Annotated in this window: 45 protein-coding genes, 6 tRNA genes, 1 pseudogene, 1 riboswitch and 1 other annotated feature (1 of these 54 cut by a window edge); of the genes and pseudogenes, 40 read left to right on the top strand and 12 right to left on the bottom strand. The window is 42.4% G+C overall.

All coding sequences use genetic code 11. From position 1 onward, the window contains the following. The first annotated feature begins 1 nt into the window (after position 1). The 7 genes from HMPREF1125_RS03250 (at position 2) to HMPREF1125_RS03220 (ending at position 1,386) form a co-directional block, all read left to right on the top strand. Positions 2-91, top strand: a tRNA-Ser gene (locus tag HMPREF1125_RS03250). Positions 92-102: 11 nt separating this feature from the next. Continuing rightward, positions 103-176: transfer RNA gene (locus HMPREF1125_RS03245), tRNA-Met, on the top strand. A 3-nt stretch (positions 177-179) separates the two neighbouring features. Beyond that, positions 180-252, top strand: a tRNA-Phe gene (locus tag HMPREF1125_RS03240). 16 nt (positions 253-268) lie between these two features. After that, a tRNA-Gly gene (locus HMPREF1125_RS03235) sits at positions 269-339 on the top strand. Between the two features lie 33 nt (positions 340-372). Further along, positions 373-446: transfer RNA gene (locus tag HMPREF1125_RS03230), tRNA-Ile, on the top strand. A gap of 6 nt (positions 447-452) precedes the next feature. Beyond that, positions 453-540 (top strand) — tRNA-Ser (locus HMPREF1125_RS03225). A gap of 141 nt (positions 541-681) precedes the next feature. Further along, positions 682-1,386: a hypothetical protein gene (locus tag HMPREF1125_RS03220; RefSeq protein WP_000788482.1), complete on the top strand. Its 705-nt coding sequence runs from the start codon at positions 682-684 to the stop codon at positions 1,384-1,386. Between the two features lie 102 nt (positions 1,387-1,488). Here the strand turns inward: HMPREF1125_RS03220 and birA are convergent, their stop codons facing one another. Together birA and HMPREF1125_RS03210 are read right to left on the bottom strand one after the other, a co-directional pair. Then, entirely contained in the window at positions 1,489-2,427 is a 939-nt protein-coding gene (gene birA, locus HMPREF1125_RS03215) for a bifunctional biotin--[acetyl-CoA-carboxylase] ligase/biotin operon repressor BirA (RefSeq protein WP_000835300.1), read from the bottom strand. Then, the gene (locus tag HMPREF1125_RS03210; RefSeq protein WP_000959988.1) at positions 2,424-3,284 is read right to left on the bottom strand and encodes an AraC family transcriptional regulator; all 861 of its coding nucleotides are present in this window, start codon (positions 3,282-3,284) and stop codon (positions 2,424-2,426) included. Before HMPREF1125_RS03210 ends, birA begins: the two co-directional genes overlap by 4 nt. 107 nt (positions 3,285-3,391) lie before the next feature. Between HMPREF1125_RS03210 and HMPREF1125_RS03205 the strand changes: the two genes are divergently transcribed. From HMPREF1125_RS03205 to HMPREF1125_RS03145, 13 genes are all read left to right on the top strand, one after another. Then, positions 3,392-5,554, top strand: coding sequence for an alpha-galactosidase (locus HMPREF1125_RS03205; protein WP_000512827.1), 2,163 nt, complete (start codon positions 3,392-3,394; stop codon positions 5,552-5,554). Between the two features lie 12 nt (positions 5,555-5,566). Continuing rightward, entirely contained in the window at positions 5,567-6,817 is a 1,251-nt protein-coding gene (locus HMPREF1125_RS03200; RefSeq protein WP_001267887.1) for an extracellular solute-binding protein, read from the top strand. Between the two features lie 18 nt (positions 6,818-6,835). Further along, positions 6,836-7,708, top strand: a complete 873-nt coding sequence (locus HMPREF1125_RS03195; protein WP_001007689.1) for a carbohydrate ABC transporter permease — start codon at positions 6,836-6,838, stop codon at positions 7,706-7,708. Between the two features lie 16 nt (positions 7,709-7,724). Then, positions 7,725-8,558: a carbohydrate ABC transporter permease gene (locus HMPREF1125_RS03190; protein WP_000711262.1), complete on the top strand. Its 834-nt coding sequence runs from the start codon at positions 7,725-7,727 to the stop codon at positions 8,556-8,558. 201 nt (positions 8,559-8,759) lie between these two features. Beyond that, positions 8,760-10,202 (top strand): sucrose phosphorylase, encoded by a 1,443-nt coding sequence (gene gtfA, locus HMPREF1125_RS03185; RefSeq protein ID WP_000155212.1) that lies wholly within the window; start codon positions 8,760-8,762, stop codon positions 10,200-10,202. Between the two features lie 132 nt (positions 10,203-10,334). Then, positions 10,335-11,528: an O-antigen ligase family protein gene (locus HMPREF1125_RS03180; RefSeq protein ID WP_025172316.1), complete on the top strand. Its 1,194-nt coding sequence runs from the start codon at positions 10,335-10,337 to the stop codon at positions 11,526-11,528. 143 nt (positions 11,529-11,671) lie between these two features. Further along, positions 11,672-12,115 carry a MarR family winged helix-turn-helix transcriptional regulator gene (locus HMPREF1125_RS03175; protein WP_000655215.1) on the top strand — a complete coding sequence of 148 codons (444 nt, stop codon included), beginning with the start codon at positions 11,672-11,674 and terminating at the stop codon, positions 12,113-12,115. 72 nt (positions 12,116-12,187) lie between these two features. Then, a complete protein-coding gene (locus tag HMPREF1125_RS03170; protein WP_000575230.1) occupies positions 12,188-12,916 on the top strand; it encodes an ABC transporter ATP-binding protein in 729 nt (242 codons plus the stop codon). Beyond that, positions 12,909-14,429, top strand: a complete 1,521-nt coding sequence (locus HMPREF1125_RS03165) for an ABC transporter permease/substrate-binding protein (protein WP_000182953.1) — start codon at positions 12,909-12,911, stop codon at positions 14,427-14,429. The genes HMPREF1125_RS03170 and HMPREF1125_RS03165 overlap by 8 nt, the downstream gene beginning before the upstream one ends. A 350-nt stretch (positions 14,430-14,779) precedes the next feature. Continuing rightward, positions 14,780-15,382, top strand: a complete 603-nt coding sequence (locus HMPREF1125_RS03160; protein WP_000846130.1) for a hypothetical protein — start codon at positions 14,780-14,782, stop codon at positions 15,380-15,382. Next, positions 15,382-16,173: an energy-coupling factor transporter transmembrane component T gene (locus HMPREF1125_RS03155; RefSeq protein ID WP_002882833.1), complete on the top strand. Its 792-nt coding sequence runs from the start codon at positions 15,382-15,384 to the stop codon at positions 16,171-16,173. The genes HMPREF1125_RS03160 and HMPREF1125_RS03155 overlap by 1 nt, the downstream gene beginning before the upstream one ends. Further along, the gene (locus tag HMPREF1125_RS03150; RefSeq protein ID WP_000343048.1) at positions 16,149-16,985 is read left to right on the top strand and encodes an ABC transporter ATP-binding protein; all 837 of its coding nucleotides are present in this window, start codon (positions 16,149-16,151) and stop codon (positions 16,983-16,985) included. The genes HMPREF1125_RS03155 and HMPREF1125_RS03150 overlap by 25 nt, the downstream gene beginning before the upstream one ends. Next, complete coding sequence (locus HMPREF1125_RS03145; RefSeq protein WP_000103848.1) at positions 16,972-17,772, top strand: energy-coupling factor ABC transporter ATP-binding protein; 801 nt, start codon at positions 16,972-16,974, stop codon at positions 17,770-17,772. The genes HMPREF1125_RS03150 and HMPREF1125_RS03145 overlap by 14 nt, the downstream gene beginning before the upstream one ends. 373 nt (positions 17,773-18,145) lie before the next feature. Here the strand turns inward: HMPREF1125_RS03145 and HMPREF1125_RS03140 are convergent, their stop codons facing one another. Genes HMPREF1125_RS03140 through HMPREF1125_RS12920 form a run of 3 tightly spaced genes read right to left on the bottom strand, consistent with a single transcriptional unit; the run spans position 18,146 to position 19,331 of the window. Then, positions 18,146-18,373: a hypothetical protein gene (locus tag HMPREF1125_RS03140; RefSeq protein WP_025172315.1), complete on the bottom strand. Its 228-nt coding sequence runs from the start codon at positions 18,371-18,373 to the stop codon at positions 18,146-18,148. 12 nt (positions 18,374-18,385) lie between these two features. After that, positions 18,386-18,643, bottom strand: coding sequence for a hypothetical protein (locus HMPREF1125_RS03135; RefSeq protein WP_001287845.1), 258 nt, complete (start codon positions 18,641-18,643; stop codon positions 18,386-18,388). Continuing rightward, positions 18,636-19,331: an IS6 family transposase gene (locus HMPREF1125_RS12920; protein WP_001015317.1), complete on the bottom strand. Its 696-nt coding sequence runs from the start codon at positions 19,329-19,331 to the stop codon at positions 18,636-18,638. Before HMPREF1125_RS12920 ends, HMPREF1125_RS03135 begins: the two co-directional genes overlap by 8 nt. A 39-nt stretch (positions 19,332-19,370) precedes the next feature. Here HMPREF1125_RS12920 and pnuC point away from each other — a divergent pair. Next, positions 19,371-19,877: pseudogene (gene pnuC, locus HMPREF1125_RS03130) on the top strand (nicotinamide riboside transporter PnuC); the annotation flags it as partial. A gap of 37 nt (positions 19,878-19,914) precedes the next feature. Here the strand turns inward: pnuC and HMPREF1125_RS12850 are convergent. Both HMPREF1125_RS12850 and HMPREF1125_RS03125 read right to left on the bottom strand, forming a co-directional pair. After that, on the bottom strand, positions 19,915-20,247 hold the full coding sequence (locus tag HMPREF1125_RS12850; protein WP_000958146.1) for a hypothetical protein: 333 nt from the start codon (positions 20,245-20,247) through the stop codon (positions 19,915-19,917). Positions 20,248-20,273: 26 nt separating this feature from the next. Next, on the bottom strand, positions 20,274-20,831 hold the full coding sequence (locus HMPREF1125_RS03125) for a TetR/AcrR family transcriptional regulator (protein WP_001126075.1): 558 nt from the start codon (positions 20,829-20,831) through the stop codon (positions 20,274-20,276). Between the two features lie 132 nt (positions 20,832-20,963). On the opposite strand from HMPREF1125_RS03125, the gene HMPREF1125_RS03120 reads away from it, so the two are divergent. After that, positions 20,964-21,854, top strand: coding sequence for a cation diffusion facilitator family transporter (locus HMPREF1125_RS03120; protein WP_000095925.1), 891 nt, complete (start codon positions 20,964-20,966; stop codon positions 21,852-21,854). A 33-nt stretch (positions 21,855-21,887) separates the two neighbouring features. On the opposite strand, the gene galR is transcribed toward HMPREF1125_RS03120, so the two are convergent. Further along, positions 21,888-22,892 (bottom strand): DNA-binding transcriptional regulator GalR, encoded by a 1,005-nt coding sequence (galR, locus tag HMPREF1125_RS03115; protein ID WP_000996181.1) that lies wholly within the window; start codon positions 22,890-22,892, stop codon positions 21,888-21,890. Between the two features lie 164 nt (positions 22,893-23,056). On the opposite strand from galR, the gene HMPREF1125_RS03110 reads away from it, so the two are divergent. The 4 genes from HMPREF1125_RS03110 to HMPREF1125_RS03095 all read left to right on the top strand — a co-directional run bounded on the left by HMPREF1125_RS03110 (position 23,057) and on the right by HMPREF1125_RS03095 (position 26,864). Then, positions 23,057-24,235, top strand: coding sequence for a galactokinase (locus tag HMPREF1125_RS03110; RefSeq protein WP_000189882.1), 1,179 nt, complete (start codon positions 23,057-23,059; stop codon positions 24,233-24,235). A gap of 11 nt (positions 24,236-24,246) precedes the next feature. Further along, positions 24,247-24,906 carry an HAD family hydrolase gene (locus HMPREF1125_RS03105; RefSeq protein ID WP_000340245.1) on the top strand — a complete coding sequence of 220 codons (660 nt, stop codon included), beginning with the start codon at positions 24,247-24,249 and terminating at the stop codon, positions 24,904-24,906. After that, positions 24,903-26,390, top strand: coding sequence for a UDP-glucose--hexose-1-phosphate uridylyltransferase (locus tag HMPREF1125_RS03100; RefSeq protein ID WP_000077524.1), 1,488 nt, complete (start codon positions 24,903-24,905; stop codon positions 26,388-26,390). Before HMPREF1125_RS03105 ends, HMPREF1125_RS03100 begins: the two co-directional genes overlap by 4 nt. 69 nt (positions 26,391-26,459) lie before the next feature. Further along, positions 26,460-26,864 (top strand): PaaI family thioesterase, encoded by a 405-nt coding sequence (locus tag HMPREF1125_RS03095; RefSeq protein WP_000653834.1) that lies wholly within the window; start codon positions 26,460-26,462, stop codon positions 26,862-26,864. 32 nt (positions 26,865-26,896) lie between these two features. Here the strand turns inward: HMPREF1125_RS03095 and HMPREF1125_RS03090 are convergent, their stop codons facing one another. From HMPREF1125_RS03090 to HMPREF1125_RS03080, 4 genes are all read right to left on the bottom strand, one after another. Beyond that, positions 26,897-28,159, bottom strand: coding sequence for a nucleobase:cation symporter-2 family protein (locus tag HMPREF1125_RS03090; protein WP_001171655.1), 1,263 nt, complete (start codon positions 28,157-28,159; stop codon positions 26,897-26,899). Further along, on the bottom strand, positions 28,159-28,740 hold the full coding sequence (locus HMPREF1125_RS03085) for a xanthine phosphoribosyltransferase (RefSeq protein WP_000770430.1): 582 nt from the start codon (positions 28,738-28,740) through the stop codon (positions 28,159-28,161). Before HMPREF1125_RS03085 ends, HMPREF1125_RS03090 begins: the two co-directional genes overlap by 1 nt. 120 nt (positions 28,741-28,860) lie before the next feature. Further along, positions 28,861-28,956, bottom strand: a riboswitch (purine riboswitch). A 133-nt stretch (positions 28,957-29,089) separates the two neighbouring features. Beyond that, entirely contained in the window at positions 29,090-29,476 is a 387-nt protein-coding gene (locus HMPREF1125_RS0102085; protein WP_001108700.1) for a bleomycin resistance protein, read from the bottom strand. Between the two features lie 11 nt (positions 29,477-29,487). Next, positions 29,488-30,315: an exodeoxyribonuclease III gene (locus tag HMPREF1125_RS03080; protein WP_000767449.1), complete on the bottom strand. Its 828-nt coding sequence runs from the start codon at positions 30,313-30,315 to the stop codon at positions 29,488-29,490. Positions 30,316-30,448: 133 nt separating this feature from the next. On the opposite strand from HMPREF1125_RS03080, the gene HMPREF1125_RS03075 reads away from it, so the two are divergent. The 14 genes from HMPREF1125_RS03075 to trpA all read left to right on the top strand — a co-directional run. After that, positions 30,449-30,904, top strand: a complete 456-nt coding sequence (locus tag HMPREF1125_RS03075; RefSeq protein WP_000675319.1) for a DUF3290 family protein — start codon at positions 30,449-30,451, stop codon at positions 30,902-30,904. Further along, the gene (locus tag HMPREF1125_RS03070) at positions 30,901-31,536 is read left to right on the top strand and encodes a DUF421 domain-containing protein (protein WP_000174434.1); all 636 of its coding nucleotides are present in this window, start codon (positions 30,901-30,903) and stop codon (positions 31,534-31,536) included. The genes HMPREF1125_RS03075 and HMPREF1125_RS03070 overlap by 4 nt, the downstream gene beginning before the upstream one ends. Positions 31,537-31,696: 160 nt before the next feature. Continuing rightward, positions 31,697-33,442, top strand: coding sequence for an ABC transporter ATP-binding protein (locus tag HMPREF1125_RS03065; RefSeq protein WP_000022578.1), 1,746 nt, complete (start codon positions 31,697-31,699; stop codon positions 33,440-33,442). After that, entirely contained in the window at positions 33,432-35,174 is a 1,743-nt protein-coding gene (locus HMPREF1125_RS03060) for an ABC transporter ATP-binding protein (RefSeq protein ID WP_001180038.1), read from the top strand. Before HMPREF1125_RS03065 ends, HMPREF1125_RS03060 begins: the two co-directional genes overlap by 11 nt. Positions 35,175-35,392: 218 nt before the next feature. Beyond that, positions 35,393-36,085, top strand: coding sequence for a sugar transferase (locus tag HMPREF1125_RS03055; protein ID WP_000922219.1), 693 nt, complete (start codon positions 35,393-35,395; stop codon positions 36,083-36,085). Positions 36,086-36,127: 42 nt separating this feature from the next. Then, entirely contained in the window at positions 36,128-37,357 is a 1,230-nt protein-coding gene (locus HMPREF1125_RS03050; RefSeq protein ID WP_001134509.1) for a DegT/DnrJ/EryC1/StrS family aminotransferase, read from the top strand. 34 nt (positions 37,358-37,391) lie between these two features. Then, positions 37,392-37,623, top strand: a binding site (T-box leader). Between the two features lie 65 nt (positions 37,624-37,688). After that, on the top strand, positions 37,689-38,867 hold the full coding sequence (trpB, locus tag HMPREF1125_RS0102080) for a tryptophan synthase subunit beta (protein WP_000208456.1): 1,179 nt from the start codon (positions 37,689-37,691) through the stop codon (positions 38,865-38,867). Between the two features lie 293 nt (positions 38,868-39,160). Next, complete coding sequence (gene trpE, locus HMPREF1125_RS03040) at positions 39,161-40,522, top strand: anthranilate synthase component I (RefSeq protein WP_000439666.1); 1,362 nt, start codon at positions 39,161-39,163, stop codon at positions 40,520-40,522. Next, positions 40,519-41,085: an aminodeoxychorismate/anthranilate synthase component II gene (locus HMPREF1125_RS03035; protein ID WP_000601891.1), complete on the top strand. Its 567-nt coding sequence runs from the start codon at positions 40,519-40,521 to the stop codon at positions 41,083-41,085. Before trpE ends, HMPREF1125_RS03035 begins: the two co-directional genes overlap by 4 nt. Positions 41,086-41,095: 10 nt before the next feature. Further along, on the top strand, positions 41,096-42,100 hold the full coding sequence (trpD, locus tag HMPREF1125_RS03030) for an anthranilate phosphoribosyltransferase (protein WP_000658717.1): 1,005 nt from the start codon (positions 41,096-41,098) through the stop codon (positions 42,098-42,100). Further along, positions 42,097-42,864 carry an indole-3-glycerol phosphate synthase TrpC gene (trpC, locus tag HMPREF1125_RS03025; protein WP_000076516.1) on the top strand — a complete coding sequence of 256 codons (768 nt, stop codon included), beginning with the start codon at positions 42,097-42,099 and terminating at the stop codon, positions 42,862-42,864. The genes trpD and trpC overlap by 4 nt, the downstream gene beginning before the upstream one ends. Continuing rightward, positions 42,851-43,450: a phosphoribosylanthranilate isomerase gene (locus tag HMPREF1125_RS03020; protein ID WP_000169917.1), complete on the top strand. Its 600-nt coding sequence runs from the start codon at positions 42,851-42,853 to the stop codon at positions 43,448-43,450. Before trpC ends, HMPREF1125_RS03020 begins: the two co-directional genes overlap by 14 nt. Next, entirely contained in the window at positions 43,428-44,651 is a 1,224-nt protein-coding gene (gene trpB / locus HMPREF1125_RS03015; protein WP_000331266.1) for a tryptophan synthase subunit beta, read from the top strand. The genes HMPREF1125_RS03020 and trpB (HMPREF1125_RS03015) overlap by 23 nt, the downstream gene beginning before the upstream one ends. Beyond that, positions 44,644-45,185, top strand: the 5' portion of a protein-coding gene (gene trpA / locus HMPREF1125_RS03010) for a tryptophan synthase subunit alpha (RefSeq protein WP_000047737.1). The gene runs 235 nt beyond the window's last position; 542 of the gene's 777 nt are visible here — the first part of the coding sequence; the start codon lies at positions 44,644-44,646; its stop codon lies off the right edge, out of view. The genes trpB (HMPREF1125_RS03015) and trpA overlap by 8 nt, the downstream gene beginning before the upstream one ends.

The raw sequence follows: 45,185 nt of genomic DNA, 5'->3' as shown, positions 1-45,185 counted from the left end.
TGGAGGATTACCCAAGTCCGGCTGAAGGGAACGGTCTTGAAAACCGTCAGGCGTGTAAAAGCGTGCGTGGGTTCGAATCCCACATCCTCCTTTTTATATTAACGCGGGATGGAGCAGCTCGGTAGCTCGTCGGGCTCATAACCCGAAGGTCGTAGGTTCAAATCCTGCTCCCGCAATTTGGCTCGGTAGCTCAGTTGGTAGAGCAATGGATTGAAGCTCCATGTGTCGGCGGTTCGATTCCGTCTCGCGCCATATTTTGTTTTATTAAGCGGGTGTAGTTTAGTGGTAAAACTACAGCCTTCCAAGCTGTTGTCGCGAGTTCGATTCTCGTCACCCGCTTTGAACGAAAGTTCATACCAAGTTTTTGAACTTGGGCGCGTAGCTCAGGTGGTTAGAGCGCACGCCTGATAAGCGTGAGGTCGGTGGTTCGAGTCCACTCGTGCCCATTAATAGGAGAATTACTCAAGAGGCTGAAGAGGACGGTTTGCTAAATCGTTAGGTCGGGTAACCGGCGCGGGGGTTCGAATCCCCCATTCTCCGTACTTAGAGAGCTAGTAAGCTCTTTTTTTGTGTGTATTTCTTTTAAAATAATAGTGAGTAAAAATTTTTAATATAGCAACAGCTTTGCTAGGTTTAGTGCTTTATTAGGAATAAAGATTTTGAGATATTAGGTGATTCTATATGAAAAATGGAGTAAAATTTCGTAGTATTTTTTATAGATTTATACTATTTATCTTTGTAGTATTTCTAACTGTGATTTCAATGATCTTAGATACAAAAAAAGCGCAAATTCGCTTTTTTAACCTATCCTTGACTATCGGGCAAGAGGAGTTGAGGATTGTTACAGTTGTGGTTTTGCTCCTTACTTTTCTTTTATCTTTCATGTTCAAATGGAAATGTTCAATTCATAAAAAAGGGATTTATCTAAGAAAAATTGATTTATTTGTAGCTTGGGATGAGATTAGAGGTCTTAGCCATGTCTGGATCAATGAATATCATCGTGGACCTCATGGTTTCCTGTTCTATAATCGTAAGACGCTGGTTATTTATAGGAAAAATTACCAGCCGATTTGCCTTTATAATATTTCAATATTGGCCTTATATGTGGCTAAATGTTATCATCCAAAATTGAAAACCAATATAGTCTCAGCAACGTTGGCAAGTCTCTTCAATATGGCTTTAAATGCATGCTTCTTGTACGAGATGTTTAGTAAAAATTTGGTGAATATAAAAGCTGAAGTCTTTATGTTTTGGCTGCTTTTATATGCTGTTAAAGTTTTTGCGCTGCCATTGATTATGCTTGAATATGAGAATCACTGCTATGGAGCTTCTTTGGTACATAGCACGGCATATAAAAAGAATGCCTCAAAAGCTATCCACCTGTAAATTGTTGATAGGGAATCGGCTATTTATATATCTGTTACTTTCTATATTCAAAAAGCACTATATGTTACTAGTTGAGGTTCTAGACACCATATAGTGCTGTTATTAAGTCCAGCTAGTGAGTGAGATTTCACCACTATTGAGCCAGATTTCTGTCTGGTCATCAAGCTGAATAAGGAGTTGTCCTTTGTCGGAGATGTCCTTGGCGACTCCTTTTTTTTTAGTCTGATCTTGGATAAAACTGACCTCTCTTCCTAGAACAAGAGAGTGTTCTTTATAAAGGTAGAGTAGTTCTTCGGGTGCTGTTTGGTAGAAACAACGCCAAATTTCTGAGATTAGTTCGTTTCGTGTGATAGGTGCAGGTGGCATAAATAGGCTACCTGCTTTTTCTTTTAGGTCTTCTGGGAAGTCTTCTATAGCAAAGTTTATTCCAAGTCCGATAATGACATCTGTAACCAAGCCTGTCTCAACTGATGTCATTGCTTCGGTGAGGATACCTGCTATTTTTTTATTTTTAAAGTAGATGTCATTTACCCATTTGATATCTACTTCTATCATAGTTAGGTTTTTAATGGCTTTGTAGACTGCAGCAGCTACAAGGAGAGTATAGGATGGGAGTTTTTCATAGGGAAGATTGGGTTGAATATGCAGGGACATATAGATCCCACCCTGAGATGGAGAATAGTAGGGACGCTGAAAGCGGCCACGACCTGCTGTTTGACAGGTTGAAAGATAGAGTCTATTTCCTTGGTTTCCAGCTTCAATTCCTTCTTTTGCATCTGTTTGGGTTGATTTGGTCTCAGGTTTGTAGTGAACGATTAAGTTGGTTTTCTCTTGAATCAAATCAGGCAATATCAGGTCGCCTTGAATAAGCTTGTATCCTCTATTTTTGATACTGTCAATTTCTAGGCCTTCTTGTTGAAGACGTTGGATCGCTTTCCATATGGATGTACGGCTTAAATTCAGTTCTTCTCCGATTTTTTCTCCGCTAACATAATCGTTTTCTCTAGCTAATATTTGGTAAACTAGTTGGTGTGATTTCATTGATTTTCCTTTCTAGCTAAGAGGGAGTGAGAGTATTCATTTCGAGTTTGACTAGGTGTTTTATGAAAAAACTGTTTGTAGGCTTTTGAGAAATGTAGTGGATCTGAAAAACCCACAGAATATGCAATGACTTTGATCGTTTCATTGGTGTGTTCTAGTAACTGTTGAGCACGCTTCATTCGAACGAAAAGTAAATACTCTTTTGGAGAGAGTTGGTGAAATTCTTTAAACACACTAGTTAAGTAACTTCTATGAACCGATAGCTCTTTAGCTAAATCTTGAATGGTGAGCGATTGTGGATAGTGACTATCAATTAATCGTTTGCAGTCAAGATAGAGTTGGTGGGTTGAAGAAATATTCTCTCTTTTCTGATTGGGAGCAATAGTTCCTAGATGAAACATTAGTTCATGGAGTTGTCCCATGATGTGGAGTTGAGCCAATTCATTTGATTTTGTAATCTGAGCGAAGCGGACAATATCTGAGATGAGTTTTGCAGTTGTCTGGGTATGACAATGCTCTGATTGAATTAAGTAGGATTGGTTAGAAATTTGAGATAGAGCAAAGTAGTCAGGTGCCCTCCCTCCAGTGATCCCCAACCAGTAGTAAGCCCAAGGATCCTGGCTATCTGCTTGATAGAATGTTAATTCATCTGGTTTTAGTAAAAAGAAATCTCCTGTCTTTAAATCAACAATTTTCCCCTTATAATGGAACTGACCTTTTCCTTTAGTAATGTAATGTAGTACATAGGTATCTCGAATAGCTGGGCCAAAAGAGTAGTTAGGCGTGCATTCTTCATAACCGTAGAAGCTAAGAGAAAGATCAATTGTTCCAGTCTGGTATTCTGAAAAAACGAGCATGGGCCACCTCCTACCTAACATTTTACCATACTTTAGAGACATTTTTCTATTTTAGAAAGCGCTTTTATTTGCTAAAATTTTATCAAGAAATGGATGAGGTATAATTTATGGGAATTCGGATAGAGAATAATCTATTTTACGTTGAGAGTAAAGGTTTAAGTTTGATTATTGAAAATAGGGATGGGTACTTATTATTAAAACATTTAGGAAAGACTATTAAGAACTATAATGGTGCCAATAGTGTTTATGAACGCGATCATGCTTTTTCAGGTAATCCAACAGCTACTAATCGCACCTTTAGTTTGGATACGCAACGTCAAATTTTTGGACAACATGGTTTGGGTGACTTTAGAAAACCAACTTTACAGGTTCAGCATGATGCAACTGAAGTAACAGACTTTCGATTTGTAGAAGCAAAGATTTTAAAAGGTCAGAATGGTCCACAGGGCTTACCTTCTCCTCACAGCATGGATGATACAGAGACGCTTGTCTTGATTTTAGAAGATCCTCAAGCTAAACTCAGTCTGACTTTGTATTATACAGCTTTTGATAATGATGCGACAATTGCTAGTTATGGCAAATTGGAAAATAATAGCAATCAGGAAGTTGTCATTCATAAGGACTTTTCTTTTATGGCTGATTTTCCTGCTGCAGCTTACGAAATAGTGACTTTACAGGGAGCTTATGCTCGTGAAAAGACTGTCCGGCGTCAACAGGTAGAACAAGGAATCTTTTCAATTAGTTCGAACCGTGGTGCTTCTGGTCATGCTCAAACACCAGCTCTTCTACTATGTGATCAAGGAGCTACAGAGGATGCTGGGAATGTGTTTGCTATTCAACTGATGTATAGTGGAAACTTCGAAGCTTTTGTCCAAAAAAATCAACTGAATGAAGTTCGGGTGGCTATTGGGATTAATCCAGAAAATTTTTCTTGGAAGTTGGATCCTAAGGAAAACTTTGAAACACCGGTAGCTTTAGTGGCCTATTCAGATAAGGGATTAACCGGTATCAGTCATGAAAGTCAGAATTTTGTACTTAAGCACATTATGCCAAGTAAATTTTCTAAAAAAGAACGCCCAATTCTTATCAATAACTGGGAAGCTACTTACTTTGACTTTCAGAGAGAAAAACTGTTAGAATTAGCAGATGAAGCTAAGAAAGTTGGAATAGAACTTTTTGTATTAGATGATGGGTGGTTTGGTAATCGCTTTGATGATAATCGTGCTTTAGGTGATTGGGTTGTTAATGAGAAAAAATTGGGTGGAAGTCTAGAAAGTCTGATTTCAGCTATCCATGAAAGAGGTTTGCAGTTTGGGCTTTGGTTAGAACCTGAGATGATTTCCGTTGATAGCGACTTGTATCGCAAACATCCTGACTGGGCTATTCAGGTTCCAGGGTATGAGCATACTTACTCTCGGAATCAATTAGTACTTAATCTTGCCAATCCCCAGGTAGTAGAATATCTGAAAAATGTCTTAGATGAACTCCTCTCTCATCATAAGATTAACTACATCAAATGGGATATGAACCGCAATATCACTAATCTAGGGAATGGTTCAGCTTATCTGGAAACCCAGATGCAATCTCATCAGTACATGCTGGGACTTTATGAACTTGTTTCTTATCTAACAGAGAAGAACAGCCATATTCTCTTTGAGTCCTGCTCTGGTGGTGGTGGACGAAATGATCTTGGCATGATGCGCTATTTCCCACAAGTCTGGGCTAGTGATAACACTGATGCCATTGCACGTTTACCAATTCAATACGGCTCATCCTATCTCTATCCAATCATTTCCATGGGAGCTCATGTGTCAGCAGTACCAAATCATCAGATGGGACGAATGACACCATTGGAAACTCGTGGTCATGTGGCAATGATGGGAAATCTGGGCTATGAACTTGATTTGACAAGTTTATCAGATGAAGAGAAAGCTGAGATTGCTAATCAGGTGAACTTGTATAAAGAATTGCGACCAGTAGTCCAGTTGGGAAATCAGTATAGGTTAATCAATCCCGATGCTGAATCCAATGAAGCAGCTGTACAATTTAACTATGAAAATCAAACGATTGTAACCTACGCTCGAGTCTTATCAGTTGTAGAGACCATGGAAACAACTTTAAAGTTAAAAGATTTGGATGAAGAGGGACGGTATGAATTACAGGAAAATGGTGTAGTTTACTCAGGTGCAGAACTCATGTATGCGGGTATTACTATGGAGCTTCCGCAGGGAGATTATCTCAGCAGGCAGTTACATTTCATTAGAAGATAAGGAGATAAAATCATGAGATGGTATAAAAAGATGAGCTTAATTGCTACTACAGGACTCTGCCTTTTGGGACTGTCAGCTTGCAGTAGCCAAGAGGAGTCAACTGATGGCAAGGTAACGATTGAGTTTTTTAACCAGAAGACCGAGATGGCGGATACCTTGCAAAGGATAGTGGATGATTTTGAAAAGGATCATCCTACTATTGATGTAAAACTGACGACTGTTCCCGCAGCTGGAATTGTTCTGAAGACTCGGATTTTATCAGGAGATGTTCCAGATATTATTAATATCTATCCTCAAAATATGGATTTTCAGGAGTGGGCAAAAGCAGGTTATTTTGCAGATATGACAGGGAAATCTTATCTTGAGAACATCAAGAACGACTATGCCGAAAAGTATGCAATCAATAACAAAATTTATAGTGTGCCTTTAACTGCTAACCTCTATGGAATCTATTACAATAAAACAAAGTTTAAAGAATTAGGACTTGAGGAACCGAAGACTTTTAAAGAGTTTCAAGAGATTGTTAAAAAGATAAAAGATAGTGGGAATTCTCCATTTGCAGTTGCAGGCAATGAAGGCTGGACATTAAATGGTTACCACCAACTTTCTCTCATTACTATTACAGGTAGTGGAGACGCAGCTAATAACTACCTTCGCTTTTCAAAACCAAACGCTATCTCTGCAGATGATGCTATTTTAAAAGCCGATGCAGAACGACTAGATTTATTGGCAGATAATGCTCAAGATGGTTGGCGTGGTGCTTCTTATAATGATGCGGTGGTAGCATTTTCGAGTGAAACAGCTTTGATGATGCCACAAGGATCATGGGCATTAGCGGCAATTAATCAACAGGATCCAAAATTTGAGGTGGGGATGTTTGCCTTCCCAGGAGAAGAAGTAGGAAAAGAAGTTACTGTTGGTGCAGGGGACATGGCATTATCAACTTCGGCTACTACTAAACATCCGAAAGAAACCGAAGAATTTATCAGTTATATGACTAGTCCAAAAGCTATGCAGTCATATTATGATGTAGATGGATCACCAGTTGCTGTAAAAGGCATACAGGAAAAAGAAGACTCAGCGCTTACAGAGATTTCTAAACTGGCATTTACTGACAAACATTATGTTTGGTTGGGCCAACACTGGAATTCTGAAGAAGACTTTTTTAATCTAAGTGCAGGTTACTTGATGGATAAAAATTTGAAAAATATGGCAAACAATCTCAATGCTTTCTTTAATCCAATGAAGGCAGATTTGGACTAGAATAGGAGTTAAGATGATATGGCTATTCGAAAATTTTTAAATAAATACTGGGGTTGGACTTTTTTGCTCATCCCGCTTGCTTTACAAGCGATTTTCTTTTACTTTCCGATGGTGCAAGGTGCTTTCTATAGTTTGACTAACTGGACTGGATTGACCTATAATTATAAATTTGTTGGTTTGAATAACTACAAATTGCTTATGATTGATGGGAAATTCTTCACAGCGATTGCTTTTACTTTGATTTTAACTCTGGCATTGATTATTGGAGAGATTACGATTGGGATGGTTGTGGCACGAGCCTTAAATTCTAAGATGAAGGGGCAGACCTTCTTTAGAGCTTGGTTCTTTTTCCCGGCTGTTTTGTCTGGTTTGACAGTTTCCTTGATTTTTAAACAATTCTTCAACTATGGTCTTCCAACGATTGGAAGAATTTTAGGGATTGGTTTTTTACAAGAAAGTCTATTGGGGACACCTGTCGGAGCGGTAGTGGCAACTATTTTTGTTCTTCTATGGCAAGGAGTAGCAATGCCAATTATTCTCTTTCTTGCTGGTCTTCAGAGTATTCCAAGTGATATTTTGGAGGCGGCATCAATTGATGGTGCAACAAGTAAACAAACTTTTTGGAAGATTGAATTACCCTATTTGCTTCCAACGATTTCGATGGTTTTTATTCTGGCTCTTAAGTCTGGCCTGACTGCCTTTGACCAGATTTTTGCCTTGACGAGTGGTGGTCCAAATAATGCTACAACGTCTCTTGGACTTTTAGTCTACAACTATGCTTTCAAGAGTAATCAATATGGATATGCGAATGCAATTGCCTTGATTTTATTCTTAATTATTGGAATTGTTTCTCTTATCCAAATCAAGCTATCAAAGAAATTTGAACTCTAATAGAGGAGTCCTACACATGAAAAAAGAAGAAAAATTGAATCAGTTTTGGAAATATGTCCTCTTGATAGTAGGTGGTATCCTTATACTTGTTCCTTTATTAGTAACAGTATTTAGTTCTTTCAAAATAACTAAGGATATCATGAATCATTTCTTTAGTTTGCCCAATCCTTTTACCTTAAGTAATTATGAACGATTAATTTCGGATGGAATTGGAGGCTATTTCTGGAATTCAGCAGTTATTACGGTGTTATCATTGATTGTAGTGGCTTTCTTTATACCAGCTGCAGCTTACTCCATTGCTCGAAATATGTCCAAGAAAAAAGCCTTTGCAATTATGTATTCGCTCTTGATCTTAGGGATATTTGTTCCATTTCAGGTGATTATGATTCCCATCACAGTTATGATGAGTAAGCTTGGTCTAGCAAATATGTGGGGGCTAGTAATACTCTACCTAACTTATGCTATTCCACAGACTCTCTTCTTGTATGTTGGTTATATTAAAATCAGTATACCAGATAGTTTAGATGAAGCTGCGGAAATTGATGGGGCTGATCGATTTACAACTTACCGTCGAATCATTTTTCCAATGCTGAAACCCATGCATGCTACAACTTTGATCATCAATGCTCTATGGTTCTGGAATGATTTTATGTTGCCACTGTTGATTTTGAATAAGGATTCCAAGATGTGGACTTTGCCTCTTTTCCAGTACAACTACCAAGGTCAGTACTTTAATGACTATGGACCAAGCTTTGCATCCTATATTGTGGGAATTGTAACAATCACTGTCGTCTACCTCATCTTCCAAAAACATATCATTTCAGGAATGAGCAACGGGGCAGTGAAGTAAGAAAGTGCTTAGGGAATGTATAATTCCATACATAGACGAACGGTTCAGCTTGTTGACAATTCTATGTAGAAAACAAGAAAGTCGTACTTAGTTGCTTGCAGCTTAGTACGAGTTCAATGTGAACAAAAATCTAAAAATATCTTTCATTTACGAAGCCAGGTCATATAAGACTTGGCTTTCATCAGAAAAAGGAGAACATCTATGACCATTCAAAATAAAACTATGTTGATTACTTACTCAGATAGTCTTGGAAATAATCTTAAAGACTTATATGAGAATTTGGAAGAGCATTTTGGTGATGCTATTGGAGGAGTTCACCTTCTACCATTTTTCCCATCAACAGGTGATCGTGGATTTGCGCCAGTTGACTATGATGAAGTGGATTCAGCTTTTGGTGATTGGGAGGACGTTAAGCGTTTAGGTGAGAAATATTATCTTATGTTTGACTTTATGATTAATCATATTTCTCGTCAATCTAAGTATTATAGGGACTATCAAGAAAAACATGAAGCCAGTGAATTTAAAGATCTCTTTTTAAACTGGGATAAGTTTTGGCCAGAGAACCGTCCGACACAGTCTGACGTAGATTTAATCTACAAGCGTAAGGATCGTGCACCAAAGCAAGAGATTGTTTTTGCAGATGGTTCAGTAGAACATTTGTGGAATACCTTTGGTGAGGAACAAATTGATCTTGATGTGACCAAAGAAGTAACGATGGCATTCATCCGTAAGACCATTCAGCACCTGGCAAGTAATGGTTGTGATTTGATTCGTCTAGATGCCTTTGCTTATGCAGTGAAGAAATTGGATACCAATGATTTCTTTGTGGAACCAGATATTTGGGATTTATTGGACAAAGTTCGAGATATCGCTGCTGAGTATGTGACAGAGCTCTTACCTGAGATTCATGAACACTATTCGATTCAGTTTAAAATAGCGGACCATGATTACTATGTTTACGATTTTGCCCTTCCAATGGTGACCCTTTATACTCTTTACAGTTCCAGAACAGAGCGCTTGGCTAAGTGGTTAAAGATGAGCCCGATGAAGCAATTTACGACACTAGATACTCATGATGGAATTGGAGTGGTGGATGTCAAAGATATCCTGACTGATGAGGAAGTTGACTATGCTTCAAATGAGCTCTATAAGGTTGGAGCGAATGTCAAACGGAAGTACTCCAGTGCAGAGTATAACAATCTAGATATCTACCAAATCAATTCAACCTACTATTCTGCGCTTGGAGATGATGATGTCAAGTATTTCCTCGCTCGTTTGATTCAAGCTTTTGCTCCAGGCATTCCTCAGGTTTACTATGTGGGTCTATTAGCAGGAAAAAATGACTTGAAATTGTTAGAAGAAACTAAAGAAGGTCGAAATATTAATCGTCATTACTATAGCAACGAGGAAATAGCAGAAGAAGTTCAACGTCCTGTGGTGAAGTCTCTTCTCAATCTATTTTCTTTCCGTAATCAATCAGAGGCCTTTGACCTAGAAGGGACTATTGAGATAGAAACACCAACAGCTCACAGCATTGTAATCAAACGTCAAAATAAAGACAAGTCCGTAACAGCAGTAGCAGAAATTGATCTGCAAAGTCAGACCTATCAAGTAGTGGAAAACGGCAGAAAAATTCAGTTCTAGTACTATATTAATGAAAGAGTTTTTTTGTGGCGAAAACGTGTTCATTGTTCCCAAATGACGGAAAAAATGGTAGAATATAAAGATAGTTTAGCATTTATCTTCTGGAGAAATCCAGAACAGAAAGGATCCGTTTTGAAATCAATTGGATTACTGGATAAGATAAGAGGGCTTTCGAAAAAAGATTTCTTTTTGTATTTGATGATCATAAGTATCTTTTTACCTTTTTATTTGTTCTTAGCCCTCTTTGCTTTATATTTGATAGGTTTACTTGTTACTGGGGAGATGAAGGGAATTATCAAAGGATTAGCCAAACATCCTGTACTTCTCTTTTTTATTGCCTACAGTAGTATCATCTCTATCGTTGCCAAGAACTGGCTTGGATTGGTTGCATCTTTACTGATGTTTCTCTTCCTCATTTTCTTTAGTTTTTACCAGAAGCGACTGACGCATGCTTTCTTTCGACTGATACTCCAGACGGTTTTGTTTGGTAGTGTTGTCTCTGCCGCTTTTGCTACTTTGGAGCATTTCCAAATTGTAAAGAAATTTAACTATGCCTTTCTTTCACCCAATATGCAAGTGTGGCACCAGAACCGTGCAGAGGTGACCTTCTTTAATCCTAACTACTATGGGATTATCTGTTGCTTCTGTATCATGATTGCTTTTTACCTCTTTACAACGACAAAGCTAAGATGGTTAAAAATTTTTTGTGTGCTAGCAGGTTTTGTAAATCTTTTTGGTTTAAATTTCACGCAAAATCGAACAGCCTTCCCAGCTATTATCGCGGGTGCAATCATTTATCTTTTTACAACCATTAAAAACTGGCGTGCCTTCTGGCTCAGTATTGGCGTTTTTGGGATTGGCCTTTGTTTCCTCTTTTCAAGTGACTTGGGTGTCCGAATGGGAACCCTAGATTCTTCAATGGAAGAGCGTGTTTCAATTTGGAATGCGGGTATGACTTTGTTTAAACAAAATCCGATCTGGGGTGAGGGTCCACTGACCTATATGAATTCCTATCCGAGAATTCATGCACCTTACCACGAGCATGCACATAGTCTTTACATCGATACTATTTTAAGTTATGGTTTGATTGGAACAATTCTCCTATCCATTTCTTCGGTTATCCCGGTTCATATGATGATGGATATGAGTCAGGAGTCTGGGAAACGACCAATTATCGGTCTTTATCTCTCCTTCCTCACAGTAGTCGCTGTACATGGAATTTTTGACTTGGCCCTCTTCTGGGTTCAGTCAGGATTCATCTTCTTGCTGGTTATGTGCAGTCTACCACTGGAACATCGAACCTTGGTCGCAGACATGACGGATTGAGTTAATAAAGATTGAAGATCTTCTACTCTAGGTAGGAGATCTTTTTTGTTGGTGAAAATTATTTCTAAGTCGAAATAGTTGACAGATGGAATAGTAGGTGTTACAATAGAAAAAATTCGATATAGAAATAAAATGGAGAAATCATGAAAGATAGTCATTTAGTAGCCCACCATATTCGTTTGTTGAATGGGCGGATTTTTCAAAAGTTACTTAATCAGGATCCTGAGGCTCTTTATCGGAGTGAGCAGGGCAAGATTCTCACGGTTTTATGGAATAGTGAGACGGGCTGTGCAACTGCGACAGATATTGCGCTGGCGACTGGTCTCACCAACAATACGCTCACAACCATGATAAAGAAACTTGAGGAGCAAAACCTGGTTACCATCAGTCCATGTGGAATAGACAAGAGAAAGAAGTATGTCGTTTTGACTGAACTTGGTTCGTCCCAGAAAGAAGTTGGCTATCGTGTTAGTCAAAAGTTGGATGCAATTTTTTATAAAGGATTCACTGAGGAAGAAATTCGTCAGTTTGAAGCCTTTCAAGAAAGAATTTTGGCTAATCTGAAAGAGGAGGAAAATGGGGTTTAGAATGGGGTAAATTAGTTATTAAAAGTTTGGTAACTTGACCAATCAAGGGAAGTTTTAAATTGAGGACAAAGAATGATTGAATACAAAAATGTAGCGCTACGCTATACAGAAAAGGATGTTTTGAGAGATGTCAATTTACGGATTGAGAATGGGGAGTTCATGGTTTTAGTTGGGCCTTCTGGGTCCGGTAAGACGACCATGATTAAGATGATTAACCGTCTTTTGGAACCCACTGATGGAAATATTTACATGGATGGCAAGCGCATCAAAGACTATGATGAGCGTGAACTTCGTCTTTCTACTGGTTATGTTTTACAGGCTATTGCTCTGTTCCCCAATCTAACGGTTGCAGAAAATATTGCTCTCATTCCTGAGATGAAGGGCTGGACTAAGGAAAAAATTGCGAAGAAAACAGAAGAGCTTTTAGCTAAAGTTGGCTTGCCAGTAGCTGAGTATGGGCATCGACTTCCGAGTGCATTATCTGGTGGAGAACAGCAACGGGTCGGGATTGTCCGTGCCATGATTGGTCAGCCTAAGATTCTCCTCATGGATGAGCCCTTTTCGGCCTTGGATGCTATTTCGAGAAAACAGCTACAGGTTCTGACGAAAGAATTGCATAAAGAATTTGGGATGACAACGATTTTTGTGACCCATGATACGGATGAAGCCTTGAAGTTGGCGGACCGTATTGCTGTCTTGCAGGATGGAGAGATTCGTCAGGTGGCGAATCCCGAGACTATTTTAAAAGCTCCTGCCACAGAATTTGTAGCAGACTTGTTTGGAGGTAGTGTTCATGACTAATTTAATTGCAACTTTTCAGGATCGTTTTAGTGATTGGTTGACAGCTCTATCTCAACATTTGCAGTTGTCACTTTTGACCTTGTTGCTGGCCATCTTTATAGCGATTCCCTTGGCTGTTTATCTTCGCTATCATGAGAGGCTGGCGGATTGGGTCTTACAGATTGCAGGGATTTTCCAGACCATCCCGTCTCTGGCCTTGTTGGGGCTCTTTATCCCCTTGATGGGAATTGGGACCTTACCAGCTTTGACAGCTCTTGTGATTTATGCGATTTTTCCGATTTTACAAAATACCATTACTGGGTTGAAGGGAATTGATCCAAGTCTGCAGGAGGCTGGGATTGCCTTTGGGATGACCAGATGGGAACGTCTCAAGAAGTTTGAAATTCCACTGGCCATGCCTGTTATCATGTCTGGGATTCGGACGGCAGCGGTCTTGATTATCGGTACAGCAACCTTGGCTGCCTTGATTGGTGCAGGGGGACTGGGTTCCTTTATCCTTTTGGGAATTGACCGTAATAATGCCAGTCTGATTTTGATTGGGGCCCTTTCTTCTGCAGTGCTTGCCATTGCCTTTAACTTCCTGCTAAAAGTGATGGAAAAAGCAAAATTGCGGACGATTTTCTCTGGTTTTGCCTTGGTGACCTTATTGCTCGGTCTGTCTTATAGTCCAGCTCTATTAGCTCAAAAAGAGAAAGAAAACTTGGTGATTGCTGGGAAATTGGGACCGGAACCAGAAATTTTGGCTAATATGTATAAGTTGCTGATTGAGGAAAATACCAGTATGACTGCGACTGTTAAACCGAATTTTGGGAAAACAAGCTTCCTCTATGAAGCTCTGAAAAAAGGCGATATTGACATCTATCCTGAATTTACAGGAACGGTGACTGAAAGTTTACTTCAGCCATCACCGAAAGTGGGTCATGAGCCAGAGCAGGTTTATCAGGTAGCGCGTGATGGTATTGCCAAACAGGATCATCTAGCTTATCTCAAACCAATGTCTTATCAAAATACCTATGCTGTAGCTGTTCCGAAAAAGATTGCTCAAGAATATGGCTTGAAGACCATTTCGGACTTGAAAAAAGTGGAAGGGCAGTTGAAGGCAGGCTTTACACTTGAGTTTAATGACCGTGAAGATGGAAATAAAGGCTTGCAGTCAATGTATGGTCTCAATCTCAATGTGGCGACCATGGAGCCAGCCCTTCGCTATCAGGCAATTCAGTCAGGTGATATTCAAATCACGGATGCCTATTCGACCGATGCAGAGTTGGCGCGTTATGATTTGCAGGTCTTGGAGGATGACAAACAACTCTTCCCACCTTATCAAGGGGCTCCACTAATGAAAGAAGCTCTTCTCAAGAAACATCCTGAGTTGGAGACGGTTCTCAATAAATTGGCTGGTAAAATTACTGAAAGCCAGATGAGCCAGCTCAACTACCAAGTCGGTGTTGAAGGCAAGTCAGCAGAACAAGTAGCCAAGGAGTTTCTACAAGAACAAGGTTTGTTGAAGAAATGATGGGGCAGAGACTTTAAACATACTGAACTCAACTCCCTTAAACAACTAGATAAAAGAATGCTCAGACAATTTCATCTGGGCTTTTTGAGTGTCAGAATTAATGATTTTCATTTTTAAATGGAAAATAAGAGGAAATTTTTAGGATTTTCTAAAATTTTACTGTAAATACACTTGACTATTCAGAAATTAGGTGTATAATGTGTTGTGAACTACTTAACAAATAAAGATTTCCAGCTCATGTCGACTAAGGATGGAAATCTTGTGTATAGACAGTTCAGTAGATATATAATAGAGCGTTGCGTCCGAAAGTCTATCCAGACACGGCTCTTTAAAAACAAAAGGAGAAGATTATGAAAACAGAACCGATTCATCGTACCAGTATGTGGAAATTTAAGTTAAGTGCTGCCACCATGACTTTGATTCCCGCTGCCGTGGGGATAAACTATGTTGCCAAAGCCTTGGCGGAGGGGTTAAAATTGCCCGTTTGGCTGGGGTCTTTGGGAACCTTTCTTACCAGCATGTTGGCTGGGCCGGTTGCCGGTGCCATTAGTGGTTTCATCAACAACGTGATCTATGGGCTGACCTTATCGCCAATTTCAACCGTGTATGCGATTACCAGCATCGGAATTGGGATTGCTGTCGGAGTTTTGCACGCCAATGGGTGGTTCTCGTCAGCGCGACGAGTATTTGTTTCTGCTATTATTATTGCCATCGTTTCAGCTGTCATTTCAACGCCACTCAACGTCATCTTTTGGGGTGGTCAGACCGGTATCGCTTGGGGTGACTCATTGTTTGCGGTAATGGTCGCCAATCATGCACCAGTGTGGCTGGCCTCATTTACCGATGAGTTTGTCTTGGATATTTTGGATAAAGTCTGCGTGGCCTACCTGGCATTCTTCATCTATCGTCAGCTGCCGAAGCGGATGGTGCACTTCTTTAGCGATGATAAATGATGACTGATAAAACATTGATTTCTGGAGCGCCACGGGTCAAGCTCAAGTGGTACCAGGTAATCGATCCGATTACTAAGCTCTTGTTCATCTTGGACATGACGTTGTTGAGCTTTGCCAGTATGAATTTATTGCTTCAGGCCGGATTAATTCTTGTCGCAACACTGCTATTGTTATTTTCCAAATTGAGTTCTACCACCTTTAAGGCGCTGGGATTCAGCCTGTTTCTGATTTGCACCATGCTGATCATCCAAGGGTTATTTTACAGTCGGAATCAAACTGTGCTGTTTTCTGTGCTTGGGGTGTCGTTCTACAAAGAAGGCCTGATTTATGCCACCACTCTGGGTTGTCGAGTATTGGTGATTATTTTGACCAGTGGCTTTTTTATGGTGACCACGAGTATTTCAGAAAACGCGGCCTATTTGGAACTGTCCGGATTGTCTTATAAAACCGTCTACGTTCTGATGTCGGTTAGTTATATTTTGCCGGAAATGATGCGCAATATGCGGAAAATCCAGCAGGCACAAAAAGTTCGCGGAACCAATCCGCAAAAAACGTTGATTCAGAAATTAAAGTCAGTCCTGCCGGTTCTAATTCCATTGGTGATTAAGACCTTGGATCAATCGATGACGCGGTCGATTTCTCTCCAACTGAGAGGTTTTGATAATCTCAACCGGACTGTCAGAACCTCCCAGCGCGTGTATCGCCTGTCGCGGACGCTGCACATTGGTCTGACTGGATTGGCAATTTTATTGATTGGGTGGAAGATATGGACGAAGATAAACGGATTGTAATTGAAAATTTGACCACCCGTTATCCGGGTACTGAGCAACCACAACTGCGTCAGATTAACGCGGAGGTTCATACCGGCCAGGTGGTTGGGATTATCGGGAATAGCCACTCCGGCAAATCGACTTTGTGCCGTGTGCTGGCAGGGGTCATTCCCAAAATTGTGTCTGCTGAGATTGAGGGCGATTGGCACATGTTTGGCCAGCGAGTGTCCGACAATTGGCCCGTTTATAATGCCATGAATGGAGTTGTACTGCAAAATCCAGCTGGCCAACTAAGCGGGTTGGCAGACACGGTTGCCGATGAAATCGCCTTTGACTTGATTAATCAGGGAATGGCTGAAGGACTGATTCAAAAACGGGTTGAAGAAGTTGCCACGCAAATGGGGCTGATTGAACAGCTGAATTTGCGTCCCGAGAGCCTTTCCGGTGGTCAGATCCAGCGGTTGGCAATTGCCACGGCGATTGTGGCTAATCCGGCTGTTTTGATTATGGATGATCCGACCAGTGAGATGGATCCCCTTGGCCGCCGGCAATTTTTCCAATGGCTGGCCCAAGTCAAAGAGACGACTGTCTTCATTGTCACCAGTGAAATTGACGATTTGTGCGAAGTCGCCGACGTTGTGTGGGTGCTGCACGAGGGTCAAATGGTAGCCCAGGGCAGGCCGGGTGAGGTGTTTAATCATTTGGCAGCTGACTGGCAGATTCCAGCCCCGACAATCCAGCAACTTGCTCAAAAAATGGATTGGCACTTGGCTGATGGTCGGTATCCGGTGAATTACGCTGATCTGAAGGAGGTTCGTTATGTCCACAATTGAACTGAGCCACCTGACGTTCACTTATCCGGAACGGTCCTTTAGCTTGGATGTTGAAGACAAACACTTCGCCGATCCGATGGTGGCGATTGTCGGCCAAAATGGTGCCGGCAAATCAACGCTCTTCAAATTGTTGACGGGCTTGCTGACACCACAAACCGGTGTGATTAAGATCGATGGAGAAAATTTTAATGATCTTAAACCAGTCGAAAAGTTACTGAAGGTTGGGATTACTTTTCAGAATCCTGACGATCAGCTTTTCAACCCGACCGTTCAACGAGAGGTGGAGTGGAATGTCGCGCAGGTCATGGATGACCACGACACGATTACGAGGCGGGCTTTAGCGGCTCTAAAAAGAGTTGGCTTGGATGATAAAACAGCTGAAAGTCCATATGACCTGTCATTGTCGGAACGCAAGCTGTTGAGCGTTGCCACAGTTTTGGCAGTGGATCCGGCGATTTATTTATTTGATGAGCCGATGATGTCGCTTGATTGGGAAAGCCGGCGCAAGTTGACCGCAATTTTCCATCAGTTGGCTGATTCGGGCCACCAAGTTGTGACCATCACCCATGACATGGATTGGGTCGCCGCCGAGTTTGAGTCGGTGTATGTTATGGAACACGGGAAGTTTGGCTTCGCCGGCAGTCCACGGGAATTGTTCAGCAATCACGAACTTGTCCAGCGAGTGGGATTACTACCACCGCGGATTATGGACATAGCGGAGTCGCTGGGTGATTCACAGACATATTTATCGGTTAATGATTATTGCCAGAAAAATCGAGATGTATAGAAAAAGTCACCTCTGCGGGTTTTCCAGGTTGAAGGATTAACTTCAGCTTCTGGCAAGAACTCACATGGGTGACTTTTGTGTTTAATAACGTTTCATGATCATCGGGTGCTTCCTCAGATCACTCGGTTTGATTTTACTTTGTTTCATGGTCATAATCATATACCATTTCTTTTGGATTTTTTGTTTGACTAATACAAAATAGGTCTTCATAGGTCTTCGCATTTTTAGCGTCCATTAGGATCATCAGTATAATTTTCTGAATTAGGAGACTGTCCCATCACTATTCGAACTTCGTCTCCCAACTTACGCTGTTCCTATTCATCCGTGAATCCTTTAAATCGCAATTCTGGAACTTTCTTTTTAACTGAATCATCTATTTTCGCCCTAGTCCCCACCATTTTATTGGTTTTTCTTGTTCTTCTATCCTTTTTTGATCTTTAATTTGTTCCTGTAAATTTTCCAACTTCTCTTTAAGAGCGTTCACTTCATCTTTATATTGATTGTCTAAGTGTTTGAATTCTGTTTCCTGTGAGGGCATTTTGAGGGCTTTTAAGTTATCATTTTCCGCCTTGTATTCTTCTAGCAACTTTTTATCTTGCAAGGCTAATCGTTGTTACTGGTCTAACAAATTAGTTAGTTTTTCTATTTGTTGGTCTTTGCTACTTATTTGTTGGTCTTTGGTATTTGATTTGCTACTACTTTCTACTTTACCTGAAATTATTTTTTCTGCTTTAGAATTTATTAGATTAGACCCATTGGAACTTTTAAGCTGTAATTCTTTTGGTAACCTTTGGTAGTGATATTGAATATTTTGTTTTGTAACACTCAACTCATCCGCCAGCTCTTTGATCGTTTTTAAGTCTTCACTCATGGTTTAAGTCCTGCCTTTTAACCGTTGGTAGATATTGTTCAATGGCTTTTTTGAGGTAGCGTGAGATATTATGCTTAGAATATTCTTCACGTCTGCTGGCAACATAAGACAAGTGGTCTTTAACACTATTTAGCCCTCTTAATTCTTTCAGTTCGTCATAGAGGGGGTAAACATGGACTTGCAATCCTGCCATGATTTTTGTATCTTGCATTTCACACGGACTTAGCAACATATTTTCTAGCAATAGCGTGGTGTACTTGCTTTTCATTGCTTCAATAGCTAGCTTATCTTCGGTTTCTGCTTTGCGTGCTTTATCTTCTTGATAGGCGGTATCTTCTAACTTATAGCTGTTATCGTCTGCTCGACGTTTCTTTCGTAACCAGATATCCAATGTTAAACCGTCCGCATCAATCGCTCGATAGAGATAATGCCAACGCCCCTTAATTTTGATATAGGTTTCATCCATTTTCCACGAATAGAAGGACTGTTTATTTTTCTTTTTCCAGAGATGATAGAGGATTTTACTGTATTCTTGAACCCACCGATAAATCGTAGTGTGACAAACGTTTATTCCACGGTCATAAAGCAATTCCTGAACTTCACGATAGCTCAGATTGTAACGTAGGTAATAACCAACAGCGACAATGATGACGTCTTGTTGGAATTGTTTGCCTTTAAAATGATTCATCTCTCAAGCCTTACTAACCTTTTTTCTGCTCTTTGAGAAGCTGAAGGTCGTGCTAGTAACTACCTATTTGGTTTGATTAATTCCATCATTTATCTGGTGCTTGCCCTTCAAAAAGGCTTCTATGGTGAGGTTTTAACAACTCTCTATTTTACAATTATGCAGCCAATTGGTCTCTTGGTTTGGATTTATAAAGCACAGTTCAAGAAAGAAAAGCAGGAGTTTGTCGCACGTAAACTAGACGGCAAGGGTTGGACAAAGTATCTTTCTATTAGTGTTCTTTGGTGGTTGGCCTTTGGGTTTATTTATCAGTCTATCGGAGCCAATCGTCCTTATCGCGATTCCATCACCGATGCGACCAATGGGGTAGGGCAAATCCTCATGACAGCTGTTTACCGTGAACAGTGGATATTCTGGGCTGCTACTAATGTCTTTTCAATCTATCTCTGGTGGGGAGAAAGCCTGCAAATCCAAGGGAAATACCTAATTTATCTCATCAATAGTCTAGTTGGGTGGTATCAGTGGAGCAAGGCAGCAAAAAGCGCTTAAAAAAGTAAAAAAAGGATCAGATGATCCTTTTTTTGTGTTAGAGCAAAATGAATAATACCGTAATGACAATAGCACTCGTTATACGAATAATGTGGTGCGATATATGTTGATTTTCTTGCTGTCGCCCATTCCAGTAAGCACCGTAACAGATGATGCTAGAGCCCACTATCCATAGAAGAATGGTTGCAAGTGGGACGAAGTAAAAGATGGCTAGAGCCAGAGAGGTGAGGCAACTGCCGACCAAGATGCACGTGTTTCCTAGACTGTAGTTCTTTTGTTTCATGGCTGAAAAAGCAGCAGCAAGGTGAAGCAATGAGAAGGCGAGAGCTAGTACAATTGTTAGTATTCCTAGAATCATCGAAGTTAACATAGTTGGTTCCTTTCTGAGTTACAGGCTTAGTTATCAAGTGGAGTTGTAGAGGAGGTCATCTCTATTACATCAAGGTAAAATCTCACCACTTGGTCTTCGGTATAGGATTTTCCTTGTTTTAGCCACCAAGTTAGAGTCTCGATAAAGTTCGTCACAACAAAATGCTGGAGGTAGGAGGCCGGAATGTTTGGATAGGCCTCTTGCAAGTCATCCGCCACCATGGGATAAACGTGGTGTTCGAGTTCCTTGTGTAGTTGGCGGAGGAAGTAGTCGTTTTTGGAAAAAAGGAGGCTGGTGACACGGTCCTGGTTTTTCTGAAAATGTAAAAAGATATGAGCGAGGTAGTCCTCGGTAGTAAGGTGTTCTTCCCTTTCAAAGAGATGATGAAAGAGGTAGCGACAGAGTTCATCTAAAAGGAGTTCCTTACTCTCGTAGTGAAAGTAAAAAGTAGAACGTCCAACATCTGCTAGGTCAATGATATCCTGAACAGTAGTGGTATCATAGCCTTTGTCGTTCAAAAGTTGTAAAAAAGCTTGATAGATGGCCTTTTTAGTTTTACTGACTCGACGGTCTCTTTTTGGCATATAGACACTTGAGACAAACTGTTCAGAACTGAACAGGACTGACAGTTTGCTTCTATCCTTTCTTTGGATTTTATTAGATAATACAAATGAAAGAAGTATGTATATACCCATTATACCAAAGGAGGGAGAGAAATGAGTTCTAAAACATCTATCTGGTTAGCTTTTTTCTTAAATTTAAGCTATGCGATAGTCGAGTTTATCGCAGGAGGAATCTTTGGTTCAAGTGCAGTTCTTGCTGATTCAGTTCATGACTTGGGAGATGCTATAGCCATTGGCATATCAGCCCTCCTAGAAACGATCTCCAATCGTGAAGAAGATAGGCAGTATACCTTGGGTTACAAGCGTTTCAGCCTTTTAGGGGCCATGCTAACGGCTGTGATTCTTATGATAGGGTCTGTCCTAGTGATCTTGGAAAATATCACAAAGATCGTTCACCCGCAACCCATCAATGAGGAAGGCATCCTCTGGCTGGGAATCATTGCAGTGGCCATTAATGTGCTAGCTAGTATAGTAGTTCGTAAAGGAAAGACAAAGAACGAGTCAATTCTTAGCTTGCATTTTTTGGAAGACACCCTTGGTTGGCTGACCGTCATTCTAATGGCGATTATCCTCCGATTTACAGATTGGTATATCCTCGATCCGCTTTTATCGCTGGTCATTTCCATCTTTATTCTTTCAAAAGCCATTCCTCGCTTTTGGAGCGCGCTAAAAATTTTCCTAGATGCTGTGCCAGAAGGGGTCGAGACAAGTGATTTGGAGAAAGATTTAGAGGCTCTACCCAATGTCAAAAGTGTCAACCAACTTAGTATTTGGTCCATGGATGGTCTAGAGAACAATGCTGTTGTCCACATTTGTATCTGGGATTGGGAACAGATGATGGAGACCAAAGAAGTGGTGCGTCAATTTTTAGAAGAAAGAGGCGTGCAGAATATCACTATTGAAGTGGATAGCAGTCAAAGCAATCATGCGCAACATAAGCGGAGGGTGAGAGAATTAGAGCAGAAGCATGGGCATCATCATTAGAAAAACGACCTCGCTAGAGGTCGTTTTGTTATCCTATTTATTCCTTGTACTTTCCCTCAAGGTCAGTCTGGTTCCCAGCATAGTCAGGCTAGGAATTTTGCGACCGTGGAGAACTTCCTTGTTAAGAATATCCATACCTGCTCGACCCATTTCTTCGGTATAGACGGTAATGCTAGAAAGAGGGGGATAGACCTGCTTGGTCAGACTAGTGTCGTTAAAGGAAATGAGGCTGACGCGGTCTGGTAGGCTAATTCCAGCTTCTTGAAGGGCACGAAGGGCACCGATGGCTAAACTATCGCTGGCTGCGAAAAATGCTGGTGGGAGTTGTTCTCCCAACTTGTGAATGGCCTCCTTCATCAAGTCATAGCCAGACTGGGCAGTAAAGCTCCCCTGAAAGACCAGTTCTTCATGGTAGATTCCATTTGCTTGGGTAATGTCTTTGAAATTTTCTAGCCGCTTATCCTGGATAATTTCTTCCTGGTCGGTTGTTTCTTCGAGACCTGTTAGAATCCCGATACGGTCCATCCCTTGGCTGAGGAAATGGTCTACAACTTGTTTCACAGCAGTGTAAAAGTCAGTGATAATACAGGTATGACCTAATGAGAGGGTATCGCTGTCTATAAAGACTAGAGGTTTTTGGTATTCTTCAAAGGCAGCAATCTGAGCTCGGCTAAATTTTCCGATGCAGAGAATGCCAATCACTTCCTCGCTCAGAGTAAAAGGATGGTCATTAAAATAGCGCAAGATATCATAGTCCAACTCTTGGGCTCTTTTTTCAATACCGAGCCGAATCTGATAGTAGTAGAGGTCGTCCAACTCCCCTTGTTCGCTGACCCATTGGATAATGGCAATCTTTTGCTTTGGTTTGTGGGATTCGCCTGTCTTGAGGTGCTTAGTATAGCCCAGCTCTTCAGCGACAGTTAAAATACGGTGTCTGGTTTCTTCTGTAACAGATAGACTCTGGTCGCGATTGAGGACACGAGATACGGTCGCGATGGAGACAGAGGCTAGCTGTGCGATGTCTTTTAAGATAGCCATAAATCCTCCTCCTTTTAGGTTAGTATATCATATTTTTCTTCTTTTTACCGATAGTTTAGTAAAAGTTTAGTAAAAAGGATTGACCTTGGCAAATCCCTTGGATACAATAGAAGAAAACGATTACACGTTAAGATGACTTAACGAACAGTCAAAGGAGAATTTATATGACACAAGATCTTACTGCTGAAGCCCTTCGCAAAGACTTTCTTGCCGTTTTTGGTCAAGAAGCAGACCAAACTTTCTTTTCACCAGGCCGTATCAATTTGATTGGTGAACACACGGACTACAACGGTGGGCACGTTTTTCCAGCTGCTATTTCTTTGGGAACTTATGGTGTAGCTCGTAAGCGTGACGACCAAGTCTTGCGTTTCTACTCAGCCAACTTTGAGGACAAGGGCATTATCGAAGTGCCTCTTGCTGACCTCAAGTTTGAAAAAGAGCACAGCTGGACCAACTATCCAAAAGGAGTTCTTCATTTCTTGCAAGAAGCTGGACATGTGATTGACAAAGGGTTTGATTTTTATGTTTATGGAAATATCCCAAATGGTGCAGGCTTGTCATCATCAGCATCCTTGGAACTTTTGACGGGGGTTGTGGCAGAGCATCTCTTTGGTTTAAAACTAGACCGTTTGGATTTGGTTAAAATCGGAAAACAAACAGAGAACAACTTTATCGGAGTCAACTCTGGTATCATGGACCAGTTTGCTATCGGTATGGGTGCTGACCAACGCGCCATTTACCTAGATACCAATACGTTAGAATACGACTTGGTGCCGCTTGATTTGAAGGACAATGTTGTTGTCATCATGAACACCAACAAACGCCGTGAACTAGCGGACTCTAAATACAATGAACGCCGTGCTGAGTGTGAAAAAGCAGTAGAAGAATTGCAAGTTGCCTTAGATATTCAGACCTTGGGTGAATTGGATGAGTGGGCCTTTGACCAATGCAGCTATCTAATTAAAGATGAAAATCGCTTAAAACGTGCTCGCCATGCTGTGCTTGAAAACCAACGTACTCTTAAAGCTCAAGCAGCCCTTCAAGCAGGTGATTTGGAAACATTTGGTCGCTTGATGAATGCTTCTCACGTTTCTCTAGAACATGACTATGAGGTAACTGGCTTGGAATTGGATACCCTCGTTCATACTGCTTGGGCTCAGGAAGGTGTTCTTGGTGCTCGTATGACAGGGGCAGGATTTGGTGGCTGTGCCATTGCCTTGGTGCAAAAAGATGCTGTTGAGGCCTTTAAGGAAGCTGTAGGCAAGCACTACGAGGAAGTCGTTGGATATGCTCCAAGCTTCTATATCGCTGAAGTTGCAGGTGGCACTCGCGTTTTAGACTAGGAGAGAAGTAAATGGACGCTGTAATATTTGATTTAGATGGCTTATTAGCTGATACTGAGATCATTTCTCTAAAAGTTTATCAAGAATTGCTTAAAGATTTTGGAATTCCTTTCACAGAAGAAACATATTCTAGAGAATACAGTGGACATAGGGAAGAGGAGAATGTTCAACGATTTTTAGATACCTATGATTTACCTTGGAACTTTGACCAAACCTTGGAAAAAGTTTATGAACTGGAAGCTCGAATATTAGCCAAAGGTGTAAATTTAAAAAAAGGTGCTAAAAATTTGCTTGCTTTTTTGCAAAGAGAAGGTATTCCAATCGCTCTAGCAACTTCAAGTGTTGAATCTAGAGCTAGAATGATTTTGGATAGTAATGGGATACTGTCCCTATTTGACCATCTAGTTTTTGCAAAAGATGTAAAGCGAAGCAAACCTTACCCTGATATATTTTTAAAGACCTGTAGCGATTTGAATGTTTTACCAGAGAATTGCTTAGTATTAGAGGATAGTGAAGCAGGGATTGAAGCAGCGTACAGAGCTGGGATACCAGTTATTTGTATTCCAGACTTAAAATGCCCAGCACAGTCTTTCTTAAATAAAACAGAACAAGTTTTTCAGGATTTAGATGCTGTCAGAGACTATTTAGAAAGTAAGAAGGAGAATCAATGAGTCAGGGAATTCTAGATGCATTTATCACGGAAGTCATTGCTAGAAGTTCATTTGAGGAAATGGATCGAATCTACCTAACCAATCGTGTTTTGGCGCGAGTGGGTGAAGGTGTTTGGGAAGTTGAGACTGATCTAGATGAGTTGATTGACCTCAAGGACCAGCTGGTCGAGGAGGCCGTTCGATTAGAGACGATTGAGGATAGTCAGACTGCTCGTGAAATCCTTGGTGCTGAACTGATGGACTTGGTAACCCCTTGTCCAAGTCAGGTTAATCGAGACTTCTGGGTAACCTATGTTCACTCTCCTGAGCAGGCGATAGGGGATTTTTACCAGCTCAGCCAGAAAAATGACTACATCAAGCTCAAGGCCATTGCTAAGAATATTGCTTATCGTGTACCGTCTAACTACGGTGAACTGGAGATTACTATCAATCTGTCTAAACCTGAAAAGGATCCAAAGGAGATTGCGGCAGCCAAGTTGGTGCAAGCTAGTAATTATCCCCAGTGTCAGCTTTGTATAGAGAACGAAGGATATCATGGTCGGGTCAACCACCCAGCTCGCAGCAATCACCGCATTATTCGTTTTGAAATGGCGGGTCAGGAGTGGGGCTTCCAGTATTCGCCTTATGCTTATTTTAATGAGCACTGTATTTTCTTAGACGGTCAGCACCGTCCCATGGCTATCAATCGTCAAAGCTTTGAGCGCCTGCTAGCTATCGTAGACCAGTTTCCAGGCTATTTTGCGGGCTCAAATGCCGACCTGCCAATCGTGGGAGGCTCTATTCTGACTCATGATCACTATCAGGGAGGCCGTCACGTATTCCCTATGGAATTGGCTCCCTTGCAAAAGACTTTCCGATTTGCTGGTTTTGAGAAGGTCAAGGCTGGGATTGTCAAGTGGCCTATGTCAGTGCTACGTTTGACTTCGGATTCCAAAGAAGATTTGATCAACTTGGCGGATAAGATTTTGCAGGAATGGCGGCAATATTCAGACCTTGAAGTACAGATTTTGTCAGAGACAGACGGGACACCACACCATACCATTACCCCCATTGCCCGTAAACGCGATGGACAGTTTGAGTTGGACTTGGTCTTGCGAGACAATCAGACATCGCCAGAGCATCCTGATGGCATCTATCATCCCCACAAGGATGTCCAACATATCAAGAAGGAAAATATCGGCTTGATTGAGGTCATGGGCTTGGCTATCTTGCCACCTCGTTTGAAAGCAGAAGTGGAGCAAGTTGCAAGCTATCTTGTAGGAGATGATGAAGCAGTTGCAGACTATCATCAGGAATGGGCAGACCAGCTCAAAGCCCAACATCCAGACCTAGCGGATAAAGAAAAAGCCCTTGAAATCGTCAAGGACTCTGTGGGTGCTATCTTTACGCGTGTTTTGGAGGACGCAGGGGTTTACAAGCAGACAGAACAAGGACAAGCAGCCTTTATGCGCTTTGTAGAACAGGTCGGAATTTTGCCAGACTAGGAGCTTTCTCCTTGCACAGTCCTATAAAAAGTAGTATCATAGTGTCGTTTGAAATATCAGGAGGAAACGATGAAAGATTTGCATTTTGACGCTATATCTGCCTTTGAAAATTACGAAATAGAAAAAATGAGAGATGGTCATGTTATGGTGACGACAAAAGTAGTGGACTCGTCGCTCAACTACTATGGCAATGCCCATGGTGGCTATCTCTTTACCCTTTGTGACCAGATTAGTGGTCTAGTGGTTATCTCGCTGGGGCTTGATGGAGTGACGCTTCAGTCCTCTATCAACTACCTCAAGGCAGGAAAACGCGACGATGTGCTGACCATTAAAGGAGAATGTGTCCATCATGGACGCACAACCTGTGTCGTGGATGTCGATATCACCAATCAAGAAGGCAGAAATGTCTGCAAAGCCACCTTTACCATGTTTGTCACAGGACAAAGGTCAGAAGAAAGACAGGTAAGGATATAAAGAAACAAAAAAGAGGCTCGCACCTCTTTTTCTTATTTCTTTTTCCGGTTTAATACTGCATTGAGGACAATGGCGAGTAGGCTGGCTACGACGATTCCGTTTGAGAAGAACATTTGGAAAGCTGTCGGCATGCTGACGAAGAGATTACTATTGTTGAGTCCGACACCTGCAGCAATGGATACAGCTGCGATAAGGAAGTTGTGTTCATTGTTAGCAAAGTCAACGCGGGCGAGGATTTGCATCCCTTGAAGGGAAACAAAGCCAAACATCACCAGCATGGCCCCTCCAAGGACGGGACTCGGAATGATTTGAGCAAGGGCACCAAATTTAGGAAGGAGTCCAAGGAGGACTAGGAAACCAGCTGCGTAGTAGATTGGCAGACGGGTCTTGATACCTGACAATTTAACCAACCCAACGTTTTGTGAAAATCCTGTGTAAGGGAAGGTGTTAAAGATTCCTCCGAGAAGTACTGCCAGACCTTCTGCGCGGTAACCGTTGCGCAGGCGTGTGCTGTCGATTGGGTCATTGGTAATATCAGACAAGGCCAGGTAAACACCAGTGGATTCAACCATAGAAACCGTTGCAATGATACACATCATGACAATCGAGGAGATTTCAAAGGTTGGCACACCAAAGTAGAGGGGAGTAGGAACATGGACAAGCGGTGCTGCAGCCACAGGAGAGAAGTCAACCAAGCCCATGGTAGCAGCAATGGCAGTTCCAACAACCAGACCAATCAAAATGGAGATAGACTTGATAAATCCTTTGGTAAAGATGTTGATCAAAAGGATGATCAGAACAGTGATGGCTGCAAGCAAGAGACTTTGACCAGTTGGCTCTGGAACGTTATTTCCCATATTTCCAATAGCGACAGGAATCAGGGTCAATCCAATCGTGGTAATGACAGAGCCCGTTACGATAGATGGGAAAAGATTAGCTACTTTTGAAAAAATTCCTGAAATTAGAACTACATAAATCCCTGAAACGATAAGGGCACCAAACATAGCACCGCTACCGTGGCTTTGCCCAATCATAATCAAGGGAGCAACCGACTGGAAGGCAACTCCGAGAACGACGGGTAGTCCAATCCCAAAGTATTTGTTGAGTTGGAGTTGGAGGAAGGTGGCCACCCCACACATGAAGATATCTGTGGAGATTAGGTAGGTCAACTGCTCAGCTGAATAGCCAAGAGCTGTCGCAATCATGATGGGAACCAGGATAGAACCTGAGTACATGGCTAGTAAGTGCTGCAAGCCAAGAACGGCTGCTTGTGAGTGTTTTTCTTGTTTTTGCATTAGAGATCTGCCTCCTTAAATACGACCTGACCATTTTCGAAACGATCCAAGCGAGCCAGTGATAGGACTGGATACCCTGCTTTTTCAAGCAAATCACGACCATCTTGGAAAGATTTTTCAATCACGATACCAATCGCTTCGACTTTAGCTCCGGCCTGTTCGATGATTTGAATCAAGCCTTTGGCAGCTTGTCCATTGGCTAGGAAATCATCGATAATCAAGACCTTGTCCTCTGGTGAGAGGAATTTTCCAGCGATGGAAACCGTGCTCGTCACCTGCTTGGTAAAGGAGTAAACCTCAGCAGTTAAGATGCCTTCGTTCATGGTGATGTTTTTAGCTTTTTTGGCGAAAATCATGGGAATGTTTAGGGCTTCAGCTGTAAAAACGGCTGGGGCAATACCTGACGCTTCAATAGTCACGACCTTGGTAATGCCAGCAGAAGAAAATTTTTCCGCAAATACCTTACCGATCTCTCGCATCAAGCTAAAATCAACTTGGTGGGTTAAAAAGGAATCCACCTTAAGGATGTTGTCACCCAAGATATGCCCATCCTGAAGGATGCGCTCTTCTAATAATTTCATAAGACCTCCTAAAGTCTAAAAGATGCTTCATTTACTTGTTTAGAGTTTCTAGCAAGAAATAGAAAAAGAACCTACTTAATCCCCTAAGTAAGTCCCCAAAATAGGCATGGTCAAAACCATACCTTCAGCTGACATACTCATTGTTAGGTGTTCCGGCACCTTGTAGAAACGTCGTGCCAATTCACGACATAAACAAGTAAAATGATATTCAATTTTAAATAGGCTACTGCCAATGTTTTTATTTTACACCAATTAGCTTTAGAAATCAAATATTTTGTTAGTAAATAGATCATAAAAGCGAACGAATAAAAGGCTGCAATGATAGAAAGTATTGTAGCCTTTTATTCTTCTATTCGCTAAATCTTAAAAAATAACCATCTGGATCCAAAACTGCAAATTCGTGAGGATAGATATAATGATCCCCAACACGAAATGTTCTCTTGGTCAAAGGACGATAAATAGGATAGTTGGCCTCGGTCACTTTTTGATAAAGTTGTGGGACATCCTTTATACCAAAGGATAGGTTGACACCTTTTCCAAAAGGGTAGGTAAGGTTAGCCAGTTCCTCGGGGGTTCCCTCCTCTAGCATTAGTTGGCACTCTTCAAGAGAAAGAAAGAGAAAGTTTTCTTCTGGACGCTCGTATTCAATCCTAAAACCGAGTAAATCGCAGTAGAAAGAACGGGACTGTTCTAAATCACTTACAACAAACTCGGGAATAACTGCATTGTAGTTCATAGTGAAAATCCTTAAAGTTTAATTTCCAATACAATCGGCGTATGGTCTTGACGCGCACCAGAGTCAATCATATCAGACTTGGTCACCTTGTCAGCCACGCGGTTGCTAGTGAGCCAGTAGTCGATTCTCCAGCCTGTATTGTTGATTTTAGAAGTCTTGCTGCGTTGCGCCCACCAGGTATAACGCTCGGGGACATCGCCGTGAATATGGCGGAAGGTGTCGGTAAATCCAGATGCCAAAAGGTTGGTAAAACCAGCACGTTCCTCGTCTGTAAATCCAGGTGAACGGCGGTTGCTAGCAGGATTTGCAAGGTCAATTTCCTTGTGAGCTACGTTGTAGTCTCCAGTTGCAAGGACTGGTTTTTCTTTGTCTAGTTGAGCCAAATACTCAGCGTATTTGACATCCCAGACTTGTCGTTCTTCCAAGCGTTTGAGGCCATCGCCAGCGTTTGGAGTGTAAACTTGGGTCACGAAAAATGTGTCAAATTCCAAGGTGATAATGCGGCCTTCCAAGTCCATGGTAGAAGGGGCACCGATTTCTGGGAAGCTGATCGTTGGTGTGAGTTCTTTCTTATAAAGGAACATGGTTCCAGCATAGCCTTTACGAGCAGGTTCTTGGGAAGAACGCCAAGTGTTTTCATAACCTGGGAAGAGTTCTTCTAAAATTTCCAAGTGTTTTTTTGTAGGCCCCTTGGCAGAAAGCTTAGTTTCTTGGATAGCGATAATATCAGCATTTTCGGCTACCAAGGTTTGTAGGACCTCCTGTGACAGTTTGGCGCGAGCAGAGTCGCTCGTTAGGGCTGCATTGAGGGAATCGATATTCCATGAGATGAGTTTCATAAAGTTACCTTTTTCATTCAGATTACAGACTATATTATACCAAAAAAAGGCGCATTTCCCCAACGTATGGTTTGAAAAATCACCCTCTTTCGTTTATAATTAAGAATGATTTTATGAAAGGGAGTGAAAATACATGAAATTCTATTCTTATGACTATGTACTCAGCCAAATCGGTCAGCAAAATGGCATCATGATTGGTTTAGGGATTGTCCTATTAGCTGTGACAGGATTTCTAGCTTTCAAGGCTTATCATGATAAAAAGGGGACCAAATTTCGTGAGTTGGTCATGATTTCAGCTTTGATCTTATTAGCTCTCCTTTTGGTCAGCATTACGACTTATCAAAACAATCAAGTTTCTAACAATAAATTTCAAGCTTCACTTCATTTCATCGAGCTTGTTTCCAAAGAATTGGGAGTTGACAAGTCAGAGATCTATGTCAATACTTCCACAAACACGGATGGCGCACTTATCAAGGTAGGTGATCGCTATTACCGTGCCCTGAACGGCAGTGAGCCAGACAAGTACCTGCTAGAGAAAGTAGAATTGTATAAAACAGATGCAATTGAACTGGTGGAGGTGAACAAATGACACTCAATTATATCGAAATTTTAATCAAACTAGCCTTGGGTCTCTTTTCTCTGGTTTTCGTGATTAATGTGACAGGAAAGGGCAACCTAGCGCCTAACTCAGCGATAGATCAAATTCAGAACTATGTACTCGGGGGGATCATCGGTGGGGTGATTTACAATAGCGCTATCAGTATCCTTCAGTATGCAGTTATCCTGATTATGTGGACCATTCTGGTATTGACTCTCAAATGGCTTAACAATAATGTTCACTTTGTGAAACGTTTGATTGATGGGAAGCCAACCCTGCTCATCAAAAATGGGAAGATTGATCCAGAAGCTTGCCGTTCGGTTGGTTTATCAGCGGCGGACGTAGCTCTTAAGCTCCGTAGCCAGGGAATTTTCCAAATGAAACAAGTCAAACGCGCTATGCAGGAGCAGAACGGTCAACTCATCGTAGTCCAAATGGGAGATGAGAATCCCAAGTATCCTGTTGTCACAGACGGTGTGATCCAAGTCGAAATTTTGGAGACCATTGGTCGGAGCGAAGAATGGCTGCTTGATAACCTCAGCAAACAAGGGTATGACAATGTTGCCAATATCTTTATCGCTGAGTATGACAAGGGTGTCGTCTCAGTCGTAACTTATGAATAAGAAAAACCTGGGGTCTTGTACTCTTCAAAAATCAAATTCAAACTGCGTCAACGTCGCCTTGCCGTACTCAAGTACAGCCTGCGGCTAGTTTCCTAGTTTGCTCTTTGATTTTCATTGAGTCTTGGCCTCAGGTTTCCATTTGCAATCAGAAAGGGATTTTATGTCCATTATTCAAAAACTCTGGTGGTTTTTCAAGTTAGAAAAGCGCCGTTATTTAGTCGGGATTGTGGCCTTGGTCTTGGTCTCTGTCCTCAATCTCATTCCCCCCATGGTCATGGGACGGGTAATTGACGCCATAACTGGGGGACAATTAAGTCAGCAGGAACTGCTTTTGAACCTTCTTTATCTGCTTCTTGCGGCCTTGGGTATGTACTATCTGCGCTATGTTTGGCGCATGTATATCCTTGGAACTTCCTACCGTTTGGGGCAGATCATGCGGTCTCGCTTGTTTGAGCATTTTACTAAGATGTCGCCAGCCTTTTATCAGACCTATCGGACGGGGGACTTGATGGCACACGCCACCAATGATATCAATGCTTTAACTCGTCTCGCAGGTGGAGGAGTCATGTCAGCAGTGGATGCTTCCATCACGGCTTTGGTGACTTTGCTGACCATGCTCTTTAGCATTTCTTGGCAGATGACCATGGTTGCCATTCTTCCCTTGCCTTTTATGGCCTATGCGACCAGTCGTCTAGGGAGAAAGACTCATAAGGCTTTCGGAGAATCCCAAGCAGCCTTTTCTGAACTCAATAATAAGGTACAGGAGTCTGTATCAGGTATCAAAGTAACCAAGTCTTTCGGTTATCATGCGGACGAGCTGAAGTCCTTTCAGGCAGTTAATGAATTGACCTTCCAAAAGAATCTCCAAACCATGAAATACGATAGTCTCTTTGACCCTATGGTTCTATTGTTTGTTGGTTCGTCCTACGTTTTAACTCTTTTGGTCGGTTCTTTGATGGTTCAGAAAGGGCAAATCACCGTTGGGAATCTGGTTACCTTTATCAGCTACTTAGATATGTTGGTTTGGCCTCTTATGGCTATTGGTTTCCTCTTTAATATTACTCAGCGAGGGAAGGTGTCCTATCAGCGGATTGAGGATCTTTTGTCTCAGGAATCACCTGTAAAAGACCCTGAATTTCCTCTGGACGGTATCGAAAATGGACGTTTGGAGTACGCCATTGACAGCTTTGCCTTTGAAAATGAGGAGACACTGACGGATATTCACTTTAGTCTGGAAAAAGGGCAAACCCTAGGCTTGGTCGGGCAGACAGGTTCTGGTAAAACGTCCTTGATCAAGCTTCTCTTGCGTGAGTACGATGTGGATAAGGGAGCTATTTACCTAAACGGTCACGATATTCGGAACTATCGCCTGACAGACCTTCGCAGTCTCATGGGCTATGTTCCTCAGGATCAGTTTCTCTTTGCGGCCTCTATCTTAGACAATATCCGCTTTGGAAATCCTAATTTGCCCCTTTCAACGGTTGAGGAAGCGACTAAGCTAGCTCAAGTTTACCAAGACATTGTAGCTATGCCTCGGGGATTTGATACGCTTATTGGTGAAAAAGGAGTTAGTCTCTCAGGTGGTCAAAAGCAACGTCTGGCCATGAGTCGGGCTATGATTTTAGACCCTGATATCTTAATTTTAGATGATTCTTTGTCAGCCGTGGATGCTAAGACAGAGTATGCGATTATTGACAATCTCAAGGAGACGCGGAAGGACAAGACAACCATTATTACGGCCCATCGCCTCAGTGCGGTTGTCCATGCAGATCTGATCTTGGTTCTGCAAAATGGTCAAATTATCGAACGGGGCAGGCACGAAGACTTGCTAGCCCTGAATGGCTGGTATGCCCAAACCTATCAGTCTCAGCAGTTGGAAATGAAAGGAGAAGAAGATGCAGAATAAGAAAGAACAATGGACTGTATTGAAGCGCTTGATGTCTTATCTCAAGCCCTATGGATTCCTGACCTTTTTGGCCCTGACCTTTCTCCTAGCGACGACGGTCATTAAAAGTGTGATTCCCCTCGTTGCTTCCCACTTTATCGACCAGTATCTCAGCAACCTCAACCAACTTGCTGTGACTGTTTTGCTGGTCTACTATGGTCTTTACATCCTGCAAACTCTGGTTCAGTATGTTGGCAATCTTCTCTTTGCGCGGGTGTCCTACAGTATTGTCAGAGATATTCGTCGCGATGCCTTTGCCAATATGGAGAAGCTAGGCATGTCCTATTTTGATAAGACGCCAGCTGGTTCGATCGTTTCTCGTTTGACAAATGATACCGAGACCATCAGTGATATGTTTTCAGGTATTTTGTCCAGTTTTATCTCAGCAGTTTTTATCTTTCTGACAACTCTTTATACCATGTTGGTGTTGGATTTTCGCTTGACTGCTTTGGTCTTGCTCTTTCTCCCCTTGATTTTCCTTTTGGTTAATCTCTATCGGAAAAAGTCAGTCAAGATCATCGAAAAAACTAGAAGTCTCTTATCAGATATCAATAGCAAGCTAGCAGAAAATATTGAAGGAATCAGAATTATCCAAGCCTTTAATCAAGAGAAGCGCCTGCAGGCAGAATTTGATGAAATCAACCAAGAACACTTGGTCTATGCCAACCGATCTGTAGCCTTGGACGCCCTCTTTTTACGTCCTGCCATGAGTTTGCTAAAACTCCTAGGCTATGCAGTTTTGATGGCTTATTTTGGCTACCGTGGGCTTTATCTGGGAATAACAGCAGGAACCATGTATGCCTTTATCCAGTACATCAACCGTCTCTTTGATCCTCTGATTGAGGTGACGCAAAACTTTTCAACCCTTCAAACTTCTATGGTTTCTGCAAGCCGTGTCTTTGCTCTGATCGACGAGAGAACCTATGAACCCCTTCAAAAGGATAGTCAAGCAAAGATTACAGAAGGTAATATTCGGTTTGAGCACTTGTGTTTCTCATATGATGGCAAACACCAGATCCTAGATGATATTTCTTTTTCAGTTAACAAGGGCGAAACCATTGCCTTTGTAGGTCATACAGGTTCGGGGAAATCTTCGATTATCAATGTCCTCATGCGTTTTTATGAATTTCAGTCAGGGCGAGTTCTCTTGGATGATGTGGATATCAGGGACTACAGTCAGAAAGAACTGAGAAAAAATATCGGTCTAGTCTTGCAAGATCCCTTCCTCTATCATGGGACTATCAAGTCCAATATCGCCATGTACCAAGATCTTAGTGATGAAGAGGTACAGGCTGCGGCTGCCTTTGTGGATGCAGATTCCTTTATTCAGGAGCTTCCGCAGGGTTATGATGCACCTGTGTCTGAGCGTGGTTCGAGCTTTTCTACTGGACAGCGTCAGCTTCTTGCCTTTGCCAGAACAGTCGCCAGTCAGCCTAAAATCTTGATTTTGGATGAAGCGACAGCCAATATTGACTCTGAAACAGAAAGTTTGGTTCAAGATTCCCTAGCTAAGATGAGACAGGGTCGGACGACCATTGCCATCGCTCATCGCCTTTCTACCATTCAAGACGCCAACTGCATTTATGTCTTGGATAAGGGGCGCATCATTGAGAGTGGAACCCATGAGGAACTCTTGGCCTTAGGAGGAACCTATCACAAGATGTATAGCTTGCAGGCTGGAGCCATGTCCTAATACTCTTTGAAAATCTCTTCAAACCACGTCAGCTTTATCTGCAACCTCAAAGCTGTACTTTGAGCAGCCTGTGACTAGCCTCCTAGTTTGCGTTTCGATTTTCATTGAGTATAAGAAGGAAATTCTTTAAATTACAGATTTCTTGCACCGCCTTTTCCATTTTGTGGTATAATGAAAAATGTTGACAAATAGTATAATAAAAACAAAGGAGAAACAGCATGCTGAAATGGGAAGACCTACCCGTGGAAATGCAATCAAGCGAGGTTGAGTCTTACTACCAGCTTGTCTCTAAAAGGAAAGGTTCGCTGATTTTCAAGCGTTGCCTGGATTGGGTTCTGGCCTTGTTTTTGCTACTTTTGACTTCTCCCATCTTTCTTATCTTGAGCCTTTGGATCAAGTTGGATAGCAAGGGACCTGTCATTTACAAGCAAGAGCGCGTGACCCAGTACAATCGTCCATTCAAGATTTGGAAGTTCCGTACCATGGTAACGGATGCGGATAAAAAAGGAAGTCTAGTGACTTCAGCTAACGATAGCCGCATTACCAAAGTAGGAAATTTCATTCGCCGTGTGCGCTTGGACGAACTGCCTCAGCTGGTCAATGTCCTTAAAGGCGAAATGTCCTTTGTCGGTACAAGACCTGAGGTGCCACGCTACACCGAGCAGTATAGTCCTGAAATGATGGCGACCTTGCTCTTGCCAGCCGGAATCACCTCTCCAGCTAGTATCAACTACAAGGATGAGGACACCATCATCAGTCAAATGACGGAGAAAGGTTTGTCAGTTGACCAGGCCTATGTCGAACATGTCCTCCCTAAAAAGATGCGCTATAATCTCGCCTATCTCCGAGAATTTAGTTTCCTTGGAGACATCAAAATCATGTTTCAAACCGTGTTTGAGGTACTAAAATAAAGTAGTCATGAGAAAATGAGTACAGATAAAAGGAGCAAATCAATGCCAAATTACAATATTCCATTTTCACCACCCGATATTACAGAAGCTGAAATTGCTGAAGTAGCGGATACCCTACGTTCTGGTTGGATCACAACGGGTCCTAAGACAAAAGAACTGGAGCGTCGCTTGTCCCAATACACACAGACCCCTAAGACTGTCTGCCTCAACTCTGCGACAGCCGCTCTTGAGTTGATTTTGCGCGTCTTGGAAGTGGGACCTGGTGACGAGGTTATCGTTCCAGCCATGACCTATACAGCTTCATGTAGTGTCATCACACACGTAGGAGCAACACCTGTCATGGTGGATATCCAAGCAGATACGTTTGAGATGGACTATGACCTTCTTGAGCAAGCTATCACTGAGAAAACTAAGGTGATCATCCCAGTAGACCTTGCAGGGATTGTTTGCAACTATGACCGTTTGTTCCAAATTGTGGAGAAGAAACGCGATCTCTTTACTGCTTCAAGTAAGTGGCAAAAGGTCTTTAACCGTATTGTGCTTGTCTCTGATAGTGCCCATGCTTTGGGATCAACTTATAAAGGACACCCTGCTGGCTCTATCGCTGACTTTACTTCCTTCTCATTCCATGCCGTTAAAAACTTTACAACGGCTGAGGGAGGAAGTGCGACTTGGAAGGCCAATCCAGCGATTGACGACGAAGAAATGTACAAGGAATTCCAAATCCTTTCCCTTCATGGTCAGACTAAGGATGCTCTTGCTAAGATGCAATTGGGTTCATGGGAGTACGATATTGTAACACCAGCCTATAAGTGCAACATGACGGATATCATGGCTTCGATAGGTTTGGTACAATTGGATCGTTACCCTGGTTTGCTACAACGTCGTAAGGACATCGTGGATCGCTATAATCGTGGCTTTGCGGGTACTCGTATTCACCCACTGGCACACAAGACTGATACTGTCGAATCTTGTCGTCACCTCTACATCACCCATGTTGAAGGAGCAAGTCTAGAAGAGCGTAATCGTATTATCCAAGAATTGGCCAAAGCAGGAATTGCAAGTAATGTACACTACAAACCGCTTCCTCTCTTGACAGCCTATAAGAATCTTGGGTTTGATATGGCAGATTATCCAAGAGCCTATGCCTTCTTTGAAAACGAAATTACGCTCCCTCTTCACACTAAATTAAGCGATGATGAAGTAGACTATATCGTTAAGACTTTGGTGAGAATTTCCGAAGAAATACTCGGTTCAGGAAAAAAATCATAAAAAAATCTTGACAAAGATAGAACAATAACATATAATATTCTCAATAAATCAGAAAAGTAACTATATTCGATCTTCAGGGAGCCTGTGGTGATTGTGAACAGGTGGTTGGAAGTAGTGAAAGTGGGCTGATTTTAAAAATGAATTTGAAACAATGAAAATTCGGTGCGCACACCTTATAGTGCAACTTGTTGTTAGACAAGGCAGAGATGTAAAGGGGGATAGTCCCTTTACAATTGAGGTGGCACCGCGTTACCAACGCCCTCACACAGATTGTTTTCTGTGTGTGGGCTTTTTTCATATCTTTAAATCAATACTGAAAGAGGAAAAATTTATGACAACTAAAGGTTATTTTGGACAATTTGGTGGTAGTTTTGTACCGGAGCCGATTCAGGCTTTGTTGGATGAGTTGGAAGTAACATTTAACAAGTACAAGGATGATCCAGAATTTTTGGCAGAATTTCGCCATTACTTAAAAGACTATTCAGGTCGCGAAACACCGCTTTATTTTGCGGAAAGTTTGACAGATCACCTAGGTGGAGCTAAGATTTATCTCAAGCGCGAAGACCTGAACCACCTTGGTTCTCACAAGCTCAACAACGTTTTAGGACAAATTCTTCTTGCCAAACGTATGGGCAAAAAACGAGTGATTGCAGAAACAGGAGCTGGTCAGCACGGTGTTGCGACAGCAGCGGCTGCAGCCAAGTTTGGTATGGCCTGTGATGTTTATATGGGGGCAGAAGATGTGGAACGTCAACGTCTCAATGTTTTCCGTATGGAGATGATGGGAGCGACCGTTCACGCAGTTGAAACGGGGACACGAACTCTCAAGGATGCGGTCGATGCAGCCTTTGAAGCATGGATGAATGACCTCGAAGCCTTTTATGTTTTGGGATCTGCTGTGGGACCTCACCCATATCCTACCATTGTTCATGAATTCCAAAAGGTCATCAGTGAAGAATCTCGCCGTCAAATCTTGGAAAAAGAAGGTCGTTTACCAGACTACGTTATTGCCTGTGTAGGTGGTGGTTCTAATGCCATCGGTGCTTTTTCACAGTATGTGGCCGATGAAGAAGTCAAATTGGTTGGGGTCGAAGCTGCTGGGCATGGACTTGATACAGACAAGCACGCAGCTACTATGACAAAAGGTAGTATCGGAATTGTCGATGGCATGAAGACTTATGCAGTCTTTAAGGAAGATGGAGAGCTGGCGCCAGTTTACTCTATCTCAGCTGGTTTGGACTATCCAGGGGTTGGCCCAGAACACGCCTACTTTAAAGATTCAGGTCGTGTGGAATATGTGGCTGCGACGGATGAAGAAGCGGTTCAAGCCTTGCTCCTTCTTAGTAAGACAGAAGGGATTATCCCAGCGATTGAGAGTTCGCATGCCATTGCAGAAGCAGTTAAACGTGCACCGAAACTAAGTAAAGATGAGATTATCATCATCAATGTCTCTGGTCGTGGAGACAAGGACGTAGCTGCTATTGCAGACTACCTAGAAGCTAAAAAATAAGAGATGGAAAAATTACAGTCTTTTCTTTCCCAGAGAGCTTGTGGTTGCTGGAAACAAGCAGAGAAAGCTGTAAGGTTGGGTCCATCTGAAACGAGAGAAGAAAACATAATTCTCAAGGGAGTGCCCTTTATCGCACAGCCTGTTACAGGAAGGTTCTGAGACAGGAATGAGAGATAGGAGAAATCCTATAATTGAGGTGGCACCGCGAATTTCGTCCTCACGCAAGTTATTTTGCGTGGGGATTTTTCATACAGTCGCCACGGACTAGAAATAGAACTGAAAGGAAAATTACAATGGAACGAATCATTCATGGAGATGTCTTATCACCAATATTGGCTTATATGCGCTTAAAGGGGCAACACAAGGTGATTCTAGAAAGTATTCCGAGAGACAAGGAAACCGCTCGTTTTTCTATCCTAGCCTATAATCCAGTTTTTGAGATTCAGTTTGAAAATGGAGTCCTTTATCAAAATGGACAAGTGATTGATCGTGATCCCTTGGATTTTCTTTATGAAGTGACTCATAAGAGCCAGCACCATTCAGACCTCCCTTTTGGTGGGGGAGCCATTGGCTTTGTGGGTTACGATATGATTTCTCTATATGAAGAAATTGGACAAATCCCTCAAGATACGATTGGGACGCCAGACATGCATTTCTTTGTCTATGAGAGCTACATGGTCTTTGACCACAAGAAGGAAAAAATCCATGTCATCGAGGATGCTCTCTATAGTGATCGCAGTCAAGAAGATTTGGAAGAAGCCTTGAAGCAAGTGCTGGAGGAATTACGCATTCCTGCTTCAAATGAATTTGAAGATTTGGATTTATCTCCGCTGGACTTCAAATCCCATATCGCTCCTCAGAAGTTTGAGCAAATGGTCGAAACAGCTCGTGACTTGATTCGTAATGGCGATATGTTCCAATGCGTGCTCAGTCAACGTTTCTCAGCAGAAGTTACTGGAAATCCATTTGACTTCTACAGAAATCTCCGCGTGACCAATCCTTCTAATTACCTTTATTTCTATGACTTTGGAGATTATCAAATCATTGGTGCTAGTCCAGAAAGTTTGGTTTCTGTCAAAAACGGCATCGTGACAACCAATCCGATTGCGGGTACACGACCAAGAGGAGCTACAGATGAAGAGGACAAGGCCTTAGCGACAGACCTGCTTTCTGATGAGAAGGAAACAGCAGAACATCAGATGTTGGTAGACTTGGGACGTAATGATATTGGTCGCATCTCTGAAACGGCAAGTGTCCAAGTTACCAAGTATATGGAAGTGGAGCTCTTCCGCTACGTCATGCATTTGACCAGTGTGGTCAAGGGTCGTTTGCTTCCAGAACTCACTGCCATGGATGCCTTGAAAGCTACACTTCCAGCTGGAACAGTGTCAGGAGCACCAAAGATTCGGGCCATGAGACGCATCTATGAACTGGAGACGGAAAAACGAGGCGTATACGCAGGAGCAATCGGCTACTTGTCTGCGACGGGTGATATGGATTTCGCTATCGCCATCCGAACTATGATTCTCAAAAATCAAACAGCCTATGTGCAGGCTGGGGCAGGGATTGTCTATGACTCTATTGCCCAAAACGAATACCAAGAAACCATTAACAAGGCTAAATCTATGACTAGAATTGGAGAACTAAGACCATGATTTTATTGATTGATAACTATGATTCTTTTACCTATAACTTGGCGCAGTACATTGGGAATTTTGCAGAAGTGCTGGTCTTGAGAAATGATGATCCCAAGCTGTATGAAGAAGCTGAAAAAGCAGATGGTCTGGTCTTTTCTCCCGGTCCTGGTTGGCCGGTTGATGCTGGAAAGATGGAAGACATGATTCGTGATTTTGCTGGGAAGAAGCCGATTCTAGGTATTTGTTTGGGTCACCAAGCTATCGCAGAAGTCTTTGGTGGGAATCTAGGTTTGGCTCCCAAAGTCATGCATGGGAAACAGAGCCATATCAGCTTTGAAGAGCCATCTGTTCTCTATCAAGGTATTGAGGATGGTCGTCCAGTCATGCGTTATCACAGTATTTTGATTGAAGAAATGCCTGAAGACTTTGAAGTGACAGCCCGTTCGACTGATGACCAAGCCATTATGGGAATTCAGCACAAGAATCTACCAATTTATGGCTTCCAGTACCATCCAGAGAGTATCGGAACGCCAGATGGCTTGTCTTCTATACGGAATTTTATCGAGAAGGTTGTAAAGTAAGGAAACTAGGATGAAAGAGATTATTGAAAAACTAGCAAAATTTGAAAATTTATCAGGTGTGGAAATGACGGATGTCATTGAGCGTATCGTTACTGGACGTGTAACCGAAGCGCAGATTGCTTCTCTCCTCTTGGCCCTTAAGATGAAGGGGGAAACACCGGAAGAGCGCACAGCTCTTGCCCAAGTCATGCGAGGACATGCTCAACACATTCCAACTGAGATACATGATGCTATGGACAACTGCGGTACTGGTGGAGACAAGTCCTTCAGCTTTAACATTTCGACAACTGCGGCCTTTGTCTTGGCTGGTGGCGGCATTCATATGGCCAAACATGGTAACCGCTCGATTTCTTCTAAATCGGGTTCGGCAGATGTCCTTCAAGCCTTGGGTATCAATCTAGACCTCAAACCAGCTGAACTAGGTAAGATTTTCGATAAAACTGGAATCGTTTTTCTCTTTGCTAAAAATATGCACCCAGCTATGAAATACATCATGCCAGCTCGTTTGGAGTTGGGAATTCCAACGATTATGAACTTGACTGGTCCACTGATTCACCCAATGGCCTTGGAAACACAGTTGCTTGGCATTAGTCGTCCAGAGCTGCTAGAAAGTACAGCTCAGGTATTGAAAAATATGGGTCGCAAACGTGCTATCGTGGTTGCTGGGCCAGAAGGATTGGATGAAGCTGGTTTGAACGGAACAACCAAGATTGCTCTTCTTGAAAATGGCGAAATCACCTTATCAAGCTTTACTCCAGAGGATTTGGGTATGGAACGCTACGCTATCGAAGATATTCGTGGAGGAAATGCTCAGGAAAATGCAGAAATTTTGCTCAGTGTTCTCAAGAACGAACCAAGTCCATTCTTGGAAACTACAGTCTTAAATGCTGGTCTTGGTTTCTATGCTAATGGTAAGGTAGCTAGCATCAAGAAAGGAGTTGCCTTGGCCTGTCAAGTGATTGCTAGTGGCAAGGCCCTTGAAAAACTCAGACTGTTACAGGAGTACCAAAAATGAGTCAGGAATTTTTAGCACGAATCTTGGAGCAGAAGGCGCGTGAGGTCGAGCAGATGGAGCTGGAGGAAATCCAGCCCTTACGCCAAACCTATTGCTTGGGTGAATTTTTGAAGCATCATCAAGACCGTTTGCAGGTAATCGCTGAAGTCAAGAAAGCTAGCCCTAGTCTGGGAGATATCAATCTCGATGTGGATATTGCGCAACAGGCCCAGACTTATGAAGCGAACGGTGCAGTGATGATTTCGGTTTTGACAGATGAGATTTTCTTTAAAGGGCATTTGGATTATCTACGGGAAATTTCCAGTCAGGTAGAGATTCCGACGCTCAACAAGGACTTTATCATCGATGAAAAGCAAATCATTCGAGCTCGTAATGCAGGTGCGACAGTCATCTTGCTCATCGTGGCTGCCTTGTCAGAAGAACGTCTCAAGGCACTGTACGACTACGCGACAGAGCTTGGTCTGGAAGTCTTGGTGGAAACCCACAATCTAGCTGAACTAGAAGTAGCCCACAGACTTGGAGCGGAGATTATTGGGATTAATAACCGTAACTTGACCACCTTTGAAGTCGATTTGCAAACCAGTGTAGACTTGGCCCAGCACTTTGAGGAAGGTCGCTATTACATTTCTGAATCGGCTATTTTTACAGGGCAGGATGCGAAACGAGTAGCACCATACTTTAACGGAATTTTGGTAGGGACAGCTCTTATGCAGGCAGAGGATGTGGCTCAAAGAATCAAGGAGTTGCAGATTGACAAAGGTTAAGATTTGTGGACTATCGACCAAAGAAGCGGTAGAGACAGCCGTATCAGCAGGGGCGGATTACATCGGTTTTGTCTTCGCACCTAGTAAAAGGCAGGTGACCTTGGAACAGGCTGCTGAGTTGGCAAAGCTCATTCCTGTCAACGTTAAAAAGGTTGGTGTATTTGTTTCACCAAGTCGAGCAGAACTGCTAAAAGCGATTGACAAAGTTGGCTTGGACTTGGTACAAGTTCATGGTCAGGTAGGGGATGATTTATTTGAGGATTTACCTTGTGCCAGCATTCAGGCGGTGCAGGTTGACGGAAATGGTCATGTCCTTCATTCTCGGGCAGATTATTTACTCTTTGATGCCCCTGTTGCTGGGAGTGGCCAGACCTTTGACTGGGGCCAACTAGATACGACAATACTGGATCAGCCCTTCTTTATCGCAGGTGGCCTTAATGAAGATAATGTAGTAAAAGCAATTCAACACTTTACTCCCTATGCAGTAGATGTATCAAGCGGAGTGGAGACAGATGGACAAAAAGATCATGAAAAGATTAGAAGATTTATAGAGAGGGTAAAGCATGGCATATCAAGAACCAAATAAAGATGGATTTTACGGAAAATTCGGCGGACGTTTCGTCCCAGAAACATTGATGACAGCAGTTTTGGAGTTGGAAAAAGCCTACCGTGAAAGTCAGGCAGACCCAAGTTTCCAAGAAGAATTAAACCAACTCTTGCGCCAGTATGTAGGACGTGAAACTCCCCTTTACTATGCAAAAAACTTGACCCAGCATATCGGCGGAGCCAAGATTTATCTCAAGCGTGAAGACCTCAACCATACAGGGGCCCACAAGATTAACAATGCCTTGGGACAAGTTTTACTTGCCAAACGCATGGGCAAAAAGAAAATTATTGCAGAAACAGGTGCTGGTCAGCATGGTGTGGCAACTGCAACAGCTGCAGCCCTCTTTAACATGGAATGTACCATCTACATGGGTGAGGAAGATGTTAAACGCCAAGCCCTCAATGTTTTCCGTATGGAACTTTTGGGAGCCAAGGTCGAGGCTGTGACAGATGGTTCGCGCGTGCTCAAGGATGCGGTCAATGCAGCCCTTCGTTCATGGGTGGCTAATATCGATGATACCCACTATATACTTGGTTCTGCCTTGGGGCCTCATCCTTTCCCAGAAATCGTTCGAGACTTCCAAAGTGTCATCGGTCGAGAAGCTAAGCAACAGTACCGTGATTTGACAGGTCAAGACCTTCCAGATGCCCTAGTAGCCTGTGTTGGTGGTGGTTCTAATGCCATCGGGCTCTTCCATCCATTTGTAGAAGATGAGTCTGTAGCCATGTATGGAGCTGAAGCGGCAGGACTTGGTGTGGATACAGAGCACCATGCAGCTACCCTGACCAAGGGTCGTCCAGGGGTCCTTCACGGTTCCCTCATGGATGTACTCCAAGATGCTCATGGTCAAATTCTTGAAGCCTTCTCTATCTCAGCAGGATTGGATTATCCTGGTATCGGTCCAGAGCATTCTCACTACCACGATATCAAACGTGCCAGCTATGTCCCTGTGACAGACGAGGAAGCCTTGGAAGGTTTCCAACTCTTGTCTCGTGTGGAAGGGATTATCCCAGCCTTGGAATCTAGCCATGCTATCGCCTTTGCGGTGAAATTGGCCAAAGAGCTTGGCCCAGACAAATCCATGATTGTTTGTCTATCTGGTCGTGGGGACAAGGATGTGGTTCAAGTCAAGGATCGCTTGGAAGCAGATGCAGCAAAGAAGGGAGAAGCACATGTCTAAGACACTAACAGAAAAATTAAAGGCAATAAAAGCAGCTGGAAAGGGAATTTTCGTTCCCTATATCATGGCTGGAGACCACGAGAAAGGTTTGGATGGACTAGGAGAAACAATCCACTTTCTAGAAGATTTGGGTGTCTCTGCTATTGAAGTGGGCATTCCCTTTTCAGACCCAGTTGCAGATGGACCTGTGATCGAGGAAGCAGGTCTGCGCAGTCTGGTCCACGGGACTTCTACCCAGGCTCTAGTTGAAACCTTGAAAACCATTCAAACAGAGGTTCCCCTGGTCATCATGACCTACTTCAACCCCCTCTTTCAGTACGGTGTGGAGAACTTTGTCAAAGATTTGTCAGATACAGCTGTTAAGGGCTTGATTATCCCAGACCTGCCTCATGAGCATGCTAATTTTGTAGAGCCATTTTTGGCAGATACAGACATCGCCTTGATTCCCCTAGTTAGTTTGACGACAGGGATTGAGCGTCAGAAAGAGTTGATTGAAGGGGCAGAGGGATTCGTCTATGCCGTTGCTATCAATGG

Origin of the sequence: Streptococcus oralis SK304, from assembly GCF_000287715.1 — a bacterium.
Classification (GTDB): domain Bacteria; phylum Bacillota; class Bacilli; order Lactobacillales; family Streptococcaceae; genus Streptococcus; species Streptococcus oralis_Y.
Note: the sequence above shows the minus strand (reverse complement) of the source record. Positions and strands in the feature narration are given on the sequence as shown.

Coding starts and splice junctions, on each gene's coding strand:
- HMPREF1125_RS03220 (WP_000788482.1), top strand. CDS start 682: ATGAAAAATGGAGTAAAATTTCGTAGTATTTTTTATAGATTTATACTA.
- birA (WP_000835300.1), bottom strand. CDS start 2,427: ATGAAATCACACCAACTAGTTTACCAAATATTAGCTAGAGAAAACGAT.
- HMPREF1125_RS03210 (WP_000959988.1), bottom strand. CDS start 3,284: ATGCTCGTTTTTTCAGAATACCAGACTGGAACAATTGATCTTTCTCTT.
- HMPREF1125_RS03205 (WP_000512827.1), top strand. CDS start 3,392: ATGGGAATTCGGATAGAGAATAATCTATTTTACGTTGAGAGTAAAGGT.
- HMPREF1125_RS03200 (WP_001267887.1), top strand. CDS start 5,567: ATGAGATGGTATAAAAAGATGAGCTTAATTGCTACTACAGGACTCTGC.
- HMPREF1125_RS03195 (WP_001007689.1), top strand. CDS start 6,836: ATGGCTATTCGAAAATTTTTAAATAAATACTGGGGTTGGACTTTTTTG.
- HMPREF1125_RS03190 (WP_000711262.1), top strand. CDS start 7,725: ATGAAAAAAGAAGAAAAATTGAATCAGTTTTGGAAATATGTCCTCTTG.
- gtfA (WP_000155212.1), top strand. CDS start 8,760: ATGACCATTCAAAATAAAACTATGTTGATTACTTACTCAGATAGTCTT.
- HMPREF1125_RS03175 (WP_000655215.1), top strand. CDS start 11,672: ATGAAAGATAGTCATTTAGTAGCCCACCATATTCGTTTGTTGAATGGG.
- HMPREF1125_RS03170 (WP_000575230.1), top strand. CDS start 12,188: ATGATTGAATACAAAAATGTAGCGCTACGCTATACAGAAAAGGATGTT.
- HMPREF1125_RS03165 (WP_000182953.1), top strand. CDS start 12,909: ATGACTAATTTAATTGCAACTTTTCAGGATCGTTTTAGTGATTGGTTG.
- HMPREF1125_RS03160 (WP_000846130.1), top strand. CDS start 14,780: ATGAAAACAGAACCGATTCATCGTACCAGTATGTGGAAATTTAAGTTA.
- HMPREF1125_RS03155 (WP_002882833.1), top strand. CDS start 15,382: ATGACTGATAAAACATTGATTTCTGGAGCGCCACGGGTCAAGCTCAAG.
- HMPREF1125_RS03150 (WP_000343048.1), top strand. CDS start 16,149: ATGGACGAAGATAAACGGATTGTAATTGAAAATTTGACCACCCGTTAT.
- HMPREF1125_RS03145 (WP_000103848.1), top strand. CDS start 16,972: ATGTCCACAATTGAACTGAGCCACCTGACGTTCACTTATCCGGAACGG.
- HMPREF1125_RS03135 (WP_001287845.1), bottom strand. CDS start 18,643: ATGAGTGAAGACTTAAAAACGATCAAAGAGCTGGCGGATGAGTTGAGT.
- HMPREF1125_RS12920 (WP_001015317.1), bottom strand. CDS start 19,331: ATGAATCATTTTAAAGGCAAACAATTCCAACAAGACGTCATCATTGTC.
- HMPREF1125_RS12850 (WP_000958146.1), bottom strand. CDS start 20,247: ATGTTAACTTCGATGATTCTAGGAATACTAACAATTGTACTAGCTCTC.
- HMPREF1125_RS03125 (WP_001126075.1), bottom strand. CDS start 20,831: ATGCCAAAAAGAGACCGTCGAGTCAGTAAAACTAAAAAGGCCATCTAT.
- HMPREF1125_RS03120 (WP_000095925.1), top strand. CDS start 20,964: ATGAGTTCTAAAACATCTATCTGGTTAGCTTTTTTCTTAAATTTAAGC.
- galR (WP_000996181.1), bottom strand. CDS start 22,892: ATGGCTATCTTAAAAGACATCGCACAGCTAGCCTCTGTCTCCATCGCG.
- HMPREF1125_RS03110 (WP_000189882.1), top strand. CDS start 23,057: ATGACACAAGATCTTACTGCTGAAGCCCTTCGCAAAGACTTTCTTGCC.
- HMPREF1125_RS03105 (WP_000340245.1), top strand. CDS start 24,247: ATGGACGCTGTAATATTTGATTTAGATGGCTTATTAGCTGATACTGAG.
- HMPREF1125_RS03100 (WP_000077524.1), top strand. CDS start 24,903: ATGAGTCAGGGAATTCTAGATGCATTTATCACGGAAGTCATTGCTAGA.
- HMPREF1125_RS03095 (WP_000653834.1), top strand. CDS start 26,460: ATGAAAGATTTGCATTTTGACGCTATATCTGCCTTTGAAAATTACGAA.
- HMPREF1125_RS03090 (WP_001171655.1), bottom strand. CDS start 28,159: ATGCAAAAACAAGAAAAACACTCACAAGCAGCCGTTCTTGGCTTGCAG.
- HMPREF1125_RS03085 (WP_000770430.1), bottom strand. CDS start 28,740: ATGAAATTATTAGAAGAGCGCATCCTTCAGGATGGGCATATCTTGGGT.
- HMPREF1125_RS0102085 (WP_001108700.1), bottom strand. CDS start 29,476: ATGAACTACAATGCAGTTATTCCCGAGTTTGTTGTAAGTGATTTAGAA.
- HMPREF1125_RS03080 (WP_000767449.1), bottom strand. CDS start 30,315: ATGAAACTCATCTCATGGAATATCGATTCCCTCAATGCAGCCCTAACG.
- HMPREF1125_RS03075 (WP_000675319.1), top strand. CDS start 30,449: ATGAAATTCTATTCTTATGACTATGTACTCAGCCAAATCGGTCAGCAA.
- HMPREF1125_RS03070 (WP_000174434.1), top strand. CDS start 30,901: ATGACACTCAATTATATCGAAATTTTAATCAAACTAGCCTTGGGTCTC.
- HMPREF1125_RS03065 (WP_000022578.1), top strand. CDS start 31,697: ATGTCCATTATTCAAAAACTCTGGTGGTTTTTCAAGTTAGAAAAGCGC.
- HMPREF1125_RS03060 (WP_001180038.1), top strand. CDS start 33,432: ATGCAGAATAAGAAAGAACAATGGACTGTATTGAAGCGCTTGATGTCT.
- HMPREF1125_RS03055 (WP_000922219.1), top strand. CDS start 35,393: ATGCTGAAATGGGAAGACCTACCCGTGGAAATGCAATCAAGCGAGGTT.
- HMPREF1125_RS03050 (WP_001134509.1), top strand. CDS start 36,128: ATGCCAAATTACAATATTCCATTTTCACCACCCGATATTACAGAAGCT.
- trpB (WP_000208456.1), top strand. CDS start 37,689: ATGACAACTAAAGGTTATTTTGGACAATTTGGTGGTAGTTTTGTACCG.
- trpE (WP_000439666.1), top strand. CDS start 39,161: ATGGAACGAATCATTCATGGAGATGTCTTATCACCAATATTGGCTTAT.
- HMPREF1125_RS03035 (WP_000601891.1), top strand. CDS start 40,519: ATGATTTTATTGATTGATAACTATGATTCTTTTACCTATAACTTGGCG.
- trpD (WP_000658717.1), top strand. CDS start 41,096: ATGAAAGAGATTATTGAAAAACTAGCAAAATTTGAAAATTTATCAGGT.
- trpC (WP_000076516.1), top strand. CDS start 42,097: ATGAGTCAGGAATTTTTAGCACGAATCTTGGAGCAGAAGGCGCGTGAG.
- trpB (WP_000331266.1), top strand. CDS start 43,428: ATGGCATATCAAGAACCAAATAAAGATGGATTTTACGGAAAATTCGGC.